Origin of the sequence: Paenibacillus plantarum, from assembly GCF_013141695.1 — a bacterium.
In the GTDB taxonomy this organism is placed as follows: Bacteria; Bacillota; Bacilli; order Paenibacillales; family NBRC-103111; genus Paenibacillus_E; species Paenibacillus_E plantarum.
This window is the reverse complement of record NZ_WHNY01000092.1, coordinates 57,672-115,342: the sequence shown is the minus strand read 5'-3', so window position 1 is coordinate 115,342 and position 57,671 is coordinate 57,672. Positions and strand designations below refer to the sequence as shown.

Here is a 57,671-nt window from a genome sequence, read left to right as displayed (position 1 = left end):
CCCCTGTCCACCGATTCGAGTGAAATGGTATAATACGCCGCCGCAATTGTATATGCATTTTCAACCGCCAGGATTGCCGCAATTTAGCCCCTATGATGCTTTGAAAATGGGGACGCTCTGGCCAGCACTTTATGGGCCCTATCCGAATCCGTTACAGGAGATTAGAGGGGATGAAGGAGGCGAATCTACATGAGCGAGCGAGCGCTGCCCGAAGCCTATTACACGCAACTTCGTGATTTGCAAGCCGTGGATTTTGTATTGGTGGAGTTGACCCTGTATTTGGATACGCACCCGGACGATCTGAGCGTGCTCCAGCAGTATAATCAATTTGCCCATAAGCGCATGCATATGGCTCAGCAGTTCGAAATGGAGTTTGGCCCCTTGATGCCCTTTGGACACAGCTTCACGAAAGCCCCATGGCAGTGGGTGGAGACTCCTTGGCCGTGGCAAGTTTAGGGAGAAGAAGGAGGATAGCCCATGTGGATTTATGAGAAAAAGCTGCAATACCCAGTCAAGGTAAGCAAATGTGATCCGCGGATGGCCAAACTGCTTCTTGAGCAGTATGGGGGAGCTGACGGGGAACTCGCTGCGGCACTGCGCTATTTGAACCAGCGTTATTCGATACCGGATAAGGTTGTAGGATTGCTGACGGATATAGGAACGGAGGAGTTTGCCCACCTCGAAATGATTGCTACGATGGTCTATAAGCTGACGAAGGACGCCACGCTGGAGCAAATGAAAGCGGCAGGATTGGATGATCACTACGTCGCCCATGATCGCGGACTCTTCTATCAGAGCGCAGGAGGCGTCCCCTGGACCGCAACCTACATACAAGCCAAAGGGGATCCTATCGCCGACCTTTACGAGGACATAGCAGCAGAGGAGAAGGCGAGGGCGACTTACCAATGGTTAATTGATTTGACAGATGACGTCGACTTGCAAGATAGCTTGAAGTTTCTGCGGGAGCGGGAGATTGTGCATTCCTTGCGGTTTAGGGAGGCTGTTGAAATTTTGAAGGCGGATCGCGTGGAGAAGAAGATTTATTAGGGAGTGGCGGTACATGTACCGCATCCATAGAAAGAGGGCCGCCTCAAAGTAGTTATCGCTACTTTGAGGCGGCCCTCTACTGCGTTAGTCCGATTCCTCCGAACTAAACCGAGTGTTACTTATGAAAAATGACCAATAGTTCGATTTTGCCGAATTAATTATCCATTTTCCCTGTGTAAGAGTTGTTTTGATCGAATTAGTTTGGAAATTTAGGACTATTTAAGATGTAATGGAGCGAACAATGAGATTAATTCCGCAATTTCGGACTAATGAGTTGCCGAGGGAGTAGTCCGTCCCGTACTAGTCGACATAAAAAGTGGTCGCTCCATCGTTGAATAAACGGAGCGACCACTTTTTCTTTTATTTAATTAGACAACCACAATTAAGCTTCATTCATCGTCATGCCGTGCACCCAAACCTGCTCGAGCTCAAGCTCCGAGCTGATCAGCAACAAGTCGGCATGCTTGCCTTCGGTGATCGAGCCGTGCGTCGCTTCGAGGCCGAGCAGCCTCGCCGGATTGCCGCTCGCGTAGCGGCTCGCTTCTGCGACGCTGACACCGACCTCGCGCACCATAAACCGGAGCGCATCGATCATCGTCAGCGTACTGCCGGCGAGCGCGCCGCCCTCCGTCAGCCGGGCAACGCCCGCCTGCACGGTCACGGCTTGGCCGCCTAGGTCGTACTGCCCGTCGCCGAGCCCGGCGGCGGACATGGCGTCCGTGATCAGCAGCAAGCCATGCGGCTGCTTCACCATCGTCAGCAGCTTAATCGCTGCTGGATGCACATGGATCCCATCGGCGATCACCTCGCCGCTGATGCGCGCGTCGGTGAGCACGGCACCGACGGTCCCTGGCTCGCGATGATGCAGCGGCTTCATCGCGTTGAAGGTATGCACCGCATGCGAGAGCCCCACAGCCACCGCCGACTGGATGTCGGCGTAAGAGGCGTCCGTGTGGCCGCATGCGGCAACGATGCCTTGATCGCGCAGCCACGCGATCATCTCATGGCCCCCCTCGCGCTCGGGGGCAAGCGTCAACTGCTTCATGAGCTGCGGGAACCGCTCATGCCAATCTTTCAACCAATCAAGCTGGGGTGTAACCATGAGCTTCGGATCTTGAGCGCCGGCCCACTTCGGCGAAATGAAAGGACCTTCCAAGTGCACGCCAAGCAGCTGAGCATAAGGCATGCCCTGATCTATATAGCTGTTCACTTCAACGAGCACACGATCAATGGCTTCACGCGTAGCTGTCATCGTCGTAGCCAGCATGCCAGTTGTGCCATGCGAAGCATGAAATTTGGTGATCGTATCCAAAGTTTCCGAATTCGCATCCATGAAGTCAGCGCCGTAACCGCCATGCACATGAACGTCAATGAAGCCAGGCAGCAACCATTTGCCGTCTGCTTCGATGCGAACTACACTTGGACTAGCTGTGTTCTGCCAACCAGATGGTTCACCCACGTAGGCCAATTTGCCATCTATTACATGAACTAATCCATTTTCAATGATACCTTGTTCCGTGACGACCTTGGCACCGGAGATGAGAAGCTCGCTCATTCGAACAGCCTCCCTGCCTCAGCATCAAGAAGAACAACTAGATGAGGATGAGTCTGTAGCAGTGTGGCAGGTACTTCAGTTGTAATCGGTCCCGTTAGAGCACGATGTACGATTTCGGCTTTATCAGCGCCGCGTACGATCAAAAGAATTGTTTTGGCTTTCAGAATGGTACCAACGCCCATCGTCAAGGCGTGTGTAGGCACGTCATTAATGGAATCGAAGTATCGCGCATTGGCTTCACGTGTCTCTTCTTTTAATTCAACACGGTGTGTACCACTAATCAAGGAATCGTCAGGCTCATTAAAGCCGATATGTCCATTATGGCCAAGGCCTAGAATTTGCAGATCAATTTGTTTCGCATCATCCAAAAGTTGATTGAATCGCTCACACTCTGCTTCCAAGTCAGGTGCATTCCCATTCGGGATATGAGCGGCTTCCGCAGGAAGATCAATATGCGCAAATAAATGCTGCTGCATATAAGCATGATAGCTTTCAGAATGGTCCTCAGGTAAGCCAACGTATTCATCTAGATTAAAAGTTGTCACTTGTTTAAAACTAACACGGCCCTTCTCGTAGGCTTTCACGAGCTCTTCGTAAATACCAACCGGTGTGCCACCTGTGGCTAAGCCGAGAACAGCTTTGGGCTGCATTTGAACCAGAGAGGTAATAATACCTGCACCTGCTTCGTTAAGTTCTTGTTGATTCTGGAAAATATGAAGATTCATACTCATTATTCCTCGCTTTCATGGATGTAAAATGTAAGTGGTAGAGAGATAAGTAAGGTTCAATGGACTATTTAGAAAGAGTTCATTTTTATTTTGCGTGAAAATTTCATTTATGGATCAAATTATTCTCATTTCAATCATAACTGATATTTTTGAGATCGGCAATAACCATTTTCCACTATTCTACATTGACTTACATGGGTATGTTTGCCATTCTTAACATAGATCATTACAACTATTTTATACAGAAAAAGGAGTAAGAACATGACGACTCGGGGACAACTGCCAGAAGCGATGCTTTTCGATTTGGATGGGACGTTATTTCAGACGGAAACCTTACTATTACCAGCGTACCATGCGACTTTCGACGAGCTTCGAGCCAAAGGAATATATGAAGGGGAGACACCGCCTGAAGACCGAATTCTTGGTGCGTTAGGTATGCTCCTTGAACAAATATGGATGCGTGTGATGCCAGAGTCACCTGTTGCCGTACATCAGGAGGCTGATAAGTTATTGATTAAGTACCAGGTCGAAGGACTTCAGGAGGGCCGCGGGGTATTATACGAGGGTGTAGCTGAAACCTTACAGACTTTGCATGCCAAAGGGGTTCGTTTATTTGTAGCCAGTAATGGGTTAGAAGATTACGTCAAACAAGTAATCGCGGAGATGGGGCTAGCGCATCTGTTCGAAGGCTTATATAGTGCAGGAGAGTACCAAACGCGTTCCAAAGTAGATTTAGTCCAAATTTTGCTCGAAAAACACGGTATTCAGTCCGCTTGGATGGTTGGAGATCGTTCGTCAGACGTAGAAGCGGGACTTCGTAATAACCTTACTGTTGTGGCATGCGACTATGCTGGCTTTCGAGAAGCTGGTGAACTTGAGGGTGCACATATCCGAATTCGACGATTTACTGAGCTGCTGGACTATATTTCCTAATTCTCGCAGGTCTGTCGCAAAGCGGGAGCCTTGGGCATACACTGTAGCACATTGAGAGATAAAGGTGCTGATCAGAATGCCTTCTTTTGTAGGGATATTCAATATTATAAGGAATGAAGGAAACCTGATTAACGGAGATACGTGTATCATTGCTCCGACGAGTGCCTCCAAATCATACGCAGGTGCTGGAGGAGGAATCACTGGGGACTTCTCGATTTCTACGACCGTATTCAGTGCGACAATTACGTTAGACCCTGATGTGATTGATGCAGGGGCGAATAAGACAGCAACGGGGACCTAAGCGATTCTAGTTGCCTAGAAGTTGACCGATTCAAGCTCACCATGCGTGGCGAGATGAATCGGTCTTTTCTTTTTGGAGAAGCCTATTGACACTGGCAAGCATGTTTATTTATTATTAACATATGAGTAATCATTCATATATGAACATGTAGTTCTAAGTATGTCGTTTGCGACTGGGGAGGTAATGCCATGCATCAGCATGATTCGAAAAAGGAACACGCATGTGGACATGACCACGGAGAAGAAAAAGGTCATGAGCATGAGGGCCACGCTCACCATGAATCTGAGCAACACGGTCATCATCATGATCATCATCATGGCCACGGACATCACCATGGCCATCATCACGGGCATTCAGGCAATAAGCAAGGGCTGTTGATCGCGCTAGGAATAACAGCGAGTATCATGGTTCTTGAATTGGTTGGTGGACTCTGGACGAACAGTTTGGCACTGCTGTCTGATTCTGGCCACATGCTAAGCGATGCGGGTGCACTAGCATTGAGCCTCCTAGCGCTATGGTTTACAGCGAAGCCCAGCTCAGCTCGTTTATCCTTTGGATTTCACCGTATTGAAATATTGGCAGCACTTTTTAATGCGGTGACGTTATTCGTCATTGCTGGACTCATAATATGGGAAGCGATTGATCGATTCCGCCATCCTGCTGCTGTTGCTAGCGGATCCATGATGCTCATCGCGTGCATAGGACTAATCGCCAATTTATTAAGCGCTTGGTCGCTCATGCGTAAGGGTGATGTACATGGTAATCTGAATTTACGGAGTGCTTATCTGCATATCTTAGGTGATGCGTTAGGTTCTGTAGGCGCGATTATAGCCGGTGCTGTGATGCTGTTATTTGGCTGGTATGTAGCAGACCCCATCATTAGTATCATTGTGTCTCTACTTATTTTAAGAGGCGCCTGGGGCGTTCTGAAATCAACTCTTCACATCTTGATGGAAGGAACACCAAGTTCTATTTCTATGGTCTCTGTTAAACAAGTTCTAGAAGAAATCGAAGGTGTCATTGATGTACATGACTTGCATGTGTGGACGATAACTTCGGGCATAGAAGCCCTGAGTTGTCATTTGCTGATTAAGGATGATCGGGATAGCCAAACTATTCTGCAGCAAGGAATTACCGTTATTGAGAAGCGGTTTGGTATTACACACGCGACCATACAAATCGAGAAATCAACGATCGACCATCAAACGCTTTTGGTTTAAAATAGGTGACGAGGACAGGAGGATTTCCTATGGATAAGGGATTACTGGAAGCGAGGAAAGTAACCGATGATGATTGTAGCTGTGAGCATACGGCTATAACGCAAGCGGAACGAGAGAGTGAGCTAACCGATGAGCAGGCCACTGGTATTGTAGAGATTTTCAAAGCCCTAGGAGATCCTACGCGCGTTAAAATCATCTACTTTCTACTAAATAAGGAGCTTTGTGTTCACGATCTGGGGATGCGAATTGGGATGGAGCAGTCTGCAGTATCTCATCAACTTAGGTATTTAAGGGATCTTCATATTGTCAAAAGACGAAAAGAAGGCAAAACCGTTTACTACTCTTTGGATGACGAGCACATTGAACAGATTTTTGTGCAAACGATGGTGCATCTAGGGCACAAATAAAACGAAGTAAACCAAAAAACAAGCGTTCACCCAGCAAGGTGATTCGCTTGTTTTTTTGGTGAACTATGATTCCGTGCTGTCATCCGTGCCTTTTTTCTGCCGCAGCATCCAAAGCGCATATTCTAGTGGCCTTGTTACGGCCTTCTGGTAGGTGGCGTGCTGTCCGATCCTGCGAAACACTTCCCGTGATGGCTTCGGATTCACTTCGAGCAGCCAGACACTTCCTTTGGAATCTACGGCGATGTCCATCCCCAATTCACACAGCTTCCCGAATTTGACCTCCAAATAATCGGCCAGCTTATAAGCGAAATCGTTCATCTCGTCTTTGATGTCTGCAATTTTCTCTTGAGATGAGAAGCGGTATCCTAATAAGCGATCTTGCGTGACAGCCGTGCCGCCACCATGAAGATTGGAGGTAATACTGCGATGAGGGCCAATTCTTCCTGCGCACCCCGTCACTTCCCATTCGCCTTGACCATTTTTCTGAATCAACAACCGATAGTCATGAACACGACCATCATTAAGAGTTAGTTGGATCCCTTGCTGAACGACATAGTCGGGGCTCAAATTCAACGTATGAAGCTTGATGGCCAGCTGTTTCTCATTCGCTCTGAAGGGAGCAATGATCGAACGGAATTGATTTCTGCCTTGTAACAAATAGAGATCAGAGGAAATCTGTTCAATCCGAAGAATTCCTCTTCCTCCGGTGCCATTCTTTGGTTTTACGTAGATGAGCTTATGTTTCTTCAGAAACCTCATCAACTCTTGGATGGTGCTGTAGCGAACGGTGGATGGTAGATAAGGGCGGATGCCAGTGTTTTGGGAGAGAGTTTGATGCATCGCCCATTTATTGGCCAGCGGTTTGCTCAAATAGATGAGCTTGGCATGGCGGTTGCGAAAAGCTTGTAGCATATGATAATTCGCCGCGGCTCTATAGCGGCAGCGATCATAGATAATGGGTGGTAATGTTGTGTACTTCCGAAGCCATCTTCCTCGACTGGAATCAAATGTGAGAGTTCGCACGGCATTTCCCTGTACATCCGCCGGAGTAAACACCTCGACTTGAACACCTAGTCGTTGGCCTTCCTTGCTAAGCTTCTGGAAATAAGCCAGTTCCTCAAGTCGTGAGTTGTTTAAATAAATAGCGAGTACGCCTAGTCGTTCTTGAGCCAAGCATAATCACCTTCTTCTCCGATTATTGATCAAATGCAGACTGTATTGAATAATCCGTTCAAGTGATTTCTGGCGGATTCGAGGTTCATCGAATTTCATTGGTTTCGAATTCGCTTCAAAAAACCAAATATGTCCAGACGTGTCAACACCGATATCCATGGACATTTCACCAAGTGGATTGCCTGATGATTTCTCTATTTGTGTAGCCAGTGTAATCACTGCTTGACGAACCCGTTTTAGAATGTTTTTGGCTTCTTTGGGACCGAAAACATAGGCAAGCAGCTTCCTGGGTTCGTCAATGGAACCACCCCGCGGAACGTGTGTGGTTATGCTGGCTTTGCCTGCTACACGGGCGCCAATCCCAGAGACACTCCATTCTCCTCTTGCTGTTTTCTGGACTAATGCACGCAGATCGTAAGCACGTTCTTTGAATCTAGTTAGCGCAATCCCTTGTTGGACGATATAATCTTGGCCACCGCTATGCATCTCCCATTCGTTCCAGATGTCATCCGCGCCGTTATGATAACTATAGACCATCTTTTTGTCTTCGAGGCGACTAAGCCGATATTGTCCATTGCTTCCCTTAGGGCTAACACGATCTATACGCATAATGCCGATTCCGGCTTTACCTTTAACAGGCTTCAAGTAGAGTACAGGGTGCTTCTGTAATAATTGGGAGAGATCTGCTACTTCATTCATCTGCAGGGTATCCGGCATGAACGGCTTACTTTCTTTGGCGTTATTTAACCAACTGAATAATGTCCATTTATTAAAAAAGGAAGGGTTGAATAAATGAATGCTGGTGCTCCGTTTACAAGCCTGAATCGTTTGCTGGACCTCTGGTTTCATTTCCATTTTTCGATAAGGAATGCGGTTATAAACAACTTGAGGAGAGGGAACGAGTTCCCTGCTCCATTTATTAGCACTTGGACGAAAGCGATAACCGTACATTTCAGAGTTCGAAATACTGAAGTCCTTGGCAGTCACGACATAAACGTCAAGACCGTATCGCTCGCCTGTTTTGATCAGGTCAAGAAAGTTATCTAAATTTCCGCGAAATACACGGGAACTGTCTTTTACGGTAAGGATAGCTAATGTTGGTTTAGGAGCTCTCTCATGAAGGGTAAAACCCATTAATTTTCCCTCCTTGAGCGGAAACGGCTCAAATAAAGACAATGCTCATACACACTTTGAAGGGTGGCCGTGTCTCCGTCTTTCAGCGAAGGATGCTTGAAAATGGATCGACCAGGCTTTGCATTAGCTTCAAACATCCACACTTTTTCATTCTGATCAATTCCGATATCGAAGCCTAACTCACCGAGCAAATGATTGTAATTATTTTCAATGCCTTGTGCGAGTTTAATCGCTGTTTCCTTGGCATTATCAAGAATTTGTTCCCCGCGTGCCCCATAAACTAGACGAAGAACCTGCTCAGGTGTCATGAGCTGCCCACCGTTTCGGATATGCGTTGTGACACTGCCTTTTCCTGATTTCTTAGCCCCAATCGCTGCAACAACCCATTGATTACTGCCGTTTTTCGTTAAGTGGAAGCGGAAGTCAATCGGACAATTATCAATTTCGATGAGCCGAATTCCTTGTTGGGCAACATAGCTAGCTAAACGGCCGCGCCCTGTTCCCAACATTTGCATCAAACCTTCGAATTTGGCATAACGAATCAGGACATTCTTATTCCCTTTCCGGAAGCGGACGAAATAACCACGCTTCGGATTATAGGTAACACGATATATGCCGATGCCAAGGCTGCCTGCAGTTGGTTTTAAGTAAATAAATTTATGTTTATCCAACATTTCTTTGATTTGTTCGGCTGTGGGATTAATTCGGGATTCGGGTACGAAGCGGAAAGCTTCGTCACCATCTAACATTTTGTAAACATCCCATTTATCAAAGAAGCTCCAGTTAAAGATCGGAATACCTCGCCCCACGAAGCGATTTTTAAATCCCTCCATCCCGGCTGATTTCTCAGCTTTACGGCTGGAGAGCCGATTGTAAATAACATCGGGAAGCGGGAAGGTTTTACGCATCCAACCGCCGCCTTCTTTGGGTATAAGGCCAGTTACGGTCTCCTGTATCCAATTTACACTCTTAGGGCTGAAAGCAAAGCTGAAAGAACGTTGTGAGCCCGTGTTGATAACTTGACGAATGAAGCCTGTTTTGGAGCCGAATGGCGATGTACCGTTTTCCACATTGGTTAGAACGCCAATAAGTGGACCGATGCGAAGCTCTTTATTGTTGGTATTCACGACTAACACATTCCCTGTGCGAGGAATACGCAAGGAGGCCATTAGGGAAAGCGGGATGTACATATGCTGACCACTTTTTTTGATCAAACGGACCGGTAACGAAGTCCCTTTACTCCCAACCTTTACAGTAATGGATTTAGTTCCGGTTAACCGTAAAGCTTTGGCGAGATCGCTCGTTAAGTAGACCGATCTATCTGTTCGTTGTACGGCGTGGAGCATACACGATGTCAAACTCATTAGGTTACCCTCCTAAACTTGTTGCCCTACGGGGCTTTCCGTGTCAAACCAAGCAGATATGACGTTCTGCCCCCATGAGCACGTTCAAACAAAGCTTAGCTAAACTTCAGCTCAGCTGTTTGTTCAACAAAAATCCAGCATAGTGGATTGGATTTGCAATTGATTTCGAACGAGCACGCTCATTATGCAAACGGGCGAAAATCGTTCGACCCGGCTTTGAATTCACTTCAAGAATCCATACGCGTCCGCTGGTATCAATACCGAAATCAATGCCTAACTCGGCTAATCGGCCATGATTGGACTCGAGTACAGACGGGATATGATTAGAGAGCGTGGTTATGGTGTCTATCAGCTGTTCAGACTTCATCTCTCCGAATTCGCGAGTTAGATACGCACTCACATCTTCAGCAGTGCCTCCGCCATGCAGATTGGAAGTGATGCTTCCAGGCTTTCCAACGCGAACGGCCATACCCGTATGTTCCCAGTTTCCGCGACCATTTTTCTGGACTAGAGATCGTACGTCATAGGACATTCCGTTCATGGAGTGGAGTTGTAAATAGTGTTGCAGGAGGTAAGGACGTGAGCCTATTTGATGCTTCAGCCATTGCCAGCAAGCGGACCATTCTTGAAACTCTTCCGAAACGGGATGATTACGTCCATCTCGTCCATGCAGCCTAAACAGGGAACCCACTTTGTGAATGTGGATCGCACCCTTGCCTTGACTCCCGCCTTGAGGCTTTAAGAATGCGTCTGAGTGGCTCTGTAACCAACTTTCAAGTTGATGTCCGCTTCGGAGTCTACTGGTCTCTGGCAAGTAAGGCAGTAAGGCAGGATCTTTTTGCAGAATCAGCCCTACTTCCCACTTTCCGCCAAGACCATAGCCAAGGAATCGAATCGTAGGGATCTCACGCAGCTTGCGTACATGATACTGATAAGTGAGATAACTATGTTTATTGCTGAAGAAGCAGCGATCATAGATGAGAGAGGGCAGGGGGAACAACTTAGTTATCCATGTTGACTGTATCCGATCGTACATATAGCCTCTTACCATCCCTTGCATCCAATCGATGCGATTAGGCGAGAAAACAAACACATCGATCCCTCTGCTAGCACCATGTGCAGACAGATTCTGATAAAAACTCGAGCTTGCAAAGGGCAGTTCTCGGTTCAGTTCGGTAACCATGATGCCTAACAAGGGGCGTTGTGTTCGCAATCGCATAGTTCACCTCAATGCTTCGCTAGAAAACGAGCGTATTTAACTAAAGTTCTTACAGATGGTCTGATTTTATTTTTCGTGTTGTCGGTGTTGAGCGCTGTATTATCATCCTTAGAAGGCTTAGAGTTCACTTCGAGCAGCCATACTCTACCTGATCGATCAACGGCAAGATCTATGCCTAATTCACCGAAATGACTAGGGATCTGGGTTTCGATCCCTTTGGCAATGTCCAAAGAGGCCTTGCGTAAACGACGAATAATCGAAGAGCGAGCTGCAGTTGTATTGAAAGAGGCTTTGGCGAGCGCAGCCGGTACTGTGGATAAGGATCCACCTCGTGCCAGGTTAGAAACAAAGTGCTGAGCACCCGCAATCCGACCTACAATCGAAGTGATTTCCCATTCTCCTTTTTCTCCCCGCTGCACAAGTGCTCGGAAGTCAATCGGATTCCCCTCGGATGAAATGAGATCAAGTCCTTGCTGTATTTGATAGCGCTGTGTCTTGAGCTTTCCAGAAACGGATTGAAAAACGGCAAGCAGAGAAGGGAACGTTTGTCGGCGGACGCCTGCAAGGCTAGTTGAATGAGCCGTATACGATTCGCCAAGGCCTTCTCTGCGAATACGAATAATGCCATTTCCAAGACTTCCCGTAATAGGTTTGAGGAATAGAACACTATGGCGAGCAGCCATAGATTTCAGCATTTGAAAGTTTTTGAAAAGATAAGACTCCGGCAAGTAGCTATGCAACGAGCTATCTTTTCGCAAAGCTTCGAAAACCTCTGTTTTGTTCAAATATTTCTCGTTAAAGATTTCTGTGCCATATCGGGACTTGACGTCCTTCATGAATTGTTGAACATTGGGCATATTCTCGTACTTGCGTGAGGTGAGACGATTGTAAATGACATTCGGAATCGGGAACGTTCTTTTACTCCAAGAACCATTGGCATAAGAATAAGCAGAAAGTGACTGTGGGTTGGCGCGCATTTCTTTCGGTGGGAAGAAACACACACTAGCCCCCATCTGATCACACGCATCGGTCAATTCTTTACAAAAAGTGGTGATAGCACCAAAAGGGCGGCTCGTGGAACTCGCGTTAACGCGGCTAATCATGACACCAATTAAGGGTCCAATCGACATTGTATTCGAAGTTGGCTTATAGTTGATGGTAAGCCGAGCCCCTTGATGAAGACCTATCTTAGATGCAAGCGCAGGGTCGACGCGAAGGCTATTCGGTACAGCAGCTGTGACCACTTTAACATCCTGCTGAGAGGAGCCGAATCGCATGTTAATCATTTGATTGGACGGAACTTTCCATTTTCTTGCAATGGCTTCACTTAGAACAACGGTCCGATCATCCAAAAAGATGCTGGTGCTTTGAATGGTTACGCCAACTTTCGATCTGGTCAATAGTGAACACTCCTTCCAGCATGAGAAAATCCCTATCGAGGCCATTCAAGGATGATCGACCGCTATTCTCCCCTACAAAGTGACGAGAATCTTCGAAGCAAAGTCAGTCCGCACCGAGTGAGCGCTCGGTCGGCTTCTACACTTTCCGCGTAAAGCGGTTAGTCATCTTTGGCTTTTTTCGATATGCGTTTCTACATTAATTTGTGGGGGCCCCGGGAAAGGAGAGACTTTGGCCTTCGACCAAAGATCCCTATATCTGGTAGATTTTATCTCCAACAAGAAAGCTGTTTCGTAAATCGAAAGCGAATACTTTCTTATCTGGTCATGGCGGTATTGCTGTTTAAGCAAAGTAAACTACTCCATCATATGAGGACATATTTCCCTTTGTGCCTAGGCATCGGGAGGAAAGCGCCCATTCTTCATACATAACTTCAGTGAATATTCAGCTATTTTTTAGGGCTTACTCAGGATTTTAGGCCTTTAACCGCGTATAATGAGCTTAGATTCTTATTCATAGAGATGGGATGGGTTAGGAATGAAAGCATCCTCGAAATGGACCAAATGGCAGATCGGATTCGTTAGTGCGATGATTGTTGTCTATTTGTTTCAGGAAGTCAAAGAGAGCCCTGAATTTCTTACGGCGGTTCGAGAAGCATCGAATGCGAAGCTAAATACGACACCCGTGATTGCTCAGAAAAAGCAAGACATGCCATCGTCAGAAAATTTCAGTAGAAATTCGAATAATAGGATGGAGCGCAGTGAAAGTAGTCGAAACCAGCTCAATCGGACAGATGACTCTTCCTCGCAATCACTTTCACAATCCCAACAGCAGAATCAGACCAAAACCCACACAAGAAGCCACGCATCCTAGCGTCGAGTCGGGACAGGAGAGGATGGCTACATGTTTCGTGATTTTACATTTCGTGCGATGAATTCACACATACAAATCCTACTGGAAACGGAAACACCAACTGCCGAGCTTGAAATCCCTGTGTTGGATGGTTTTGCTCATGCAGAGCAACGGTTTAGCCGGTTTATTCCGACAAGTGAATGCTCATATCTCAATGCGAGAAGCGGGCAGCTAAGTTTTGTTTCTGACAGCATGCTCGAAGTTCTTGAACTAGCAAGGCATTATCAGGAACAAACCAATGGTGCTTTTGATATTTGTGTTGGACATGCGATGGAGCGGGCTGGCTATCGGCAATCATTTGAGCGAATACAGGAAAGATTGATGGAGCTTGAGCAACCCAATCTACTCCCACACTCAGGTATGTCGTTGCAAGTGGATCCTTGGATGAAATCGGTTCGCTTATTAGCCGGGTACAAAGTGGATTTCGGTGGGATTGTCAAAAGCTGGACTGCTCAGCAGGTTGCGAATCGTCTGCAGACGGATTGGCGAGTTCGTAGAGGATTCATTAATGCGGGTGGAGATGTATCGGTATGGGGAGGGGCTGCAGAGAATGAGCCTTGGTGTATCGGGATTGCCAATCCTTTCGAAACGGATCCGTCCAAGGAAGTTACGCTTCAACTACGAACCGGTGCTGTAGCTACTTCCAGCATATTACGCAGACGTTGGCTAACGAACACAGGAGAGATGCATCATCTTATAGATACACGCACAATGCGGCCAAGCCGATCATCTGTTGTGCAGTGCACAGTTGTCGGCCAAGATTTGATTGCCTGTGAAGTCTGGGCCAAAGTGTTGTGCATGCTCGGAATGGAGGATGGAGTCCCGCTCTTCCAACGTAGATCACAAGACATGGAAGCACTCCTATATAGCTCCGTTGGTGATGTGTTTCAAGTGAAGCCGCTTCTCGGGAGCATGGAGCATTCCTGGATAGGGTTGAAAGGAGAAAGAAGCGTATGATTCATTTCTTGATTGAACTGCCTACCTGGATGCTCATTCGAACCTTTGGTATTCTTTCTTACTTAACTTTGTTCGTTGGCATGGCGATCGGTATTACCTATAGCTATCCTCAGATCAAAGGGCATAAGAAAGGCCAACTGCTCCGCTGGCACACCTATGCGAATTTAACAGGCATGGGCTTTGCCCTCCTCCACACGGCTATTCTCATTATAGATACTTTCATGCCTTTCGACTGGGCGGAACTGTTAATCCCTTTTTCAGCTAAAAATAATCCAGTACTGAACGGCTTGGGGACTATCGCCATGTATGGTTTACTCCTTGTACTGTTTACAACAGATATTCGACAAAAGTTGAAAAGAAAAGTATGGCTTGCACTTCATCTGTTGTCCTATCCGATATTTATATTGTCCATGCTGCATGGCATCTTCTTAGGGACAGATAGTAAGCAAGGCTGGGCAGCTACGATGTATATCACAACAGCGATCATACTTGTTAGTTTAACGCTGCTTAGATTCCAATTGTCGTCACGTAAACGTCAAGTAAAGCTAGGTCAATCGAAGCAAATATGATTCTGAGTTCCAATCCAGGCGATTGGGACTCTTTTGCGCATTCCCTTGTTGCGAAATATGTCGAAAATGTCTATAGTTAAAATGCGTGTTCAAAAAGTCTGATTTTCAGCACCGAGAAGATTGAAAGAAGCTAGGAAATGAGGAGCGAAGCGTAGTGAAGCTACGTGAGCACCGGAAGTTCCGGCTGAATTCAATATTCGATGTCGAATACGCTTCATGGACCACTTCGTGATCAAAATTGGACTTTTTGAATAACCTCTTAAATGGTATTTATGATGAAATGAGGATAGTAAACTCACATGGCAAAAGCAAAGATTACGGAGCTTGATATTGTCAGAGCCATTTCCATTTTGGCTGTAGTTCTGATTCATGTAACGGCAGACTGGACAGTGGATCCAGCGTTGAAAGGCAGCAGCACGCAGCTGTTTATTTTATTTCTGAACAAAATAAGTTATTTTGCTGTTCCCGTCTTTATCTTTTTGAGCGGCATCGTGCTGTTCTATATTTATGCGGATAATTGGAGCGCTAAGCAAGCTGGCATATTCTATTGGAAACGTGTTCGACAAGTGCTCGTCCCTTATATCGTTTGGTCCTTTTTCTACTATATATATAATCCGTGGTTATGGACGCCTGGGCATCCAATTAAAGTAGATCTGAAAGTATTTCTCGAGCAGTTAAAATGGGCAGATTCCGGCTATCATTTATATTTTATGATCATTATTGTGCAGTTCTACCTGCTGTTTCCTTTGCTCGTATGGGCTGTTAGGAATGCAGCATGGTTTCGTAAAACACTGGCGTTTTGGGGGTTAGCGGTTCAGTTTGGTGTTTATATCTATAGTCACTGGATTGGTCCTATCAGTCATAAACCTGAGCTGTGTATTACCTATTTCGGTTACTTCCTCATTGGCGGAGCCATCGGGATGAATTACGGCAATTTCCGCGCTTGGCTAGATCGCAACAAAGGGTGGGTGATCCCATCCTCAATCTTGAGTGGTTTGGTGTACACGGGGCTATATTTGTTAGCTTCTAGAGGGTACTCCTTTGAAAATACGTGGTATGAGATCGCGTGGCTTTTGTATAACCTTGGCATCGGCGTGAGCATGATCTGGATGGCTAAGGAGCTCCTAGTGAGGTGGAAGCGTGTGGCGAGCTTTTTCGTCTCACTGGGGTTGGTTTCCTTCGGCGTCTATCTGATGCATCCAGCCCTGCTCTCCTTATGGAAATATAAGGTTCACATACCGGGATCAATTCTACTATTTAATCTCTACAATGGCATTGTGTTTGTCTTGATTGTGGCCATACCGTGGATCTTGACTTTGGTGTATCGGAAGGTAAGAAAAGTTTTGTTGAAGTGAGGTAGGAAGACCTGTGACCAGTAGCTGGATAAAGAAGCTATCACGTTACAGCTTCCACAATAACGGCTCCCGCAAATCTGCGAAAATGCAGCTTTGGCGGGAGCTTTTTCGTGGGAGAATAAGTGACTAGAACGAGCATCAGGAACTTGCAGAGGTTCTGCGCTGCGCAGCAACGGCTGAGCCGCCGTCCTCACCGCCGCCAGTCCCTGCAACCGACTCAACACCAGCTCGCCCTAACGTCTCTCATTTCAAATCGGATTAGTATTTGAAAATCACGCCATTTTCAAGGATACTGAGAAAAAAGAGATAGAGGAGTGGACTCATGCATGAATGCAATCATTGATCTACTAAAAAATCATCGCTCTATTCGTAAATTTACGAATGAGCCTATTAGCAGCGAGCAACGCGAGGCGATTATTCAGGCAGCTCAAGCTGCCTCCACCTCGAGTAATATGCAAGCTTACAGCATCATCCATGTGACTGATGCTGATCTGAAGAGCCAGCTAGCCGAGCTAGCCGGCAATCAAGCTTACGTCAGCGAGTGCCCGCTGTTCCTCGTGTGGTGCGCAGACCTACACCGCTACGCGGAGGCGGTCCACCAACACGTGGACACGCCGGTCACCGGCAATGCTGAGAATCTCATCATTGCCACGGTCGAGGCTGCATTAGCTGCGCAAAATGCAGCGATCGCCGCCGAGTCGCTCGGCCTCGGCGTCTGCTACATCGGCGGGCTGCGCAATAAGCCCGCGGAAGTATCCGAGCTGCTGGGCTTGCCCCAGCTCGTGTACCCGATCTTCGGCATGTGCATCGGCATGCCGGATCAAGAGCCGCTGCTCCGTCCGCGGCTCCCGCTTGAAGCCGTGTACCACGAGAATCGGTACACGCAGAACCAAGCCGCGGTCGAGGCCTACGACGAGACGCTCCGCGACTACATGAACGTGCGTACCGGCGGCAAAGTCGATACGACCTGGTCCAAGGAAATGGCTGCGAAAGCGCAGCGTCCAAGGAAGCATATGAAAGCCTTTCTGAGCAGCCAAGGCTACGAAGTCGAATAAACTTGGCCGTACTGCGCCCCACACATTCATATCTCGACGACTTGTCTCATACAATGGAAGTAGGTAGAGCTAGGTTCGAGGTTAATATGAACGAAAGGCGTGTGATTCGGTTGAAAGGTTTCAAAAATGTCGTGTACATGAGTTTGGCAGTCGGCATGTTATTTTATTCCATTCCCCAATTGAATTTTCGTGAAGTGGGCTCATTGCCGATGATTTTTAGCGTCATCTGGCTTGTGATGGCCTTACTTATCATCGCCGCACATTTGCATCAAATCCTTGGTGTAGATGAAGAGAAACGGAAGCAACAACTCCGCATCAACCGGATGAAGAAATGGCAAATGGAACAGCTTGTACAAGGCAGACGGAAGCTTCTTCAATTCCGCAAGTAAGCGAAGAATGAGCTAAACTTTGACTTCGAACATATGTTTGGTATAATGAATATGAAGCATCCAATCCAATAGGGTTGGATGCTTTTCTATCTTTCAAACCCTCATTGTTCTTACCCATTAGAACGATTATACTAGTAGTACAGACTAATACAGGATCTAATAATGAGGTGTAACAGTTGGATACACATTCCGTCGATACATTAACGAAGCATGAGCAGATTTTACGGCACATTGAGGACTTGAAGCTAGGAAGTCGGATTTCCGTACGTAAAATCGCCAAAAATATGGAGGTCAGCGAAGGCACAGCCTACCGCGCAATTAAAGAGGCCGAGAATCAAGGACTCGTTTCAACGAAAGAGCGGATCGGAACCGTTCGTGTCGAGAAGAAGCTTCGTCAGAACATTGATAAGCTGACTTTTGCCGAGGTTGTGAATATGGTGGATGGCCAGGTGCTTGGCGGAGCGAAGGGGCTGCATAAGACGCTGCATAAGTTCGTGATCGGCGCTATGGAGCAAGATGCCATGTTGCGCTACATCGAGGCAGGCAGCTTACTTATTGTAGGTAACCGGAATAAAGCTCACTTATGTGCGCTTGATCAAGGCGCGGGCGTTCTCATTACAGGTGGATTTAACACGAGCCCTGAGGTCAAAGTTCTGGCGGATGAGCTGGAACTGCCGATTATTTCAAGCAGCTATGATACTTTTACCGTCGCATCCATGATTAACCGGGCCATCTACGATCGTTTGATCAAGAAGAAAATCATGCTCGTGGAAGATATTCTCGCCTCTGGTGCAGCGCTCTTCGCCTTGAAGGCGAACAGTACATTGAAAGATTGGCAGCGCATGTCCGAGGATACGGGCTACAGCCGCTTTCCTGTTGTCGATGAGTGGAATCGGATTATCGGTGTTGTCACGTCCAAAGATATGGTTGGCGCGAGCATCCAGCAATCCGTTGATAAATTAATGACACGCAATCCATTAACCGTTTCACCTCAGACGTCGGTCGCATCGGCCGCTCATATGATGGTGTGGGAAGGCATTGAGCTCTTGCCAGTTGTGGATACGAATCGCAAAATCGTCGGCGTGCTGAACCGCAGCGATATCTTGAAAGCCATGCAATCGATTCAGAAGCAGCCGCAGAACGGCGAAACGTTTGAAGATTTGATCTGGTCCGGGATGGAAGAGGTCAGAGATGAGAAGGGCAAACTGCAATTTCATGGTGTAATTACACCGCAGATGACGAATCATTTAGGGACGGTTTCGGAAGGGGTTCTTACGACGCTTATGACGCAGGCGGCTTACCGCATTGTGCAGGAGCATAAGAAGGGGGATCTCGTCATGGATAATATGTCGACCTACTTTCTGAAGCCGCTTCAGATTGATTCCAAAATAGAAATACGACCCACCATCATTGAGGTGAGCCGTAAATTTGGCAAGATCGATGTAGAGATTTATCATGCAGGAGCTCTGGTTTCCAAGGCGATGCTAACCGCGCAAGTAATCTAGCGGAGCAGACGATCAAAATGACCGTGATTGCGGATACCGACGAAAACATTGAACACGCCGATCAATACGAGCACGGTGCCGAAAATGCGGCGGAAGCTGGATTCGCTGAAGAAGAAGATCTGCGTAATCGCAATGAGTACGAGCATCAAGCCCATGCAAATGTTCATGCGTGCTGTATACAAGCCTCGTTTGGCAGCATCCGGTTCGCGACGTGAGCGAATGCTGTAGAACAAGGTAAGCCCAAGTAAGAGGCAAATAAGAATGAATAACGTCAATTGTATGGCGTGCATAACGACAATCCGTCCCTTTTATTTGAATTTACAATTAACTTTAGCGATTTTAAGAGGGGATTGCAAGATGAGCAGTCTTTTCACGTTATGTTTTTTTCTCTTGCGCTGTAATCCAAAGGGTTAACTCCGTTTGAATGAGAATGATGGATTTGACCTCGACGACATATTTTTTATCATGCAGGAAATACGTTCTTTGTGTGATAAGGCGCTCGTAGAGGGGCTGTGAATCCCGGACGAAGGTTGCCTTTTGGCCAATGACGAGCTTGAGCTCAGCTTTCACATCGCCTTCGATTTCCTTTTGAATATCCTCGCTGATCAAATCATCTTGATTTTTTGGCAGCAGATGAACATTAATGACATTGACTAACGTTTGATTATTTTTGGTCTTATTCAAGCTAGCGATATCATCTTCGAGGTCGTCATTTTCCTGTAGAGCTTTATGCAATTGCACATATAACTCGTTGTATGTGTGTTGATGAATACTCATGTATACGGCGCTCCCAATGATCGCTCCCGACAGCAGCAGTCCAAGGCTTGCCAGCAGTCGTTGGTATCTTGCAAAAGGAGGGATTCTCAAGGCTGATGCCCACCTTTGCAGATCATTTGAATAAGTGCCGTTCCGAATTGTGCCCCTGTAAAAGCAACGACGATATAGACAATCTGCTTGATTGCCGGATTGAGATGGCCGATGGCCACGTGACTTTCAATATAACGAATTGGATCAATAGTACCGCCAACCGCAGCGACCATCGCCCAAATCTTAATATTTTCCGAAATGGTCAGCATTTTCTCAGTTGGAGATTGCAAGGTTAATACGGCTGCGATACCGCTTAACATACTGCCTCCGAATACGACTCCAAACGCAATGCAGAAATACATGATAATACTTGCCCAAAAGCCAGCCATGTGCCAATCGCTTCCTTTCTACTGAGTTGGAGGACATACTCTCACTACTACTGTATGGGACTGGCTAGCTCCAATATGATAAAATGCATGGAAATAAATCAATAAGAAGGGGGGAACCAGCGGATGAGTTCGTTTGTACATCTGCATGTGCATAGTGAATATAGCTTATTAGATGGTGCGGCACGGATGGAGGAGCTTGTTACACAAGCGGCCAATCTGGGCATGACATCTTTGGCGCTGACAGATCATGGCGTCATGTACGGGGCGATTGCATTCTACAAAGCTTGCAAACAGCGGGGCATCAAACCAATTATTGGCTGTGAGGTTTACTTCACTTCGAGTTCCATTCGTGAAAAAGGATCGCGGCAGGAACAGCCGATTTATCACCTTATTTTGCTTGCCAAAAATTTCAAAGGCTATCAAAACCTAATGAAGCTCACGTCGATTGCACATCTACAGGGCTTTCACTATAAACCACGTATTGATTTAGAGCATTTATCCCAGCATTCGGAAGGGCTCATTTGCCTTAGTTCCTGCTTAGGGAGTGAGGTTTCTCAGCATTTGCTGCATAACCGATACGACGAAGCTCGTAAAGCAGCAGAGCGTTACCGCGACATATTCGGTGATGATTTCTTTCTGGAGATTCAAGATCACGGCATGATTGAGCAGAAAAAAGTAATGGTTTCCATGATTGAATTGAGCAAAGAAACCGGGATTCCGTTAATTGCAACGAATGATGTGCATTATGTAACAGAGCCAGATCATGTAATGCAGGATATTCTTATTTGTATAGGCACTGGCAAAACGGTAGAGGACACGGATCGGCTCAAGATGGGAACGAGTCAGATGTATTTGAAAAGCGAGGAGGAAATGCGACGCTTATTCGTCCATGTGCCTGAAGCGCTTGCGAATACAGCTGTGGTTGCCTCGCGCTGTGACTTAGAACTGACGTTCGGTAAGTCGATTTTGCCAAGCTTCCGTCCGATTCCGGAGCATTTAACCGCAGGTGCTTATTTGCAGGAGCTGTGCAGACAAGGGCTGGAACAGCGTTACGGCAGCAAGCCAGAGTGGCATGATGCAGGCCATCCGATGAGGAAACAGGCCGAAGAGCGACTCTCTTATGAGCTTGGTGTCATCGCAAACATGGGCTTCTCCGATTACTTCTTAATCGTATGGGACTTTATTCGATTCGCGCATGAGAAACGGATCATGACAGGGCCAGGACGGGGATCCTCGGCAGGAAGCTTAGTTGCTTATGTGCTTCGCATAACGAATGTAGATCCGTTGCAATATAAGCTGCTGTTTGAACGGTTCTTGAACCCAGAACGGATATCCATGCCCGATATCGATATCGATTTTAGCGATGAACGACGGGATGAAGTCATTGATTATGTCGTTGCCAAATATGGTCATGAACACGTTGCCCAAATTATTACCTTCGGAACGATGGCGGCGAAGGCCGCAGTACGAGATGTAGGGCGTGTTCTCAATGTGCCTTACGGGGATGTGGATCGGGCAGCGAAAGCAATTCCGAATCAGCTTGGGATGACTTTGAAGGAAGCACTTCAGGTTAGCTCAGATTTGAAAGGGATGGTAGCCAGACAACCGAAGACCGCAGAACTGCTAGAGATGGCTATGCGCGTTGAGGGGATGCCGCGCCATGCTTCAACGCATGCTGCTGGTGTCGTCATTTCGCGAGAGCCACTGACGCATTACGTGCCTTTACAAGAAGGCACGACACAGACGGCACTCACGCAATATACGATGGAGCATTTGGAGGCGATCGGTCTCCTTAAGATGGATTTCCTGGGTCTGCGGACACTTTCCATTATTGAACGAACGGTCGATTGGCTTTCCCAAATGGAAGAGGTTCAGATTAACTTCGATCTCCTGAATATGGATTCGGATGATATCACCTATGAGATGCTCAGCAAAGGGGAAACAACCGGCGTTTTCCAATTGGAATCAACCGGCTGTCGCAAGGTCCTCAAGGACTTGAAGCCATCTGAATTTGAAGATATTATTTCCGTCTTAGCCTTATATCGTCCAGGTCCGATGGAGTTTATTCCCAAATATATTGCCGGTAAGCACGGACAAGTAGAGGTTGTTTATCCGCATCCAACGCTTGAGCCCATTCTACGTGACACTTACGGCATCATCGTTTATCAAGAGCAAATTATGCAAATTGCCTCGTCCATGGCGGGCTTCAGCTTAGGAGAAGCGGATCTACTGCGTAGAGCTGTTTCCAAAAAGAAGCGGGAAGTCCTCGATGAAGAGCGTACACATTTCGTGTCGGGAAGTTTACGTCAAGGCTTTAACGCGGATGAAGCGAACCATGTATATGATATGATCGTGCGTTTTGCCGATTACGGCTTTCCGCGCGCGCATGCTACAGCCTATGGGGTTCTTGCCTTCCAAACGGCTTATCTTAAAGCACATTATCCGATCTACTTCATGGCATCCATGCTAACAGCAGTCATGGGGAATCATCGTAAAGTTGCTGAGTACGTAGATGAGTGTCGACGTGTGAAGCTCGCTGTTCTGCCGCCGGATGTGAATGGCAGCGGAACAGTGTTTACGCCCGATTCGAAAGCTGGAGCTATCCGTTTTGGTTTGGCCGCTATCAAAAATGTCGGAACACAAGCGATCGACGCCATTCTTAGCGAGAGAAAGAAAGCTCCGTTTGAGAGCTTGCTCGATTTCTGTCGACGGGTGGACCTTCGCGTAGTTAATAAAAGAGTCGTTGAATCCCTCATCCAAGGGGGCGCCTTCGATTCGCTTGGCGGTCACCGCGCCCAGCATCTCGCGATTCTCGATGAAACCATCGCTTCCGCTACGAAATGGCGCAAGGAACGGGACGATCTGCAGCTTCACCTGTTCGGATTCGTTGAGGAACCGAACTGGGAGGTGGAAGTGCCGAATATCCCTCCAATGCCGCAATCCAAGCAGCTTGAGCTCGAGAAAGAGCTGCTCGGCATGTACATCTCTGGTCATCCGCTGGATGCCTATGCGGAACAGCTGGCAGAGCTGGATGCTGTGATGCTGCATCAGTTAGCAGAGCTTCCAGATAACAGCGATGTTCTGGTTGCCGGGATGATCCTCTCGAACAAGACGATCGTCACCAAAAAAGGTGACCCGATGGCGTTCATGGAGCTGGAGGATCGCATTGATAAGGTCGAGGTGGTCTTGTTCCCCGAGACCTGGAAGAAGTCGGCTCCGCTCGTGCAGAAGGGCAGACTCGTCCTCGTCCGTGCGAAGCTGCAGCTTCAGGACGAGGACCCGCCCAAGCTGCTCGCGGAGCAGCTTGCCGCGCTGGACGACCCGGAGGCCGTCCAGCGGCTTCGCCGGCAGCCTGCGGGCAGACGATCCCCTGACGACGTCAGGGATCGTGCACCGCGCCCGGCTGCCCCGCAGAGCGGCGCGCGCAGCGCCGCTCCTGCACCGCAGGCGGCCCCGGCAGCGGGCCGCCCAGAGCCCCGCGCTGAGGCTGAGGCGAAGCCGCAGCGCGTGTTCGTCAAGATCACGGCTGACTGCGAGCAGCCGGATAAGCTTCTGCAGCTGAAGGCGCTGCTGAAGCTGCATAAGGGCCAGCTTGCGGTTGCGCTTTTCTATGAAAGCAGCAACAAGCTCTTGGCCTTGAGCGACCAGTATCGGGTCGATCCGAACAAGGATCTTACGCGCATGATCGAGACGATTATGGGCAAAGATTCCGTTCGAGTGAAATGAGAAAATCTCAATCCAGGCCATTCAACCACTTTGAAAAATATGAAAATATTCAATCTCCGATTTCGCTGGCGGGGAAACTGCCCTAGCGCACAATTGTTGTGCGCAAGCGAGAGCCGTCCGACGGGGGAACTGCCCTAGCGCACAATTCTTGTGCGCAAGCGAGAGCCGTCCGACGGGGGCAATGCCCTAGCGCACAATTGTTGTGCGCAAACGAGAGCCGTCCGACGGGGGAACTGCCCTAGCACACAATTGTTGTGCGCAAGCGAGAGCCGTCCGACGGGGGAACTGCCCTAGCGCACAATTCTTGTGCGCAAGTGAGCGCAATCCGTCGTGGGAACTGCCCTAGCGCACAATTGTTGTGCGCAAGCGAGCACAATCCGTTGTAGGCACTGCCCTAGCGCACAATTCTTGTGCGCAAGCGAGTGCAATCCGTCGTAGGCACTGCCCTAGCGCACAATTCTTGTGCGCAAGCGAGAGCCGTCCGTCGTAGGCACTGCCCTAGCACACAATTGTTGTGCGCAAGCGAGAGCCGTCCGACGGGGGAACTGCCCTAGCGCACAATTCTTGTGCGCAAGCGAGTGGTAAACATGACTTCCTCCGCATATGAATAGGAACCCGGCTTTTCTTATTCATATTAGCATTCCATTGCTAGGAGGAGGATTTATGACCGAACAACACATGATCCAGCTACTCCAGAAACGCGGCGTGTCCGTGGATCAAGTCTCAGAAATTGTATACAAGCTGCAGAAGCCGTATAATGATCAACTCACGACCCAAGAATGTGTAGACAGTGTTATGGCAGTACTTTCCAAGCGTGAAGTGCAATACACCCTCTATACAGGGATTGCACTGGATGAATTAGCCGAGAAGAAAATGCTCCCAGAGCCGCTGCAATCGATTCTTGAAGTCGATGAACCTCTCTATGGGGTAGACGAGACGTTAGCTCTTGGAATTGTTCATGTTTATGGAATGATTGGTTTAACCAGCTTTGGCTATTTGGATAAGGAAAAAATAGGGATTATTCGCGCTTTGAATGATGATCGCAGCGCTGTACATGTGTTTCTAGATGATTTAGTTTGTGGATTAGCGGCAGCAGCCTCAGCCAGAATCGCGCACCAAAATGAGCATGCGCCCGATTATAGCTCTAAACACCGTCTGGACTAAGCCATACTAGTTCAGGCTTTATTTTACATTTAGAAATGATAGGTTTCTCGCGATAAATCTGATATATTTCTAGATAAACGCTCACGTCCGAAGCGGACTGTGTAGTCGTTTATTTTCGTTTCCATGATGTGCTCTGTTGCGGGCAAAAGTGGAATTATGCTATCATTATTGCATTGTGTGTTCCTATGCGTATAAAGGATGTTATTATCGTCATTGCTTAGTTGCCTTAGTTGTTGTAGTTGCACGTCATAGGAGGTTTATTCATGTGGACGGTGATCTATATAGCTCCTACTGCGAAAATTGCAGAGCGGATTAAACAGAGACTGACGGAAGAAGGTTTTCTAGTTCAGGTACGAGGCATCTCTTTATCCAAAAATCAGTTTGAAATTGTTGTTCCCGAAGGGGAGCTGGAAGAAGTACAAGAAGTGCTCAATTCTATTTTACATAGATAGTTAAAGTAGAACTAAGAAACGTGGCTTGTCAGAGAATATAGATCATAGCCAAGTAGAGGTGGAAATGTGCTAAAGGATTTATTTCAAAAGCGAAAATATGCAACGATTCCTTCCGAGAGAACGAAAAGGGATATTCCTGAGGGTTTAATGAATAAATGTCCGAAGTGTGGCACGATTCAAACAAGCAAAGAGCTTGAAAAGAATCTAAAAGTGTGTACGTCTTGCGGTTATCATTATCGTTTAAGTGCATCCGAACGAATCCAACTTACGCTCGATGAAGGTCAATTTGTAGAATTTGATGCGGATATGATCTCCGAAGATCCCTTGCAGTTTCCTGATTATGTCGAGAAATTGGACAAAGCCAAGAACGCAACGAAACTTCAAGATGCGATTATGACGGGTCAAGGAACAATTGGCGGATATCCGGTTATCGTTGCTGCGATGAGCTTCGATTTTATGGGAGGCTCGCTAGGTTCCGTTGTCGGTGAGAAAATGACGAGAGCCGTCGAAATTGCGATTGAGAAAAAGCTTCCGATTCTCATTTATTCCACATCTGGTGGCGCACGTATGCAAGAAAGTATTCTTAGCCTTATGCAAATGGCCAAAACGAGTGCAGCATTGTCCAGACTCAGTGAGGATGGCGGATTATTCATATCTATTATTACAGATCCGACGTTCGGCGGGGTTTCGGCGAGCTTTGCGATGCTTGGCGATATTATTATTGCAGAGCCGGCTGCTTCGTTTGGTTTTACGGGCCGTCGTGTTATCGAGCAAACGATTAAGCAGAAGCTTCCAGATAATTTCCAAACATCTGAATTCAATCTCGAGCACGGTCAGCTCGACAAGGTCGTCTGCCGCAAGGATATGAGACCGACGTTAATTAAGCTGCTCGACATGCACGGAACGAAGGAGGAGGCGACTTATGGCGGGTGAAATGCCGTTTGAACAGCCACTGGCGGAACTAAAAAGCAAAATTGCAGAGCTGCGTAAATTTGGGGCAGAGAAGCAAATCGACTTTTCAGAGGAAATTCGTCGTTTGGAAGAAAGATATGCGCAATTAGAAGATGAATTGTATACAACGATGACGTCTGCGGAGAAAATGCAATTAGCACGTCATCCGCAAAGACCGACGACGATCGATTATATTAATACGATTTTTACGGATTTCATCGAGTTTCATGGTGACCGCTTATATGGGGATGATCTAGCCATCGTTGGTGGACTGGCAAAACTAAACGGGGTAGCCGTGACGGTTGTTGGTCACCAAAAAGGGAAAGATACGAAGGATAATATCGCACGTAATTTCGGATGTCCGCACCCGGAAGGATTCCGTAAAGCGCTCCGTTTGATGCGTCAAGCTAACAAATTTAAGCGTCCTATTGTGACATTTATTGATACCAAAGGGGCGTTCCCTGGGAATGCTGCGGAAGAACGCGGTCAAGGAGAAGCGATTGCCAGAAATCTACTGGAAATGGCCTCTTTTCGTGTGCCGATCATCTGTATCGTTATCGGAGAGGGCGGCAGTGGCGGCGCTCTTGCATTAGGTTTAGGCAATAAGGTGTTAATGTTGGAGAACGCGATCTATTCGGTTATTAGTCCCGAAGGCGCGGCTTCGATTCTTTATAAAGATGCTTCTAAAGCATTACACGCGGCAGAAGCTATGAAAATTACGGCTGATCACATCCTTGAACTCGGTGTCATCGATGGGATCATACCGGAGCCAAAGGGCGGCGCTCACCGGGATTTAACAACACAAGCCGAACATATTAAATCAGCGATCTGGGAACAGCTTCAGCAACTGCTAAGTTTGAACGAACAGGAGCTGCTCGAGGACCGTTACCGGAAATTTAGAGATATCGGTCGGTTCACATTCACTCAGGAGGGTAACAGTAACCATGCGTAAAACGAAAATTGTCTGTACGATTGGACCAGCAAGCGAATCACAAGAGAATCTCAAAAAGCTTCTAGAAGCGGGCATGAACGTTGCTCGTCTTAACTTCTCCCATGGAGATTTTGAAGAGCACGGTGCCCGTATACGCAACCTTCGCGCTGCATCCGCCGAGACTGGTAAAATAGCTGCTATTTTGCTGGATACCAAAGGACCGGAAATCCGTACAGGTAAGCTAAAAGAAGAGCCAATTGAGCTTGTTCAGGACAAGCATATTATTTTGACAACCGAAGAAATTCTAGGGGATACAGACCGTATCTCAGTTACGTATTCGGATCTGCCGCGTGATGTTAAAGTCGGATCAACGATTCTGATCGATGATGGTTTGATCGGTCTTACGGTTGTTGAAATTCGTGGAACAGAGATCGAATGCCGTATCGTCAATGGCGGAACGATCAAAAGTAAAAAAGGTGTTAACGTACCAGGCGTGAAAATCAGCCTTCCCGGTATCACAGAAAAAGATGCGAATGATATTGTGTTTGGTATCGAACAAGGTGTAGATTTCATCGCAGCTTCTTTCGTGCGTAAAGCAAGTGATGTCATGGAAATCCGTGAATTGCTGGAGCGTCACAACGCTTCGCATATCCAAATCATCTCCAAAATCGAAAACCAAGAAGGCGTTGACAACCTTGACGAAATTCTTGAAGTTTCTGACGGTTTGATGGTTGCTCGTGGAGATCTTGGTGTTGAGATTCCTGCTGAGGATGTGCCCGTTGTTCAAAAGCAAATGATCAAAAAATGTAACATCGTTGGTAAACCGGTTATTACCGCTACAATGATGCTAGATTCCATGCAACGTAACCCGCGTCCTACACGTGCGGAAGCAAGTGACGTAGCGAATGCGGTATTCGACGGAACAGATGCAGTAATGTTATCTGGTGAGACAGCAGCTGGGAAATATCCAGTTGAATCCGTTGAAACGATGGCTCGTATTGCTGAGCGTGCAGAAGCGGCTTTGGAATATAAAGAAATTTTCCTTCGTCAAGCGCAAGCGCAACAAGTAACCGTAACAGAGGCGATCTCACAAGCGGTAGCGAACTCTGCTTTGGAGTTAGGCGCGAAAGCGATTCTAACGGCAACAGAAAGTGGCTATACAGCGCGTATGGTATCCAAATACCGTCCGAAGTCCCCGATTATCGCAGTTACACCAAGTGAGCAAGTGATTCGTCGTTTATCCCTAGTTTGGGGTGTAATCCCTGTGATGGGCGTAGAAGCGAAAACAACGGATGAGCTATTCAACCTAGCGGTAGAGAGCTCCATCAAAACAGGTATCGTTTCCCTTGGCGATATCGTTGTAATTACAGCAGGCGTGCCAGTAGGCCGCTCTGGAACAACGAACCTAATCAAGGTTCATCACGTTGGTGAGATGATTGCCAAAGGAACAGGCATCGGAATGCAAACGGCGACAGGTACTGTTGTAACGGCGCGTACACCGGAAGAAGCTAACGCGAAGATGGTAGACGGAGCTGTGCTTGTAACAGTTTCAACAGATAAAGAGTACATGCCGGCTGTTCAAAGAGCATCTGCCTTGATTACCGAAGTGGGCGGCATCACGTCTCACGCGGCAGTCGTTGCACTTAGCCTTGGAATTCCAGTCATCGTAGGTGTGGAAAATGCAGTAGAACTAATTAAAGACGGTACAGAAGTTTCCATTTACCCAGAAGTAGGTGTTATCTACTCAGGTCAAGCGAGCGTTCTGTAAGCGAAGCGATAAGGAAGAGTGAAGCAAGAGTACGATCTTGCTTCACTCTTTTTTGGCGTCTGTAGCGCCAAATTTATAGCTGCGACCAACCTATGATATAATGAGGATACCAATAGTTATCGGGAGGATCAGCATGACTCAGGAACGGTGGCATCAACAACAGCTGCGTGTGCGTTATCAGGAGACGGATCAGATGGGGGTTGTGTACCATGCCAATTATTTGACTTGGTTCGAAATCGGCCGTACAGAGCTTATACGATCCCTAGGCTATCCCTATCGTAAAATAGAAGAAATGGGACTCTTACTTCCCGTTACAGAAGCGGATCTCAAGTTCAAGAAACCAGCACGATACGATGATCTCGTGGGTATCTATACAAGCGTGTCACAATCAAGCAGCGTGCGGCTGCAATTCGCATATGAAATTCGAAGAATAAACGACGATCTCACCGAAGAATTGCTGGTGACTGGAACAACTGGTCATGTTTGGGTGAATCCTTCTTGGAGGCCCGTACGTATAGAGAAGGAAGCGCCAGAATTGTGGCTGCTTATTGCGAAGTATACTGAGGACGGAGGCTAAACCTATGTTTCGTTGGATTATCGCTATTCTTATTCTTGTACCAGCTGTAGAAATTACCATGTTGATCATGCTTGGACATCTAGTCGGAGGTTGGATGACCTTCCTGTTAATCATAGCGAGCGGTTTCTTAGGTGCTTACTTTGCGAAGCGAGAGGGACGCAAGGTGATGGAGTATGCGAAGTTCGAGTGGTCTCAGGGGCAGCTGCCAGCGCAGCAAATCCTCGATGGGATTTGTATTTTCCTTGGAGGGATTTTGCTCATTACACCGGGATTCATTACGGATATTCTAGGTTTCCTGCTCGTCTTTCCTTACACAAGACCGATTTTTAAAGTATTCCTGCTGGCGATCATACGTAAGCAAATCGGCAAAGGCAACATGCACATCATCAATCGCAGATAAGCTAAGAGTAAACGAAAGGCTCGGTCATCCTCCTATTCAGGAGGTGCCGAGCCTTTGTGTATGTATGCTGCAATATCGTGGAAGATTCTTGCCCGATAGAAAGCGGTTATTAGGATAAGGGAGACAGGTCCAACGATGAGTCCCAACAGCCCAAATAGTTTTAACCCCACGAACATCGCAATAAGTGTAGCAAGTGGATCTAGGCCGACTGAGGAGGCTAAAACCTTGGGCTCCATAATTTGCCGCGCGATCACAATAACGCCATACAGGACACTGAGCCCAATACCCAGCATGATATTCCCTTGAGCGAAGAAAACATAGAGGATCCATGGCACCATCACTGCGCCTGTTCCCAGATACGGCATCAGGTCCGCTAAACCAGTTAATAAGCCGATGGTGATCGCATAATCAACTCGGAGTATTAGCAAGCCGATGATCACGACGAGTGCAGTGAGCGAAACGAGTATCAGCTGAGCTCTTAAATAGCCGAACAAGGCTTTCTGTAAATCCGTGCGGATCAATTTGGTCGTTTTAACAATCACGTCAGAAAAGATTCCCTTATAGCGTTTGATGAGCCCGTACCAGTCTTTACTGATGAAAAAAGTGGCCAACATGACGATGATCGTGATCGTTGCGATATTAGGCAGAGAAGTCAGGAAAGCTTTGAGTGCTGCAAACGTATAAGTGATGACCAATTTACTAATGTCGGCAATAGAACCAGCTGTGGAGGAGAGATTCGTGTTAACAGTCTCCTGATATTTGGGATTATTTTCAAAAAACTCATTCACGCGTTCGATCCATTGCTGGAAAGTGACTGAATTAATGAATACATTAAATTCCTCGACCCACCGATTGATCTGAAGTTGAATCGTATCCGCAAGGGAGCCTAGTTCCACGACAATATTAGCAACAAGCAAGGTGATAATCGTAACCATCGCACCTAAGAAGAGGAGCATGGATAACGTGACAGACAGCCACCGTGGCAGTTTTAATTTGAATTGAAAGAAATTAACAAGCGGATTAAGCATAAGTGCGATAATCCAACCAAAAATAAAAGGGTAAATGAGTGGAATGATATAGTAAAAGGCAATAGCTAGTAAGAAGAGAATTATGGCCACCCATATGCCTCTGAAAATTTGGTGAACCAGTCGCGGATTTAGGATACCCATGGTAGGAATCACTCCTTGTTTCAAGTCATTTATATTGTAACATGAACGTGGATAAATACGGAAATATCATGATCTTTACAAAATCTTAATATATTGAAATACGGGGAATTGGATTGTCGCCTCCCTAATACGCATAGTACAATGAAGATATTAGATCACTAAAAATGGAAAAATACTGGAGGATTTATGAGTATTGCGCGCGAACCAGAACTGAAGGATGTTAAAGAACTCAAAGAAGTCAAAGAAGTCAAAGAGATTTCAACCAAGTACTTAAATCGTGATTTGAGCTGGATCGAGTTCAATTGGCGTGTGCTTGAGGAAGCGCAGGATGCGAGTACACCACTACTAGAGCGTGTGAAATTTCTGTCGATCGTATCGAGCAACCTCGATGAATTCATGAGTGTTCGTGTCGCAGGACTCAAGGATCAGATTAAGGCTGGCTATACCAAAAAGGATTTCACCGGCTACACACCGGCAGGACTCATCAAACGCATTATGAAGCGCACGGCGAAAATGGTAACAGAGCAGTACAAGACATACCGAGAAGTGACGCGGCTTTTGATGAAGGAAGGCATTGTATTTACCGAGTATGAGGATCTAAACACGTCTCAGAAAAAAGCTATGGATGCCTACTATCATGACATTATATTCCCTGTATTGACGCCGATGGCAGTCGATCAGAGCCGTCCTTTTCCACTTGTACATAATCAGTCTTTATATTTGGCCGTTTTACTTGTACGCGAAGGTGAAGACTTGGATGAGGAGCCTTATTTCGCAATCGTCCAAATTCCTAGTAACTTAGCACGCTGCATACCTGTTCCAACCCGTTCCAATAGTAAAAAGACAGAATTTATTCTGCTTGAGGAACTGATTGAGCATCACATTCAATCGCTATTCAGCGGGTATACACCGATTTCTGTACATGGCTTCCGTGTCACGAGAAATGCGGATCTAACGCTTAACGAAGAAGGCGCGGAGGATTTGCTGGAAGAGATCGAAAAGGAGCTTAGACGCAGACGCTGGGGCTCTCCTGTGAGGTTAGAGGTACAAGAGGGGATTCATCCCTACGCGCTTGCCCAATTGCAGGATGAGTTTGAGATTGAAGAGCAAATTTTTGAAATCGACGGTCCTTTAGATATTACTTATTTTATGAAGCTCGCAAGTACGTTGAATGGTTTTGAAAATCTGCGTTATCCGCGCGTGGTGGCCAAATACCCGGTTGAGTTTGAGGATGAAACTGACTTTTTCAGCATTCTCAAAATGAAAGATGTCCTCGTTCATCATCCGTACGAGACATTTGATGCGGTGACGGACTTTATCGTCCATGCCGCTTATGATCCACACGTATTGGCCATCAAGATGACCTTATACAGGGCGAGTGGTAAATCGCCGATTATTCAGGCATTGGCTAGAGCGGCTGAATCCGGTAAACAAGTGACGGTAGTTGTCGAACTGAAAGCAAGGTTCGATGAAGAACGGAATATCGCTTGGGCGAGAATGCTGGAGAAATCGGGCTGCCACGTCGTTTACGGGCTAGTCGGACTCAAAACGCATGCCAAAATCACACTTGTCGTTCGTCAGGAAGAGCATACGCTTCGTCGTTATGTTCATGTCGGAACAGGTAACTACAATGACAGTACGGCTCGGCTCTATACGGATGTAGGCTTGTTCACGTCCAACAGTGTGATTGGAGAAGATGCTTCAGCGCTATTCAACGAAATCACGGGCTATTCTGCCCCTCATGATTGGCAATCCTTTGCTGTCGCGCCAACGGACTTGAAAGATAAGTTGTTTGAGCTCATCGCACGTGAATCGGCGCATGCTAGAGCTGGTCGTCCAGCTCGGATTATTGCGAAAATGAACTCCCTATCGAATCAAGAAATGGTGGATGCGTTATACGCGGCGTCACAAGCTGGCGTGAAGATCGAACTCATCATTCGAGGCGTCTGCTGCTTGAGGCCAGGTGTGCCTGGTCTAAGTGAGAATATTACCGTGCGGAGTATTGTAGACCGATTCTTGGAACATTCGCGGCTTTACTATTTCGAAAATGGGGGACATGTCGATGTCTATCTGTCTTCGGCAGATTGGATGACGCGTAATTTAACCCGGCGAATTGAGTTGATGTGCCCGGTTTTGGACAGAGATATGAAGAAAATGATGATTCAAATTCTAAACGTAACGCTCCATGATAATGTCAAAGCGAGAGAGCTCATGCCCAATGGGATGTATACGCGCATAAAAAATGAACTGACCCCTTATCGGAGCCAGTTCGAGGCAATGCGAATTACTTCATGGAAAAGACTTCGGATTGAATCTTAAGCTTAATGCCCCAGATTTTATCGAAATCTTTGGTGAATGTGTTCAGCTCCTTGAGTTCCAAGAAAGGGTTGTGCGCACAAAGCAGATTAAGATTCATGGAAGTATCATTACGTTGGATACGGATGTCCGCATGGATGGGTTGTGTCTCGCTGGCATCCATGGCCATGGCAAGCTTAAGGACGGCACCAAGCTTAATGATTAAGTTAACATCGGATTCCAGTAATAGGTCCTTGTAAACAAGTGCCTGCTGCTGGGTCCGATTTTTTGTTTTGAATGTGGCGATGAGCGAAGCGATGACAATCTCCCGATGACTGAGGCCGTCAATATGTGCTTCTTGAATCATATATTCGGTGTGCTTCAAGTACTGGTAGTAATGGACGCTCACACCAATTCGGTACAAAAGAGCAGCTGTGTGCAGCAACAGCCTACCGCGTGCATCTATATCTGTCGATGGTGCTAGCGCATCGTACAGTTGCATGGCTAAGATATCGACATGCCGAACATGTGCGACAGCTGCATTCGGGTGGAGTGTCAGTATATTCTGAATGCTGGCTTCCAAAACGTTAGCTTTCACCGGTTGCTTCGGATTATAAGTTTCAAAGAAAAGTCCGTCGCGTAAGCCAGATCCACTGATGAAACAAGATGAGGATTTCGCGGCTTCGAAGATCGTCTCTAGAATAAGCAGGCCAGGCACAATAATATCGACTCGTTCTTTGGCGAGGCCATCGATTTTTTTCCTTTTTTCAATAGTTAATGTGGATAAAAGTATCGAAAATTCTTGAAGTTCACCTGGCTTCATGACGTAATTGTGAGCCAGTTGGAGCGGGTAATTATTTCGCTTGCGGCTCATTTTGCCAAGTGTACGGATCGTCCCACCTAGGCCAACCATAGGAAGATTAGGGGATTGCATAATCCATGGCTGAGATGCGATGGCTTCATGTACCATTTTGCGAATATCAGCCATCTCTTGATCCGTTAAATTAGCGCCCTTCATAAATTGACGCGTGGTATTCACGGCACCGAAAGGAAAAGAGACACTTTGGACTAACTCCCGATCTTTTACTAAAGAAACTTCCGTGCTTCCTCCACCAATATCAATAATCATGCCATTGCGGATATCCATCGAGTTAATGACGCCTAAATAACCATACCGAGCCTCCTCGAAGCCGCTCAGAACCTCAATCGTGAGCCCTGTTTGTTCCTCGAGAATACGTACGATTTCTGACGTGTTGGCAGCGTTACGAACTGCGGCAGTAGCAACGGCTCGAACAGTTGTAACAAATTGAGACTGGCATAACCTGGCATAGTGGGTTAAGATAGGAACGATTGAAATAATATCTTTGTTATGTAAGATGCCATCAGGACCCATGCGTTCGCTAAGTCTTGCGGAATCTTTATGCTCACTTACAACGCGATAAGCTCCATGGGCATTTATTTCATAAATGACAAGTCGGATGGAGTTGGATCCGATATCGATGATGCCAATCCTAGCTGCAAGGTTGCTCATTGTGTCGCTCCTTTATAACTTAATTCACGGATTCATTCCTTACATTGTATCAATCTCGCACAAGGTCTACAAATTTTTCCGCGCACATTGCATAATTCGAGAAAATTAACAAAAACTTGTATCGTGTGTTTGGAAACTGTGTACGAAAAATGGTGTAAAAATTCCGCCAAAAAGAATTTCTATGGTAGTGATAATTTACTTCTATGACCTCTTTTGTTCACTTACCAAGTAAAATACTTTATTATTAAGAGAAGAAAACAGCAATATTATGCTAATAGAGTAGCTAAGGAGAGATTCCCATGTCTGCAACCAAAGGTTTAGAAGGAATTGTAGCCACAACCTCGTCGATCAGCTCCATTGTAGATGGCGTGCTTACGTATCGCGGGATTGATATTGATGACCTCGCAGAAAATGCGACTTTTGAAGAAGTTATTTACTTACTTTGGTTCGGTAAATTGCCTACTCAAGCTGAGCTTGAGAAATTGCAAAGCGACCTGAACGCATACAGCCAAGTACCAGACGCGGTAATTGATCTTATTCGTACATTCCCGAAAGATGTGAATTCCATGGCTGCGCTTCGTACAGCAGTTTCTGCACTTGCCCTGTATGATGCCGAAGCAAATGATTCAAGTTCGGAATCCAATGTGCGCAAAGCGATCAAATTGCAAGCGCAAATCCCTGCTATTATCGCGGCATTCGCACGTATTCGTGAAGGCAAAGAGCCAGTAGCTTCCCCAGGATATTCTTCTGTAGCTGCTAACTTCTTGTTCCAACTGACGGGTAACGAGCCGGATAAAGTTGCCATCGAAGCGTTGGACAAAGCATTGGTACTTCATGCTGACCACGAGTTGAATGCATCCACATTCGCTGCGCGTGTAACTGTAGCAACACTGACAGATATCTACTCAGGTATTACTTCCGCAATCGGCACACTCAAAGGACCTCTTCACGGTGGTGCTAACGAAGCGGTAATGGTTATGCTTGAAGAGATCGGTACTGTTGAGAACGTTGTTCCTTACATTAACGGTAAATTAGAGCGCAAAGACAAAATCATGGGCTTTGGTCACCGCGTTTACAAAAACGGCGATCCTCGTGCAAAGCACTTGCAAAAAATGTCCTATGAGCTTGGCAAATTGACAGGTAACCTGAAATGGTACGAAATGTCCATTAAAGCAGACGAGTTGGTAACAGGTCTTAAAGGTTTGAAACCAAACGTTGACTTCTACTCGGCATCCGTATACACGACGCTAGAAATCCCACGTGACTTGTTCACGCCGATCTTCGCGATCTCCCGTACTTCCGGTTGGGCAGCTCATATTCTTGAGCAGTACGAGAACAACCGCTTGATCCGTCCTCGCGCTGAGTACACAGGTCCAGTTAACCAAAAATATATCCCAATTGGCCAACGCTAATTGTTAGTTCTTTAAGCTCAAGGTGCGGGTAGTTCGGTACCCTACCCCAGGTATCTGGGGGAGTACTGTAACTCCCGTCACTTTTTGTGTGCCTAGCTATGCACAGCATATAGAAAAGAAATCATTTTCATACAAATTTGAGGAGGAACTATTCACATGCCACAATTCGAAACTTACGAGCTACCAACAGAAGGACAAAAAATCACGATCGAAAACGGTGTACTTCAAGTCCCGAATAATCCAATTATCCCTTTCATCGAGGGTGACGGTACAGGTCCTGACATCTGGGCAGCTTCCGTACGCGTTCTAGATGCAGCAGTTGAGAAAGCATACAAAGGCGAGAAGAAAATCGCTTGGTACGAAGTATTCGCTGGTGAGAAAGCATTCAATAAATTCAACAGCTGGTTGCCAAATGATACGTTAACAGCTATGCGCGAATACATCGTGTCCATCAAAGGACCTCTAACTACACCAATCGGTGGCGGTATCCGTTCCCTGAACGTGGCACTTCGTCAAGAGCTTGATCTTTACGTTTGTTCCCGTCCAGTTCGTTACTTCGATGGCGTTCCATCCCCAGTTAAACGTCCTGAGCTAGTTGACATGGTTATTTTCCGTGAAAACACAGAAGATATCTACGCAGGTATCGAGTGGGAAGCTGGTTCCGAAGCAGTTAAGAAAGTAATCTCCTTCTTGCAAAATGAAATGGGCGTTAACAAAATCCGTTTCCCTGAAACTTCAGGTATCGGTGTTAAACCAGTATCCTCCGAAGGTACAGAGCGTTTGGTTCGCGCAGCTATCGAGTACGCAATCAAACATGGCCGCAAAACGTTAACATTGGTTCACAAAGGTAACATCATGAAGTTCACAGAAGGCGCGTTCAAAAACTGGGGTTATGAGTTGGCTGAGCGTGAATATGCTGATAAAACATTCACATGGGCACAATACGATCGTATTAAAGAAGCAGAAGGCGCAGAAGCTGCAAACAAAGCACAAAAAGATGCAGAAGCTGCTGGCAAAATCATCGTAAAAGATGCGATCGCTGACATCGCGCTTCAACAAGTATTGACTCGTCCAACTGATTTCGACGTAATCGCTACATTGAACTTGAACGGTGACTACCTGTCTGATGCACTTGCTGCACAAGTTGGTGGTATCGGTATCGCTCCAGGAGCTAACATCAACTACTTGACTGGTCACGCAATCTTCGAAGCAACTCACGGTACAGCTCCTAAATACGCTGGTCTTGACGTTGTTAACCCAGGTTCCGTAATCCTTTCCGGCGTTATGTTGCTTGAGCACCTTGGCTGGTTGGAAGCTGCTGAGCTGATCTACAAAGGCTTGGAAACATCCATCAACAACAAAACCGTTACTTATGACTTCGCACGTTTGATGGAAGGCGCGAAAGAAATTAAGTGCTCCGAGTTCGCGAACGAAATCATCAAAAACATGGCTTAATTCGTGCCTATCGTTGAGTTAGACAAAAGATTATGAGGAGGTACATTTTAAATGGCTATTCGTCGTAATAAAATTACCGTTGTTGGCGCGGGTTTCACAGGTGCTACTACTGCTCTAATGCTAGCTCAAAAAGAACTTGGTGACGTTGTTCTACTTGATATCCCGCAATTAGAAAACCCTACAAAGGGGAAAGCACTTGACATGCTTGAGGCGGGTCCAGTGCAAGGCTTTGACGCTCAAATCACAGGTACTTCCAATTATGCGGATGCAGCTGGTTCTGACATTGTCATCATCACAGCAGGGATCGCTCGAAAACCAGGGATGAGCCGCGACGATCTTGTTAACACAAATGCGGGTATCGTGAAATCCGTTTGTGAGAACGTGAAGGAAGTTGCTCCTGATTCCATCGTGATCATTTTGAGTAACCCTGTTGATGCGATGACATACGTCGCTTACCAGGCGCTAGGTTTCCCGAAAAATCGCGTTATCGGTCAATCCGGTGTACTTGATACAGCCCGTTATCTGACGTTTATCTCGCAAGAGTTGAACGTATCCGTTGAGGATGTGAAGGGGGTTGTTATCGGTGGACATGGCGATGACATGGTACCACTCGTGCGCTACACATACGCTGGCGGGGTGCCTATTGAGAAGCTGATATCAGCTGATCGCATCGAAGCCATCGTTCAACGTACACGTACTGGCGGCGGCGAAATCGTTAACCTGCTTGGTAACGGTAGTGCATACTACGCACCAGCGGCTTCACTTGTGCAGATGACGGAAGCCATCCTGAAAGATAAGAAGCGAATCATTCCAACAATCGCGCTGCTTGAAGGCGAGTACGGCTATAACAACCTGTTCATGGGTGTTCTGACAGTTCTGGGTGCTAACGGCATCGAGAAAATTATGGACATCGAATTGACAGACGCTGAGCGATCAGCTTTGGACAAAACAGCTGAATCCGTACGTAATGTCATCAAAGTAGTGGCAGGTTAATAAATGAGAGGCCAGTCTCCTAGGTTTTAGGGGGCTGGCCTTTTTTTGTGAGGATGCACAAAAATTTGTTCTTTTTGTAAATTAATTTCCAGAATCTATCCCATGAGCATGGCCTGTGATACGATATGTATAGCCAATTACATTGGTTAATTATTCCATAGGATGGTGGGAATTGATGTTGAGAAGAAGTTGGTTTAGCAAGAGAGGCTTACGAAGATTGTGGGTTAGCGCGGCAATATTTAGTACATTTGTAAGTGTCGTACCGCAAGCATGGGCTGAAGGACCGAATGATCCAGCACCATCGATTACGCCAGCATCCCCCAATGGGAAAAAGGTATTGTTTGATAATACCCATGGTCAAACCGCAGGAGCGGCAGATTGGGTAATTGATGGGGCTTTTTCTGATTTCGCAAATGCGCTAGGAAACGCCGGTTACTATGTGAAGGAATTACGTAAAAGTACAGCAATTACACTTTCGGACTTATCTGCTTATGATGTATTCGTTATTGGGGAAGCTAATATTCCATATAAAACAACGGAACAAAGCGCTATGCTGCAGTACGTGCAAGCAGGCGGGAGCATTTTCTTCATTGGTGATCATTACAATGCAGATCGGAATAAAAACCGCTGGGATGCTTCCGAGGTATTCAATGGCTATCGGCGAGGGGCGTGGACGAATCCTGCCTTAGGGATGACTACCGCAGAGGCAACCTCGGCAGCGATGTCAGGCGTAGCCAGCTCAGACTGGTTATCCACGAACTTCGGTGTACGATTTAGATACAATGCACTAGGCGATATTACGGCTAATAACATCGTAACGGGTGCGCAAGGGTTTGGAATTACAAGCGGAGTATCCACGGTGGCTATGCACGCAGGTTCTACCTTAGCGATTACCAACCCTGACAAAGCGAAAGGTATTGTATACTTACCTGTTACAACGACGAAATGGGCAAGTGCTGTGGATCAAGGCGTATACAATGGTGGTGGCGTAGCGGAAGGACCGTATGTGGCTGTTTCCAAAGTAAGCGCTGGTAAAGCAGGTTTCATCGGTGACTCCTCGCCTGTTGAGGATGCAACACCGAAATATAAGCGAGAGGAAACAGGCGGAACGAAAACGACGTATGCCGGCTTCCAGGAACAGAATGATGCAACTTTGCTCGTCAATATGGTCAATTGGTTAGCTACCAAAGAAAGCTACACGAGTTTGACGCAGGTACCCGGATTGACTTTAGACACGGCGACCACGCTATTCACATGGGAACAGCCGGCTAACACGACGGAGCCGCAAGCGGAGCCATGGGCAACACCAGCAGCAGGGTATAAGTGGTATGATCCGACGACATTTAAAGTAGGATCATATGGGGTTGCTTCCTCTACGAATACAACGGACCCATATGCTTTCGTTCATCAAGCTCAACTTCCGAACCATTACGTATTCCAAGTGAAGATCATTATGAATGGGTTAGCTGCGAACTCGACCACAACTGGCTATAATTTGGGTATTTATAACGGCTCTGGTACACAAGTGGCGAAGGTACAGAATAGTGATGGCTCGTGGCCAGCTGCGTATGGCTACAGCACGAGCTTCTCGATGACAGCGAATGCGAGCGGGCACGCGGAGAAGATTGTGAATATCCAAATCAATACGACCGCATCTGGCGCAGCGAGCATGCGCATTAGACAGAACACGACGAATAAGTTCACAGAAGCTGTGACGATTGCGAATGTAGCAGCGGAGCCGCTGCCATAAGACCGTAAGATATAACTAAAAGGTAGAACAACGCCAGCTTCCTGGTTGGAAGCCTTCGGATGAATGGACAACGGAAGTCTTTTCAAGTCCATGTTCGGAGGCTTCCGCAGGGGGATTAGGAGTTGTTTTCTGCTTATTTAGTCACAGTTTTATGGAGATATGGTGAATTTGTAGGAATTTTGACATCGCTTTCTTGTTACCCTCATTCCGATTCTGTATACTAAAAGAGAACGATTCTAATTAAAATTGCGGAGGTCGACTTAATGCCAGAATCAGTGCAACATGTTATGCTGTTTTTACACGTAATTAGTGCTTTATTGCTTGGATCTTATGTTGTGTTCCCTTTCATTGTAGGACGAGCTGCTAGCTTATCCGGCGCAGGACAAGAAAGCTTCATGGGACTATTGGCTACGATCAACCGAATTGGTCAGTTTTCTTTGATCGTTACCTTCATCTCTGGAGGGGCAATGGTTAGCGAAGGTAGTTTCTCAGGTTTGTGGATGACACTTGCTATCGTTCTACTTGTCATTGTGGGGGCAGTTACAGGAATGATCGGTGGTCGCATCAAGAAATTGAGAGCGAATAGTGCAGCAGGTAAAAGTACAGCGGCGGATGCTGCAAAAATTAAAACATTCAGCTGGATCGGTTCTATCGCGGTTATCCTAGCAATTGTGATTATGACAAATCCTCAAATTTTGGCATAGTCTTAGAGATGTAAAGAACCTCCTTTCCAAGTGGAAAGGAGGTTCTTTGGTGTATGTTCGATGGACGCCAAAGCCCAGCTAGTTGCTGGATCTGCAGCATAGATGGATTTTCTCCAGCTAATTGAGCAGATTTTGAGTAGTTTCTTGATATAGATGGATTTTGTACTGCTAATTTCGCGCACATCGGCAAAATCGCTGAGTAATGGGCAAATTAGCTACATGAAATCCATCTAAATCAGATTATAGGCTGGATTTTGAGAATTTAGCTGGAGGTTTTCCAGTTATTCAAATCTGAGGCTGAGATTAGCTAGGATCCGCGATATCCAACGTGATTTCATCCAGCGTTTTCTCGAAGGAGGCGCTCATATGCTCCAAGAAGTAATCGACTTCCGGCATGTTCATCTTCTTCAAACTGTCGAGCACTTGTTGTTTGGCAACGACAAACTCACGGTTGCCGGTAGAGAGCTCTGTTAAGCATTTGATATAGGCTTCAATCAGATCAGCTGCCTTCACCCAGCGGTATAGCTCGGGGTCAGGATCTTGAATTAAGCCGCGATAAATGCTGCTGAGCGCTGGTGGGATCGTGCCGATCAGCCGTTCTACGGCGACATCTTCGATCTCACGGAAATTCCGCAGAATTTGCTCGTTGTTGTGTTTCACTGGCTGCGGGATGTCACCCGTCAGCACCTCGGAGGCATCGTGGAACAAAGCGATGGAGACGACGCGGTCGGTCGGGACATTCCCACCATAGACTTCGTTGGAGATGGTGCACAGCATGTGGGCAATCGAAGCTACGTAGAAGGAATGCTCGGCTACGTTCTCGCGGCGCATGTTCCACATGAGGCTCCAGCGGTCGATATATTTGAGACGATATAAGTAAGCAAAAAAATGATGATTCATAAGTTCCTCCTGAAGACGGACTGCATACATTCCGCAATTTATGGTACCTAACAGGTATATCACTTCGCCTATTTGAAGTCAACAAGTCGGGTGGGAGAGGTGGGGGTATGAATGGATGGAGCTGCGACAAGGGGAGGGCACGGAACCTATTCCCTACAGGCGCAGCTCCTGCGAATCTTTCCGATAACTGCCAGGCGTCGTGCCGGTAATTTTCTTGAAAATGCGGTTAAAGCTATTGACCGATGTATAGCGCAGCTTATCCGTAACCGCTTGGATGGAATTCTTCGGATCGCCAAGCAGCTCCTTGGCAATTCCGACTCGATATTGAATGACGTAGTCAACGAAATTGATGCCCATCATTTTTTTGAAGGAACGGCTTAGCTGTGAACTGCTGAGACCTACAAGATCGGCGCACAATTGCAGCGAAATATCCTGATCATAGTGGGCACGAATATAGGCGACAACCTCTTCAATCTGCTGGCGTTCAAAGGAGGTTTTCTCTGGCTGTGAAACGATTAATTTATCGAAAAATTGCTTGTGGAAAAAAGCTTCGATTTCTTGCAAGTTACGCTGACGCTCCAATTCCATTGTCAGATGCTTCATATTCACAGTTTCCGTATCCGTATGATAATCCTTCCCAACCGTATGAATCATCGCTCCTAGAAGTTGTGAGCAGTAGGTTTTCAGGACATCTGACGTCAACGAGCTGTCATCTTTTAACTGTTGAATGATCTGAGTAAACAGATCTTGGGCCTCTCCATAGTTCGAAACAAGCAGCGATTGCATAATAAGATTTTCCACTTCTACCAAGGCATCAGCCTGATCGGAAACAGAGGGATCTAACTCATCGCTAATGATGACGTGATTCGCACCTAAGGAGAAGCTATACCGCAGTGCATGCTTTGCTTGTAGGAATACCTCGTGAATACCGTGTAATCCCGCCTCGGAATAACCCGCTGAAATCACAAAATTTAATTTCAAATACGTACGAACCGCCTGAAGAAGCTCATTCGCGTATAGGCGCGACTGATGCGAACCCGCTTGATCAGGTTGATGAAGGATAGCAAATAGGCCAGGCTGGATCATCATGATCCGTGTGATGCCTTTTGCACTTAGAATTTCATTCACAATGTTTTCGATAGCGTAATAGAGAAGAAACTGATCATTCTTAGAGTATTGTGACTGCAGGAAGGACGAATCCGTTTCCAAAAGGAACAAGCAGATGGGCATCTGGTGGAAAGTGTCCTGCTGCAGCGTCGTAACGCTGGAATTGCCGAGTAAGAGACTCATGAGACTGTATTGCTCCACATGGGCATGATACTGCTCTAGGTTTTTTTTCAAAATGTCATTATGCTTCTCAACGTCTTGAATATGTTCCGTGATGAAATGAATTTCATCTTTGGCCTGTGTGGCATCTTGCTGTTTAAATACCCGTTGCGTAAGCTTCTGGACAGGCTGGTAAATGCTTTTGGACGTAAAGATAGCGATGATGATGGCTAATAAAATGAAGGCAATACTGACCCCGAATAAAATATTTCGCAGTTGATTCGTTTCTTTCGCTACTAAAGCAGTCGGGAGCACGGACACATAATACCAATCTCGATTAGCGGAATATACGGTGTTAATTAATGAAGGCTTCCCTTCGATAGTCATCGTGAAACGATAATTCGGCATGTTTTTACCATTGGTCAACTCGGAAAGAAAGCCTGTTGAGTCAATATGGCTGGCAACCTTTTTGGGATCAGAGTGCATGACGGCATCTCCAACAGAATTGACCACGAAATAAGTCGCAGGATCATTCGTATTCGCTTTCAAATGACTGCTTAGTGTTGCAGCATCCAGATATACGATAAAGAAACTGTTCACCACATTCGAGCCTGCCGTCGTTATCGGTCTAATATAGGTAATAACCGGTCGATCCAATCGTGTGTTTAGATGATTTCGCGTATCGATCCAGCTGCCATATTTGGTTAAGGCATGGGATTTTTCGATTACCATAGGATCAAGGAATTCATCAGGCTGAAGCAGTAAGCCACTGGAGGTAGCAATTTTATTGTAAGTGGTAGAGAAGAAATCAATTTCTACGACATTTTCCATCCCACTGCGCAGATTGGTTAAGACCGTGTACAAATCGTTGACCAACTGAAAGTTCTTGTAAGTTAAGTCTTCTTGCGTAAAGCGGCTGAGCGCCGAGTTATCGTAGGTATATTGCAGCATGAGTTCATCGAACTTCTTGAATTGATTGTTCATTTCTTTCTCAACCTGATTTAGAAAAACCTGATGCATCTGATCCGTCTGATCACTAATAATGCGATTACTAATCAAGGAAGAAGATAGAGCCATAATGGCAATTGGAATACTGGACAAAAGAATGAGTGAAATGAGCAGTCGATTTTTTAATTTCCAGCCCGGCCTTTTCATGGATAGGAATTGCTTAAGTCGGCGCCATGATTGAGTTTGCATATCCAATCTCCTTGTCATTAAACGATTCGCATAGTGTGAAAATAGTATATCATATCCGGATACGTCTCTAGGGAAATTGGGGGTACACTCTTTTTACAGGGACAGGCTTCGCCGTGCAAAAAAAGTTTATCAAGTGCTAATTCCAGCCGAATTGGCCTTTTTTCATATGCTTTTTTTGCGTAAAAATAGTTGATTGTCCTCGAATGGGGTCCTGCGTAATATTAGGCCCAAGGAGGTGAGGGCCAAATGAAAATAGGAGAGGAGCAAGGGAACGGGCATGGAGGCACATAAGAAAGTACGCCAGCACACAGGGTGGCATCGGCTTATTAAGGAAAGATATTTATGGTTAATGGCTTTACCTGGTATCGTTTATTTCTTACTCTATAAGTATATCCCGATGCTAGGGATCGTGATTGCCTTTAAGAAGTACATCCCGTCTAAAGGGTTCCTCAAGAGTGATTGGGTGGGACTGGACAATTTTCAACGAATTTTTGATTCACCGGAAATTGGTCGCTATTTTATGAACACGGTGATCATTAGTTTTTACCAAATTGTATTCGCTTTCACAGTTCCGATCGTAATAGCCATTCTATTAAATGAGCTTAAATTTGAATTTTTCAAAAAGATCGTACAAACGTTGCTGTATTTGCCGCATTTTTTATCATGGGTTGTTGTGGCAGGTATCTTCTATTTATTATTTCAAAGCGATGGGCAAGTGAATCACCTCCTTGCAAGCTGGGGCATGCAGCCGATCAATATACTTTCCAATGAAGATAACTTTCGAGGTATGCTTGTCCTGCAGGTTATTTGGAAGGAATCCGGTTGGGGAACGATTATTTACTTGGCCGCATTAACGGGAATTGATCCGGAGCTCTATGAGGCAGCTAAAATCGATGGCGCAGGCAGGCTTAGACAAATTGTCCACGTGACCTTGCCGGGGATTCGCTCCACCATCATCATCTTATTTATTCTCCGACTGGGCACTGTGCTCGATGTTGGTTTTGAACAAGTGTACTTAATGCTGAATTCGACCGTTTCGGAGGTCGGGGAAGTGCTCGATACCTACGTTTATCGTATGGGGGTCGTGAATGGGAATTTCAGTTTTACAACCGCAGTGGGACTATTAAAAGGGATCGTCGGCATGATCTTGATCGTTGGAGCCAACAAAATTGCTCGAACTTTCGGTGAAAAAGGCGTGTACTAGACAAATAAAAGGCGAAGGGCTGGTTTCAGAATGAAACAATTACGTAATGTGATTACCGTGGGAACAACCGTAATGATGATGGGGTCTTTACTCGCAGCATGCAGCAGCGGGACAGATAAAGAACAAACAAGTGCGAGCACGAGCACACCGGCAACATCCACACAGCAGGCTTCGGCAACACCTAAAGTAGAGAAAAAATATAAAATTCGTGCGATGAATATTTTGTACGGTGCAGCGCCGCCAGATACGAGTACGGGCAAGAAAGCCATCGAAGACCGTTATAATATCGAGTTCGATTATTTACCTGTAGCTTCCGGTGAGTACAACAATAAGATGGGCGTTACATTAGCATCGGGCGATGTTCCGGATACCGTTCTATTTCCATATTTGGATGCTGTGTATTTCAATGCGATTGGCAGCGATCAATTCCTTCCATTGGAATCTTACCTCGCAGATGCAACGAAATATCCGAATTTAGCGAAGCTGCCGAAAGATGTCATGGATACGCTCAAATATAAAGGCCACATCTACGGCATTCCTCGCTTACGTGGGATTCCAGGAGCTACATTGGTCATGCGTAAGGACTGGCTCGATAAATTGAATTTGAAAGTGCCAACTACGTACGATGAGCTTTACGATGTGATGAAGGCTTTTAAAGAGAAAGATCCAGATGGCAATGGCAAGGAAGATACCTACGGTTTAGCAGCAGGTGTAAATAGCGGAGCAGGCGTTAACGGTGCTTATCCATTCGTTGGGCTCATGGCGAGTATGAAAGCAGGCCCAAGCGTAGGCTGGGTTGAGGATGGCAAAGGCGGAATTGTGCCAGGTGAATTTGCACCAAATAACAAGACAGCGATCGGCTATTTAGCGAAGTTATATAAAGATGGCATCATTGCGAAGGATTTCGCGATTAAGAAGGATCAACAGGTTGAGGATGATTTCTTGCTGGGCAAAGCGGGCGTGGTATCCAACTGGGGGTATACAGGCTTTACACCTGAGCGATTGGCGAAAGCGAGAGCAGCAGATCCCAAATTTGACCTCATTGCGATTCCACCACTGAAAGGTCCAGATGGTTCCGAAGGTGGATATGTCAAAGGCGCTGGCTTCTTCGGTGTATTTTCACTCAGCAAAGATCTGTTGAAAGATACGGGCAAGCTGGAGAAAATGCTGAAAATCTTGGACGATCAGATTGGTGATGATGGGGCCAATTTCTTCAAATGGGGCGTTGATGGGGTTCATTTTAAAACAGAAAATGGCCAGAAGGTTGTTACTGATCTAGGTAAAACGGAAGGACCAAACAAATATCAACTGACGAATCATGCCAATGAAGGCGAATGGATTCTTAGTTCCGCAGATACGCCAGAGACAACAAAGTTGAAACAAGATTCCTTCACGAAAGCGATGCAGGGTAAAGCGTACTCGTCACAGGATGTAGGTCTATACTCCAAAACCTATGCGGAAAAAGGCGCAGAGCTCTATAAAAATTCCGTTGACGGTATCGTGAAAATCATCGTAGGTGAGAAGCCTGTTGATTACTTGGATCAACTGTTCGAAGATTGGAAAGCAAGAGGCGGTAAAGATGCATTAACCGAAATGAATGACGCTTGGAAAGCAAGAAAATGAGAACGTCCCATCTGACCAATCGGCTGATGGACTGGGCGGTCATCGTAATTTTGACCCTGCTGACGCTCTTGTGTCTGATGCCGATAGTAAACGTTGTCGCGATGTCGTTTGCCTCTTTAACGGATATAGTTTCAGGCAATTTTATCCTTTGGCCGAAGCAGTTGGACTGGAAAGCCTACCACTACATCTTTAACACGGGCGTGTTCTTCACGTCCCTCCGTAATACGGTGTGGATTACCGTGGTAGGTACAATTGTTAACCTGGCGGTCACTTCTTTATTGGCCTATGTCTGTTCCAGACAGCGCTTTAGTGGAAGACGTATGCTCCTCTTTATGGTGCTGTTCTCGATGCTTTTCAGCGGAGGGATGATTCCAACCTATCTGATTGTCAAAGCAACAGGATTGATGAATACGTTATGGGCGCTCGTTATCCCAACAGCCGTTTCGGCCTTTAATTTATTGGTGATGAGAGAATTTTTTGAATCGATTCATGAAAGTATCATTGAGTCAGCTACCATTGACGGTTGTAATGATTTGGGGATCTTTTTCAAAATTGTGCTGCCGCTATCCGTTCCATCGCTCGCCACGTTTACGTTATTTTACGCGGTGAGCAACTGGAATCAATATTTCTCAGCGATTCTATATTTGAACAAATCGTCGCTGTGGCCGTTACAAATCTTACTGAGGCAGGTCGTGCTCATCGGTCAGAGTGATATTTACTCGCAGCTTAGTGCTGGTGAGGCGCTCCCCATGCCGATTTCTACGCAGATGGCAACTGTCGTGCTGGCCTCAGCACCGATCGTTGTGTTGTACCCCTTTTTACAGCGCTATTTCGTGAAAGGGTTATCTTTAGGAGCAGTGAAGGGATGATGATTGACTAATTATCAAAAATTGAAATTGAAGGAGGGATGTAACGTGAGGAAAAGAATGGTTGGTTTCGTTGCCTTGATGATTGCATTAGGTTTAGTGGTGAGCTTGTTTACATTCGAGGGGAATCAGGTAGAGGCAGCCACGGCGAACACACCTTATAAAACAACAATGGGCGCTTTGACCACCATGACATGGGGTGGCGGAGATGCGAGACCGGGCTTCGCCACGGCCAATGGCTATCTGTATTCGGTGTGGGGTAGAGGGAATGCGTTCAAAATGAGAAAGGCTACAACCTATGCGGGGCTTGAGACTGCAACGGAAAATACCGTGACTGGCATGGATGCGGCTGACTGGGTGGTCGGGTTGTATTATGACAATGCGACTAGTACGTTCTATGTGACGGCGCATATGGAATACGATTATTTTCTAGGCAGCGTGGCCGCACATCATTACAGAAAGATCAAAATGTATAAATCGACTGATAATTTGGCGACCGTAACGAAAGTCGGCGATGTCGTGACAAGTGACAATTCAGATATTCATGGCTATGTGGATTACACAGGGAATTACTATGATTTCGGTGCTGGTGACCATAATTTCTACGTAGATGAAGCTGGTGGCTATGCGTACATTTTCTATGCACATGCGTGGGCGGATCTTAGATCCAATGCATTTGCGACGGGGATGTTTAAAAGTGAACGCGTAGCTCGTGCCCCGATCAGTCAATTAGGTGATCCTAATGCATGGAAGAACTTCTATTATGGTACATGGACCGAGCCAGGCAGAGGCGGGAACGCTTCAGATTTGGCAAATGGCTCGAACGGGTATGTCTTCTATAGCTCTGTTATTGGCAAATATCTCATGATGTATAACAATACGATTGCTTCAGCGACAAGCTTGACCCTGCAAGATTGGACGCCGCTGTACACGAATACGGATTTAACCTGGTTCTACTATGCGTCAGCATTGGATATGGATACCTTTAGCCCGTATATTATCGGCAGTAATGCGATTTATCTGGAGTTGACGCGAAGACGTTCAGCACCGCTTACGGTGACGAATACGTCGACGACTCGGACGGTGATCGATCCGACGTATCCAACGGAATCTGTGCCAGATAACAATTATGGATGGGACTGGAACTTTACAGGAACACCCGCACCGAAGCCACTAACGTACGTCATCTCCTATCAATGGCCTTATCAGACACATACGGCAGGCATCGGCTTTTATTCGGATTATACCGTGCCGTATTCGGTGAATTATGGGTTTGGGATGCGCATGACCTCGACCGCAGTTGGCGATTATGTGCAATTGAACGTCAATGTGCCAACGGCCGGTACGTACGAATTGTATAGCTATAATGCGACAGGACCAGTAGCTGGTGATTTCCAACTCGCCATTGATGGTGCTAATCAAGGAAGTACAGTTTCACTATTCGAGGCGGCTCCGGCTCATCCTCAGAATGGTTTGGGCTATAAGAAAACATCGATGGGCACAGTCACTTTTGCTACGGCTGGCAATCACACCTTCAAGTACACGGTAACGGGTAAAAATGCAGCAAGCACAGGTTATCAATTGTATTTCGATGTGATTAAGCTGGCCAAAACGACGACGACGACTCCACCGCCTACACCGGTGTTGAGTGAGAATTTTGAAACCGGCTCGGCAAGCGGCTGGACGACGACAGGCGGAACATGGGCTGTTGTCACAGATGGGTCCAAAGTGTATCAACAAAGCAATTCGGCAGCTTCGGATACACATGCGCTCAAGGGGAACACAGCTTGGACGAATTATACGCTTAGCGCCAAGGTCAAAGTGGATGGGTTTGATAGTGGCGGCTATGCAGGCGTCGGGTTGGATGCACGGTATTCGGATGCAAATAACTACTACAGCTTCCAGTACTACAAGCTGACCGGACAGCTGAAGATTCAGAAGAAGGTCGGCGGCGTGTTCACGGCATTAGCCTCTAAAAACTATGCTTTCACAACGGGCAACTGGCATACGATGAAGGCAGTCGTTAATGGCGGAAATCTGGAGTACTGGGTGAATGGGAGTTTAGAACTGTCAGCTACGGATACGAGCTTAACTGCTGGGGAAATTGGGTTGAATGCGCATCGTGCGAATGCGAAGTTTGATGATGTGGTTGTGCAGTAAGGAAGAGAGTATGCCGCTGGCTCAGTTATTGGGCTGGCGGCTTTTTCGTTTTGGGGGGCGTGGGCGAAAGTAAGAGTAAGGGCAATGGTGGGGACAAATGGTAGGAGCCTTTAGCTAGAATCTGATGTAGTCCGATATTTCATAACTAATTCGAGTACTCTTCTCGAAAAAGGGCGAGTAGTTCGATTCTGCCGAACTAAATCCCCGTTTCTCTAAGGTTGGGGTTATTATGGTCGATTTAGTTGGGTGATTTAGGACTAATCATGGATGGGAGACGCGGTAGGAGTGTTTAGTTTGATGATTTAGGACTAATGGGTGTGTAATGAGGCAATTCGAGTAAGTTGAGTGGGAGAGCGAGGACATTGGGTGAGCTAGTGGTGAGACGAGTCAAGTTAGGCGAAAAGTTCGAGTAACTCATGTTGAGGGAGCGGCGAAAGCAAAAAGGTTCAACACGGAAAATCGTGTTGAACCTTCAGCTCTACTTCACGCTCGGCGCCACCCGCCCAGCCACCCGCCCAGCCACCTTACCGGTGGCCGGGGTGTAGACGAGCGATTGCCCGATCAGCGCTTGCAGATCGTCAAGCGCGATCGTGACCTGCCCGTGCTCGCGCAGCACGGGCTCCCGCAGTCGGACGCGCGCGCCGTCGCCGCGCGTCGCGGTCTTGGCATTCACCTGCAGGGTGAATGCCTGTTGCCCGAGGCGGAGGCGCAGCTCTCCGCCATCCAACACAGCGCTGCCGCCGAGCTGCGCGGCGGCAACGGCGGCGTCCAGGCGCAGCGGCGCGCTGCCCGGCTGCGCCGTAACCCGGCGCTGGATCGAGCGCAGCAGCAGCTCCGGCGTGATGTTCGGGCTGCCCGCGTTGATCCGCGGGATCAACATGTGATCGGCGCTGCGCGTCGCCATCTCGGGCGAGATCGTGAAGGCGTAGCGGATGCCCGCCTTCTTCACTTGCTCCGTCGCCGCAGGCGACGTGATGCCGTACGGGTACGCCATCACGTCGAGCGGCTTGTTATCCGTGAGCGGTGCAAGCTTGCCGATGCAGGCCCCCGCATCCGAGAACACGCGCTGCTGGTAAGCATCCGCGTTCTCCCCATCAAGCCTGCCTACAAGCGCGGCTTCTCCACTCGGGAGCTTGTGGTGAAGGTTGTCCGTGTGGCAACCGATGTCGATGAAATTCGTCATATGCGTCATTTCGCTGATTTGCTCCTTGGACATCGACGGAATATAGGAGGCCAAGGGGTTGGCCAAATCCGTTGTGATGACGAAGTTGACAGCGGGTATGCGCAAGCTTTTGAGAATCGGATAAGCCCCTGTAAAAAAGCTTTGATACCCATCATCAAAAGTAACCAGCACCGCGTTCGATGGAACCGTTGCGCCTGCCAAGTACATTTTAAACTCATCTAATGAAATAAAATGATAGCCTTTGCTGAGCAGAGTTGTTAACTGATTCTGAAATAGGGCACTTGTGATTGTGCTTGAGCTCGTGTCAGTATCATGGATGTGATGATACATCAGAACGGCAACCTGATCTTGGTAGTAAATGGTCTCGGACCGTTCAGCCTGCAAGGGGGTTAGCAAAAGCGTAAGCCCCAGAAGACTAACGAGAATCGAAATCGCAATCCTTTTATACATGTCAGCGAATCTCCTTGTTTTGCTCACAAGAACGTCGAACTGATCCTATGAGGTATGGTATAATGGTTTATATTCTTTACGATTATGCGGGTAATTGAGAGGAGCTAGAAAGCGTTATGCAACATTTTTATCAAAGTGTGTATGATTTAATTGTAGAAACATCCACGAATCTTCCTGGTGATGTTCGTCGTGCGGTACAGGCTGCACAAATTAAAGAGGACAATGGCACGCGTTCCGCGTTGTCGCTATCCCGAATTGCTGATAACATTCATATGGCGGAAACGAATGTATCCCCGATTTGTCAGGATACAGGAATGCCAACGTTTATTATACACTGTCCAGTTGGGGCAAACCAAATTGTGATGAAGAAACATATCCTAGAAGCTGTTGCGAACGCAACGAAAGCTTCCAAACTTCGGACGAATTCCGTAGATTCGCTTACGGGTGCTAATAGCGGGGATAACCTCGGACCAGGAACACCAGTTATTCATTTTGAGCAATGGGAACAGGGCGATGTAGAAGTGAAGCTCATTCTCAAAGGCGGTGGCTGCGAGAACAAAAATATTCAATATAGCCTCCCAGCTGATCTGGAAGGTGTAGGCAAAGCAGGTCGTGACCTCGACGGGATTCGCAAGTGCGTTATGCACGCGGTGTATCAAGCACAAGGTCAAGGTTGCAGCGCAGGCTTTATCGGTGTTGGCATCGGCGGCGATCGGACAAGCGGTTACGAGCTGGCGAAGCATCAATTATTCCGTCATGTTGATGATGTAAACCCACATCCAGACCTTCGTAAGGTCGAAGAGTACGTAATGGAGCATGCGAACACACTTGGGATTGGTACGATGGGCTTCGGCGGTCAAGTCACTTTACTTGGTTGTAAAGTGGGCGTGATGAACCGTTTGCCAGCTAGCTTCTTCGTATCTGTGGCGTATAACTGTTGGGCGTTCCGTCGCCAAGGCGTGATTCTCAATGCTGAAACAGGCGAAATCAATGGCTGGTCTTATCCGAGAGGTGAAGAAGTGTCTTTCAAAGAGGCTTTCGAAGCAAGTCTTGAGGAAGCTAAAAATACACCACAAGAAGAGCGTCGCGAGATCGTGTTGACGACTCCGATTTCGGAAGAGCAAATTCGCAGCTTGAAGGTCGGTGACGTCGTTGTTATTAACGGGACGATGCACACTGGACGCGATGCTCTGCACAAATATTTGATGGATCACGATGCACCAATCGATCTGAATGGCGCAGCTATTTATCACTGCGGTCCGGTTATGGCCAAGGATGATGCGGGTGAGTGGCATGTGAAGGCGGCTGGGCCGACAACGAGTATTCGTGAGGAGCCTTACCAAGGCGATATTATTAAAAAGTTCGGTATTCGCGCGGTAATTGGTAAAGGCGGCATGGGGCCGAAAACGCTAGCGGCGTTGAAAGATCACGGCGGTGTATACTTGAATGCCATCGGTGGTGCTGCACAGTACTACGCACAATGTTTCAAAAAGGTTGAAGGCGTTGATTACATGGAATTCGGTATTCCAGAAGCGATGTGGCACTTAGAAACAGAAGGCTTCGCTGCGATCGTGACGATGGATTCACACGGCAACAGTCTACATGCAGATGTAGAGAAGAACTCGCTAGAAAAACTGGCAGCACTGAAAGAGCCCGTATTCAAATAAGTAATTCCTTGTGATTCGTGTTACTTTGACCTTTACAAAAAAAATACTGGATTAGCTGTAGAAATTAGGGTTACTATTTAGAGTAGCCCTTTTTCTATATGTTATAGACTACATCGGCACACAACCCTGTTGGAGGTTCATGCATCCATGACGAAATTTCGTGCAAAATTAACCCTGATTTTAATCTTATTAATCGGATGCTCGATGTTAATTGCCGGTATTTTCATGGCAAAGGTTCTCGAGAGTTCGCATGTGAATTCATTAAAAGAAAATATGGAGCGAGAGCTTCATGTGATTGCTTCTAGTGGTGTATGGGATTATCAGGGAACGGACGCTGAGTTGATTAAGTATTATACGGCGCAGGCCCATCGGCTCAAAGACGCAACAACGGAGCGATTGACGTATGTACGTGCTGACGGCAAAGTTCTCGGTGACTCTGACCAACTGCCAGAGCAGATGGACAATCATTTAACAAGACCGGAAATCGCGGCAGCCGCGAAGGATGGAATTGGATATATGACACGGTATAGTGACACGCTAAAGGAGAACATGCTGTATGCGGCTATTCCGGTAAAAAATGAAGCCAAAGTGACAACGGGGTATTTACGCATTTCATTGAGCTTAGCCCAAGTAGATAATTCCATCCGCAGTCTCTGGTATTTCCTTATTTCAGGACTAGCGATCCTCTTCGTCATTGCGGGCATTGTCAGCTATCGCATTGCCAAAGGGATTACACGACCGATCGAGCGAATGACGAAAGTAGCGCAGCAAATCACGAATTTGAATTATGAATCCCGTGTTCCTTCTTATCGGAATGATGAGGTGGGGCAGCTAGGGCAAGCGATTAATCGAATGTCCGAAAGCCTACAAGGGCAAATGGCGCGTATCCAAGAGAATGAACGCAGACTGCAAGGCGTCATGGAAAATATGATGAGTGGGATCATGATGATTGACCGTGAAGAGCGGATTATGCTGCTCAATCCTTCGGCAGAAGCTATTTTGGGCTTCTCTTCTCAAGAGCTTTTAGGGAAGAAATATAATGAAGCGAAGCAGCAATATGATTTTACCAAGATGATTCAAGAGTGCATTGAGCTTCAGGAACCGATTTCGGACGAGATGATGTTCTATTACCCAGCTGAGCGTATTCTGGATATTCATTTGAGTCCTATCGCACATGAGGATGAAGAATGGTCAGGCGTACTAATCGTGCTCCACGATATCACGGCAGTTCGCCGATTAGAGCGAATGCGCAGTGAATTCGTGGCGAATGTCTCCCATGAGCTGAAAACGCCGATTGCGGCAGTGAAAGGCTTTGCAGAGACGCTGCTGGCAGGAGCGTTGAACGATAAGGAAACGGCGGTATCGTTTCTGCAAATCATTTTTGATGAGAGTGAACGGTTGAACCGATTGATTGGGGATATTCTGGAGCTTTCGAAGATTGAATCGAAGCGGATTCCGATGAATTTCTCTCCTGTTTATTTACCTGAATTTGTAGATAGATCGCTTAGCGTATTGCGGAAAGAAGCCGAGAAGAAGCATATCGAGCTCAGCATGACGGTTGAAGATGATATGTATATTGAAGCGGATGAGGATCGGTTGCGACAAATCATTATCAATTTGCTGTCCAATGGCATTGCCTATACACAAGATGGCGGGAAAGTTAAACTTCGTGTAGAACCACTGGAAACCAATGCTGACGGGGATTATGAGCGACTGCGAATCATTGTTTCGGATACAGGGATGGGGATACCGAAGAAGGATTTGCCGCGTATATTTGAACGGTTTTATCGGGTGGATAAAGCGCGATCCCGAAGCTCAGGCGGTACCGGATTGGGGTTATCTATCGTTAAGCATCTAGTGGAAATGCACAAAGGAACGATTCGCGTTGAAAGTGAAGTAGGTGTAGGCACCAAATTTATTATTGAATTGCCTGTAATTCATTAAAATAGGTCAATAATAAGTTGCGGATTTACACCGCGATGACGAAGGCTTTACAATGCCTTTACATTTGTGTGATACACTGGGGTTGTGCAATGTTAATAAACTGTAAATGCGGGGGATCCCATGGCACAAAAGATACTAGTAATTGAAGATGAGCCGACATTGGCTCGGTTGTTATCTTATAATCTTTCGCAGGAAGGCTATGATACGAAGGTGATTGATCATGGTGGAGATGGCCTGCAGGAGGCGCTTCAGCAGTCGTATGATTTGATTATTTTGGACATTATGCTGCCTGGACTTAGTGGTTTTGAGGTATTGGCCAAGCTTAGGCAAAAAGGAAATCGAACGCCTGTCATTATCCTGACGGCTCGCAATGCAGAAGATGAAGTCGTGCAGGGTTTGAAGCATGGGGCTGATGATTATATCACAAAGCCATTTGGTGTGGCTGAGCTGCTTGCGCGTGTGGCTGCTGTCTTGCGACGTACACAATCGGATGAAGTGGCTGCGGATATCGCCAAATCGAATGAGAAAGTGATTCAGGCGGGTGAGCTTCGTATTTATCCAGAGAAATATGAAGTTGTGCTTAATGGCGAGTCGATTCCGCTCCGTCCGAAGGAGTTTGAGGTTCTGTTGTATCTGGTTCAGCGGCCAGGTGTTGTTGTTACGCGAGATGATCTCATGAATATCGTGTGGGGCTTCGACTATATCGGGGGCCAGCGTACGGTTGATGTGCATGTGAGCTCTCTGCGCAAGAAGCTGGAAATGAATCAGCAATCGGTTCAGATTGATTCGATTCGCGGCGTGGGGTACAAGCTTGTAGCCACGATGATTAAAAAGTAAGTAGCATGGATGCTGATTAGTCAGTGGCCGTGCTTTTTTTCTGTTCAGGTAGGGATGGGAGTACGCCAAGTCACGCCACCTAAAGCAGTAGATGGGTTTTATACAGTTAATTCTTGATGAATCCGGCTGAAATGAGGAATAAATGGATTTCATACAGGTAATTTTGGCTTATTATGCTGATATGAACAAAATGTCGAGATTTACCTACATGTTTTCCATCTAAATCACTTTTTCGAGGATTTCTCTTCGAAATAGCTGTATTTTTTCCAGTTAAGTGCTGTGTGTGGGCTGGGATATCGTGTTTCATGTAATGAGATAACACAATTGCATACAATATTCGCAAAATCGGGAATTTTATTAACGGGGGTATTGGGTATAATTAGTGTATACATACGAGTACTGTCATTATAAGAATGTGCAGGATCATTATAGAGGAGGAACATCATGTCAACGACGTATCGGATCGCGATTATTGGGTGTGGAGGGATTGCCAATGGCAAACACATGCCTAGTCTAAGCAAATTGGACAATGTAGAAATGGTAGCATTCTGCGATATCATTTCGGAGAAAGCGCAGGAAGCTGCTGCGAAGTATGGTAAGGGAGAAGCTCGCGTGTATGAAGATTATCGCGAGGTGTTGAAAGATAGCTCCATCGATATCGTACATGTGTGTACGCCAA

General features: G+C 46.7%; 51 protein-coding genes (2 of these 51 cut by a window edge). 36 read left to right on the top strand and 15 right to left on the bottom strand.

Features of this window, described 5'->3' with window-relative positions:
- The 3 genes in view from GC096_RS36640 to GC096_RS36630 are tightly spaced (at most 21 nt apart) and all read left to right on the top strand, a layout consistent with a single transcriptional unit that may run on beyond the window.
- Positions 1-193, top strand: the 3' portion of a protein-coding gene (locus tag GC096_RS36640; protein ID WP_171637948.1) for a spore coat associated protein CotJA. It extends 47 nt beyond the left edge of the window; 193 of the gene's 240 nt are visible here — the last part of the coding sequence; its start codon lies beyond the left edge, outside the window; its stop codon occupies positions 191-193.
- Entirely contained in the window at positions 190-456 is a 267-nt protein-coding gene (locus GC096_RS36635) for a spore coat protein CotJB (protein ID WP_171637945.1), read from the top strand. The genes GC096_RS36640 and GC096_RS36635 overlap by 4 nt, the downstream gene beginning before the upstream one ends.
- Before the next feature lie 21 nt (positions 457-477).
- Positions 478-1,047, top strand: a complete 570-nt coding sequence (locus tag GC096_RS36630; RefSeq protein WP_171637943.1) for a manganese catalase family protein — start codon at positions 478-480, stop codon at positions 1,045-1,047.
- A 382-nt stretch (positions 1,048-1,429) separates the two neighbouring features.
- Here the strand turns inward: GC096_RS36630 and nagA are convergent, their stop codons facing one another.
- Entirely contained in the window at positions 1,430-2,602 is a 1,173-nt protein-coding gene (gene nagA, locus GC096_RS36625; protein ID WP_171637941.1) for an N-acetylglucosamine-6-phosphate deacetylase, read from the bottom strand.
- Positions 2,599-3,327 (bottom strand): glucosamine-6-phosphate deaminase, encoded by a 729-nt coding sequence (gene nagB / locus GC096_RS36620; protein WP_171637939.1) that lies wholly within the window; start codon positions 3,325-3,327, stop codon positions 2,599-2,601. Before nagB ends, nagA begins: the two co-directional genes overlap by 4 nt.
- Before the next feature lie 264 nt (positions 3,328-3,591).
- Here nagB and GC096_RS36615 point away from each other — a divergent pair, with 264 nt between their 5' ends.
- From GC096_RS36615 to GC096_RS36600, 4 genes are all read left to right on the top strand, one after another.
- The gene (locus GC096_RS36615; protein ID WP_171637937.1) at positions 3,592-4,263 is read left to right on the top strand and encodes an HAD family hydrolase; all 672 of its coding nucleotides are present in this window, start codon (positions 3,592-3,594) and stop codon (positions 4,261-4,263) included.
- A 76-nt stretch (positions 4,264-4,339) separates the two neighbouring features.
- Positions 4,340-4,564, top strand: coding sequence for a spore germination protein (locus GC096_RS36610; protein WP_171637935.1), 225 nt, complete (start codon positions 4,340-4,342; stop codon positions 4,562-4,564).
- Between the two features lie 188 nt (positions 4,565-4,752).
- Positions 4,753-5,784, top strand: a complete 1,032-nt coding sequence (locus GC096_RS36605) for a cation diffusion facilitator family transporter (RefSeq protein WP_171637933.1) — start codon at positions 4,753-4,755, stop codon at positions 5,782-5,784.
- Positions 5,785-5,813: 29 nt separating this feature from the next.
- Complete coding sequence (locus tag GC096_RS36600; RefSeq protein ID WP_171637931.1) at positions 5,814-6,191, top strand: ArsR/SmtB family transcription factor; 378 nt, start codon at positions 5,814-5,816, stop codon at positions 6,189-6,191.
- A 63-nt stretch (positions 6,192-6,254) separates the two neighbouring features.
- On the opposite strand, the gene GC096_RS36595 is transcribed toward GC096_RS36600, so the two are convergent.
- From GC096_RS36595 to GC096_RS36575, 5 genes are all read right to left on the bottom strand, one after another.
- On the bottom strand, positions 6,255-7,364 hold the full coding sequence (locus GC096_RS36595) for a YheC/YheD family endospore coat-associated protein (RefSeq protein ID WP_171637929.1): 1,110 nt from the start codon (positions 7,362-7,364) through the stop codon (positions 6,255-6,257).
- A 6-nt stretch (positions 7,365-7,370) separates the two neighbouring features.
- Positions 7,371-8,498: a YheC/YheD family endospore coat-associated protein gene (locus GC096_RS36590; protein WP_171637927.1), complete on the bottom strand. Its 1,128-nt coding sequence runs from the start codon at positions 8,496-8,498 to the stop codon at positions 7,371-7,373.
- On the bottom strand, positions 8,498-9,862 hold the full coding sequence (locus GC096_RS36585) for a YheC/YheD family endospore coat-associated protein (RefSeq protein ID WP_171637926.1): 1,365 nt from the start codon (positions 9,860-9,862) through the stop codon (positions 8,498-8,500). The genes GC096_RS36590 and GC096_RS36585 overlap by 1 nt, the downstream gene beginning before the upstream one ends.
- Positions 9,863-9,968: 106 nt before the next feature.
- Positions 9,969-11,081 (bottom strand): YheC/YheD family endospore coat-associated protein, encoded by a 1,113-nt coding sequence (locus GC096_RS36580; RefSeq protein WP_171637924.1) that lies wholly within the window; start codon positions 11,079-11,081, stop codon positions 9,969-9,971.
- Between the two features lie 8 nt (positions 11,082-11,089).
- Positions 11,090-12,481: a YheC/YheD family endospore coat-associated protein gene (locus tag GC096_RS36575; protein ID WP_171637922.1), complete on the bottom strand. Its 1,392-nt coding sequence runs from the start codon at positions 12,479-12,481 to the stop codon at positions 11,090-11,092.
- Between the two features lie 535 nt (positions 12,482-13,016).
- On the opposite strand from GC096_RS36575, the gene GC096_RS36570 reads away from it, so the two are divergent.
- The 7 genes from GC096_RS36570 (at position 13,017) to GC096_RS36540 (ending at position 19,221) form a co-directional block, all read left to right on the top strand.
- Positions 13,017-13,352, top strand: a complete 336-nt coding sequence (locus GC096_RS36570) for a hypothetical protein (protein WP_171637920.1) — start codon at positions 13,017-13,019, stop codon at positions 13,350-13,352.
- Between the two features lie 30 nt (positions 13,353-13,382).
- Complete coding sequence (locus GC096_RS36565) at positions 13,383-14,348, top strand: FAD:protein FMN transferase (protein ID WP_171637918.1); 966 nt, start codon at positions 13,383-13,385, stop codon at positions 14,346-14,348.
- Positions 14,345-14,917, top strand: a complete 573-nt coding sequence (locus tag GC096_RS36560) for a ferric reductase-like transmembrane domain-containing protein (protein ID WP_171637916.1) — start codon at positions 14,345-14,347, stop codon at positions 14,915-14,917. The genes GC096_RS36565 and GC096_RS36560 overlap by 4 nt, the downstream gene beginning before the upstream one ends.
- Before the next feature lie 299 nt (positions 14,918-15,216).
- Positions 15,217-16,272: an acyltransferase gene (locus GC096_RS36555; RefSeq protein ID WP_171637908.1), complete on the top strand. Its 1,056-nt coding sequence runs from the start codon at positions 15,217-15,219 to the stop codon at positions 16,270-16,272.
- Positions 16,273-16,598: 326 nt separating this feature from the next.
- A complete protein-coding gene (gene nfsA, locus GC096_RS36550; protein ID WP_171637906.1) occupies positions 16,599-17,327 on the top strand; it encodes an oxygen-insensitive NADPH nitroreductase in 729 nt (242 codons plus the stop codon).
- Between the two features lie 86 nt (positions 17,328-17,413).
- Positions 17,414-17,716 (top strand): hypothetical protein, encoded by a 303-nt coding sequence (locus GC096_RS36545; RefSeq protein ID WP_235550640.1) that lies wholly within the window; start codon positions 17,414-17,416, stop codon positions 17,714-17,716.
- 176 nt (positions 17,717-17,892) lie between these two features.
- Complete coding sequence (locus tag GC096_RS36540; RefSeq protein WP_246303247.1) at positions 17,893-19,221, top strand: DRTGG domain-containing protein; 1,329 nt, start codon at positions 17,893-17,895, stop codon at positions 19,219-19,221.
- On the opposite strand, the gene GC096_RS36535 is transcribed toward GC096_RS36540, so the two are convergent.
- The 3 genes from GC096_RS36535 to GC096_RS36525 form a co-directional block, all read right to left on the bottom strand.
- Entirely contained in the window at positions 19,218-19,511 is a 294-nt protein-coding gene (locus tag GC096_RS36535; RefSeq protein ID WP_171637904.1) for a YtpI family protein, read from the bottom strand. The genes GC096_RS36540 and GC096_RS36535 overlap by 4 nt on opposite strands.
- A gap of 85 nt (positions 19,512-19,596) precedes the next feature.
- The gene (locus GC096_RS36530) at positions 19,597-20,088 is read right to left on the bottom strand and encodes a sporulation membrane protein YtrI (RefSeq protein WP_171637902.1); all 492 of its coding nucleotides are present in this window, start codon (positions 20,086-20,088) and stop codon (positions 19,597-19,599) included.
- Positions 20,085-20,417: a YtrH family sporulation protein gene (locus GC096_RS36525; RefSeq protein WP_056624073.1), complete on the bottom strand. Its 333-nt coding sequence runs from the start codon at positions 20,415-20,417 to the stop codon at positions 20,085-20,087. Before GC096_RS36525 ends, GC096_RS36530 begins: the two co-directional genes overlap by 4 nt.
- A gap of 123 nt (positions 20,418-20,540) precedes the next feature.
- On the opposite strand from GC096_RS36525, the gene GC096_RS36520 reads away from it, so the two are divergent.
- The 8 genes from GC096_RS36520 to GC096_RS36485 all read left to right on the top strand — a co-directional run bounded on the left by GC096_RS36520 (position 20,541) and on the right by GC096_RS36485 (position 30,386).
- Positions 20,541-24,143 (top strand): DNA polymerase III subunit alpha, encoded by a 3,603-nt coding sequence (locus GC096_RS36520; protein WP_171637900.1) that lies wholly within the window; start codon positions 20,541-20,543, stop codon positions 24,141-24,143.
- Between the two features lie 663 nt (positions 24,144-24,806).
- A complete protein-coding gene (locus GC096_RS36515; RefSeq protein WP_171637898.1) occupies positions 24,807-25,307 on the top strand; it encodes a phosphatidylglycerophosphatase A family protein in 501 nt (166 codons plus the stop codon).
- Positions 25,308-25,570: 263 nt separating this feature from the next.
- Positions 25,571-25,759 (top strand): hypothetical protein, encoded by a 189-nt coding sequence (locus GC096_RS36510; RefSeq protein ID WP_028554922.1) that lies wholly within the window; start codon positions 25,571-25,573, stop codon positions 25,757-25,759.
- A gap of 66 nt (positions 25,760-25,825) precedes the next feature.
- Positions 25,826-26,692 carry an acetyl-CoA carboxylase, carboxyltransferase subunit beta gene (accD, locus tag GC096_RS36505; protein WP_171637896.1) on the top strand — a complete coding sequence of 289 codons (867 nt, stop codon included), beginning with the start codon at positions 25,826-25,828 and terminating at the stop codon, positions 26,690-26,692.
- The gene (locus tag GC096_RS36500) at positions 26,682-27,662 is read left to right on the top strand and encodes an acetyl-CoA carboxylase carboxyltransferase subunit alpha (RefSeq protein ID WP_171637894.1); all 981 of its coding nucleotides are present in this window, start codon (positions 26,682-26,684) and stop codon (positions 27,660-27,662) included. Before accD ends, GC096_RS36500 begins: the two co-directional genes overlap by 11 nt.
- Positions 27,655-29,409, top strand: a complete 1,755-nt coding sequence (gene pyk, locus GC096_RS36495) for a pyruvate kinase (RefSeq protein WP_171637892.1) — start codon at positions 27,655-27,657, stop codon at positions 29,407-29,409. Before GC096_RS36500 ends, pyk begins: the two co-directional genes overlap by 8 nt.
- Before the next feature lie 133 nt (positions 29,410-29,542).
- Positions 29,543-29,986: an acyl-CoA thioesterase gene (locus GC096_RS36490; RefSeq protein ID WP_171637890.1), complete on the top strand. Its 444-nt coding sequence runs from the start codon at positions 29,543-29,545 to the stop codon at positions 29,984-29,986.
- 4 nt (positions 29,987-29,990) lie between these two features.
- The gene (locus GC096_RS36485) at positions 29,991-30,386 is read left to right on the top strand and encodes an FxsA family protein (protein ID WP_171637888.1); all 396 of its coding nucleotides are present in this window, start codon (positions 29,991-29,993) and stop codon (positions 30,384-30,386) included.
- A 32-nt stretch (positions 30,387-30,418) separates the two neighbouring features.
- Here the strand turns inward: GC096_RS36485 and ytvI are convergent, their stop codons facing one another.
- Positions 30,419-31,555 (bottom strand): sporulation integral membrane protein YtvI, encoded by a 1,137-nt coding sequence (gene ytvI / locus GC096_RS36480; protein ID WP_171637886.1) that lies wholly within the window; start codon positions 31,553-31,555, stop codon positions 30,419-30,421.
- Positions 31,556-31,741: 186 nt separating this feature from the next.
- On the opposite strand from ytvI, the gene GC096_RS36475 reads away from it, so the two are divergent.
- The gene (locus GC096_RS36475) at positions 31,742-33,874 is read left to right on the top strand and encodes an RNA degradosome polyphosphate kinase (protein ID WP_171637884.1); all 2,133 of its coding nucleotides are present in this window, start codon (positions 31,742-31,744) and stop codon (positions 33,872-33,874) included.
- Here the strand turns inward: GC096_RS36475 and GC096_RS36470 are convergent.
- On the bottom strand, positions 33,840-35,381 hold the full coding sequence (locus GC096_RS36470) for a Ppx/GppA phosphatase family protein (protein ID WP_171637882.1): 1,542 nt from the start codon (positions 35,379-35,381) through the stop codon (positions 33,840-33,842). The two genes, GC096_RS36475 and GC096_RS36470, sit on opposite strands and share 35 nt — an antisense overlap.
- A gap of 299 nt (positions 35,382-35,680) precedes the next feature.
- Here GC096_RS36470 and citZ point away from each other — a divergent pair, with 299 nt between their 5' ends.
- The 5 genes from citZ to GC096_RS36445 all read left to right on the top strand — a co-directional run bounded on the left by citZ (position 35,681) and on the right by GC096_RS36445 (position 41,695).
- On the top strand, positions 35,681-36,793 hold the full coding sequence (gene citZ / locus GC096_RS36465) for a citrate synthase (RefSeq protein ID WP_171637880.1): 1,113 nt from the start codon (positions 35,681-35,683) through the stop codon (positions 36,791-36,793).
- 156 nt (positions 36,794-36,949) lie between these two features.
- Positions 36,950-38,248 (top strand): NADP-dependent isocitrate dehydrogenase, encoded by a 1,299-nt coding sequence (gene icd, locus GC096_RS36460; protein ID WP_171637878.1) that lies wholly within the window; start codon positions 36,950-36,952, stop codon positions 38,246-38,248.
- A gap of 51 nt (positions 38,249-38,299) precedes the next feature.
- Positions 38,300-39,241: a malate dehydrogenase gene (gene mdh / locus GC096_RS36455; RefSeq protein WP_171637875.1), complete on the top strand. Its 942-nt coding sequence runs from the start codon at positions 38,300-38,302 to the stop codon at positions 39,239-39,241.
- A gap of 175 nt (positions 39,242-39,416) precedes the next feature.
- On the top strand, positions 39,417-40,991 hold the full coding sequence (locus GC096_RS36450) for a DNA-binding protein (protein WP_171637873.1): 1,575 nt from the start codon (positions 39,417-39,419) through the stop codon (positions 40,989-40,991).
- 263 nt (positions 40,992-41,254) lie between these two features.
- Positions 41,255-41,695: a hypothetical protein gene (locus tag GC096_RS36445; protein ID WP_171637871.1), complete on the top strand. Its 441-nt coding sequence runs from the start codon at positions 41,255-41,257 to the stop codon at positions 41,693-41,695.
- 303 nt (positions 41,696-41,998) lie between these two features.
- Here the strand turns inward: GC096_RS36445 and yfbR are convergent, their stop codons facing one another.
- Together yfbR and GC096_RS36435 are read right to left on the bottom strand one after the other, a co-directional pair.
- A complete protein-coding gene (yfbR, locus tag GC096_RS36440) occupies positions 41,999-42,595 on the bottom strand; it encodes a 5'-deoxynucleotidase (protein ID WP_171637869.1) in 597 nt (198 codons plus the stop codon).
- A 153-nt stretch (positions 42,596-42,748) separates the two neighbouring features.
- Positions 42,749-45,058, bottom strand: coding sequence for a helix-turn-helix domain-containing protein (locus GC096_RS36435; RefSeq protein ID WP_171637867.1), 2,310 nt, complete (start codon positions 45,056-45,058; stop codon positions 42,749-42,751).
- A 277-nt stretch (positions 45,059-45,335) separates the two neighbouring features.
- On the opposite strand from GC096_RS36435, the gene GC096_RS36430 reads away from it, so the two are divergent.
- From GC096_RS36430 to GC096_RS39435, 4 genes are read left to right on the top strand one after another with little or no spacing between them, the layout of a single operon-like run.
- Positions 45,336-46,262 carry an ABC transporter permease gene (locus GC096_RS36430; RefSeq protein WP_171637865.1) on the top strand — a complete coding sequence of 309 codons (927 nt, stop codon included), beginning with the start codon at positions 45,336-45,338 and terminating at the stop codon, positions 46,260-46,262.
- A 30-nt stretch (positions 46,263-46,292) separates the two neighbouring features.
- On the top strand, positions 46,293-47,885 hold the full coding sequence (locus GC096_RS36425; RefSeq protein WP_171637863.1) for an extracellular solute-binding protein: 1,593 nt from the start codon (positions 46,293-46,295) through the stop codon (positions 47,883-47,885).
- The gene (locus GC096_RS36420; RefSeq protein WP_171637862.1) at positions 47,882-48,754 is read left to right on the top strand and encodes a carbohydrate ABC transporter permease; all 873 of its coding nucleotides are present in this window, start codon (positions 47,882-47,884) and stop codon (positions 48,752-48,754) included. The genes GC096_RS36425 and GC096_RS36420 overlap by 4 nt, the downstream gene beginning before the upstream one ends.
- 45 nt (positions 48,755-48,799) lie before the next feature.
- A complete protein-coding gene (locus GC096_RS39435; RefSeq protein WP_171637860.1) occupies positions 48,800-50,911 on the top strand; it encodes a 3-keto-alpha-glucoside-1,2-lyase-like domain-containing protein in 2,112 nt (703 codons plus the stop codon).
- A gap of 478 nt (positions 50,912-51,389) precedes the next feature.
- Here the strand turns inward: GC096_RS39435 and GC096_RS36410 are convergent, their stop codons facing one another.
- Positions 51,390-52,544: a polysaccharide deacetylase family protein gene (locus GC096_RS36410; protein WP_171637858.1), complete on the bottom strand. Its 1,155-nt coding sequence runs from the start codon at positions 52,542-52,544 to the stop codon at positions 51,390-51,392.
- 116 nt (positions 52,545-52,660) lie between these two features.
- Between GC096_RS36410 and GC096_RS36405 the strand changes: the two genes are divergently transcribed.
- The 4 genes from GC096_RS36405 to GC096_RS36390 all read left to right on the top strand — a co-directional run.
- Entirely contained in the window at positions 52,661-54,211 is a 1,551-nt protein-coding gene (locus GC096_RS36405; protein ID WP_171637857.1) for a fumarate hydratase, read from the top strand.
- 147 nt (positions 54,212-54,358) lie between these two features.
- Complete coding sequence (gene pnpS, locus GC096_RS36400) at positions 54,359-56,155, top strand: two-component system histidine kinase PnpS (protein ID WP_171637855.1); 1,797 nt, start codon at positions 54,359-54,361, stop codon at positions 56,153-56,155.
- A 120-nt stretch (positions 56,156-56,275) separates the two neighbouring features.
- Positions 56,276-56,992, top strand: a complete 717-nt coding sequence (locus GC096_RS36395) for a response regulator transcription factor (protein WP_171637853.1) — start codon at positions 56,276-56,278, stop codon at positions 56,990-56,992.
- A gap of 444 nt (positions 56,993-57,436) precedes the next feature.
- A protein-coding gene (locus GC096_RS36390) for a Gfo/Idh/MocA family protein (RefSeq protein ID WP_171637851.1) crosses the window boundary here: on the top strand, positions 57,437-57,671 show its 5' end (the start). 848 nt of this gene lie beyond the right edge of the window; 235 of the gene's 1,083 nt are visible here — the first part of the coding sequence; it begins with the start codon at positions 57,437-57,439; the stop codon falls past the right edge of the window.

Bases quoted from the DNA above. Each gene is read 5' to 3' on its own strand.
- GC096_RS36515 (WP_171637898.1), top strand. From the start codon at position 24,807: ATGACCGAACAACACATGATCCAGCTACTCCAGAAACGCGGCGTGTCC.
- GC096_RS36600 (WP_171637931.1), top strand. From the start codon at position 5,814: ATGGATAAGGGATTACTGGAAGCGAGGAAAGTAACCGATGATGATTGT.
- GC096_RS36580 (WP_171637924.1), bottom strand. From the start codon at position 11,081: ATGCGATTGCGAACACAACGCCCCTTGTTAGGCATCATGGTTACCGAA.
- nfsA (WP_171637906.1), top strand. From the start codon at position 16,599: ATGAATGCAATCATTGATCTACTAAAAAATCATCGCTCTATTCGTAAA.
- GC096_RS36585 (WP_171637926.1), bottom strand. From the start codon at position 9,862: ATGAGTTTGACATCGTGTATGCTCCACGCCGTACAACGAACAGATAGA.
- GC096_RS36500 (WP_171637894.1), top strand. From the start codon at position 26,682: ATGGCGGGTGAAATGCCGTTTGAACAGCCACTGGCGGAACTAAAAAGC.
- ytvI (WP_171637886.1), bottom strand. From the start codon at position 31,555: ATGGGTATCCTAAATCCGCGACTGGTTCACCAAATTTTCAGAGGCATA.
- GC096_RS36610 (WP_171637935.1), top strand. From the start codon at position 4,340: ATGCCTTCTTTTGTAGGGATATTCAATATTATAAGGAATGAAGGAAAC.
- GC096_RS36445 (WP_171637871.1), top strand. From the start codon at position 41,255: ATGCCAGAATCAGTGCAACATGTTATGCTGTTTTTACACGTAATTAGT.
- GC096_RS36545 (WP_235550640.1), top strand. From the start codon at position 17,414: ATGAACGAAAGGCGTGTGATTCGGTTGAAAGGTTTCAAAAATGTCGTG.
- GC096_RS36420 (WP_171637862.1), top strand. From the start codon at position 47,882: ATGAGAACGTCCCATCTGACCAATCGGCTGATGGACTGGGCGGTCATC.
- GC096_RS36525 (WP_056624073.1), bottom strand. From the start codon at position 20,417: ATGGCTGGCTTTTGGGCAAGTATTATCATGTATTTCTGCATTGCGTTT.
- icd (WP_171637878.1), top strand. From the start codon at position 36,950: ATGCCACAATTCGAAACTTACGAGCTACCAACAGAAGGACAAAAAATC.
- GC096_RS36425 (WP_171637863.1), top strand. From the start codon at position 46,293: ATGAAACAATTACGTAATGTGATTACCGTGGGAACAACCGTAATGATG.
- GC096_RS36565 (WP_171637918.1), top strand. From the start codon at position 13,383: ATGTTTCGTGATTTTACATTTCGTGCGATGAATTCACACATACAAATC.
- mdh (WP_171637875.1), top strand. From the start codon at position 38,300: ATGGCTATTCGTCGTAATAAAATTACCGTTGTTGGCGCGGGTTTCACA.
- GC096_RS36410 (WP_171637858.1), bottom strand. From the start codon at position 52,544: ATGTATAAAAGGATTGCGATTTCGATTCTCGTTAGTCTTCTGGGGCTT.
- GC096_RS36470 (WP_171637882.1), bottom strand. From the start codon at position 35,381: ATGAGCAACCTTGCAGCTAGGATTGGCATCATCGATATCGGATCCAAC.
- GC096_RS36450 (WP_171637873.1), top strand. From the start codon at position 39,417: ATGTTGAGAAGAAGTTGGTTTAGCAAGAGAGGCTTACGAAGATTGTGG.
- GC096_RS36520 (WP_171637900.1), top strand. From the start codon at position 20,541: ATGAGTTCGTTTGTACATCTGCATGTGCATAGTGAATATAGCTTATTA.
- GC096_RS36435 (WP_171637867.1), bottom strand. From the start codon at position 45,058: ATGCAAACTCAATCATGGCGCCGACTTAAGCAATTCCTATCCATGAAA.
- yfbR (WP_171637869.1), bottom strand. From the start codon at position 42,595: ATGAATCATCATTTTTTTGCTTACTTATATCGTCTCAAATATATCGAC.
- GC096_RS36630 (WP_171637943.1), top strand. From the start codon at position 478: ATGTGGATTTATGAGAAAAAGCTGCAATACCCAGTCAAGGTAAGCAAA.
- GC096_RS36560 (WP_171637916.1), top strand. From the start codon at position 14,345: ATGATTCATTTCTTGATTGAACTGCCTACCTGGATGCTCATTCGAACC.
- GC096_RS36430 (WP_171637865.1), top strand. From the start codon at position 45,336: ATGGAGGCACATAAGAAAGTACGCCAGCACACAGGGTGGCATCGGCTT.
- GC096_RS36405 (WP_171637857.1), top strand. From the start codon at position 52,661: ATGCAACATTTTTATCAAAGTGTGTATGATTTAATTGTAGAAACATCC.
- GC096_RS36475 (WP_171637884.1), top strand. From the start codon at position 31,742: ATGAGTATTGCGCGCGAACCAGAACTGAAGGATGTTAAAGAACTCAAA.
- nagB (WP_171637939.1), bottom strand. From the start codon at position 3,327: ATGAATCTTCATATTTTCCAGAATCAACAAGAACTTAACGAAGCAGGT.
- GC096_RS36635 (WP_171637945.1), top strand. From the start codon at position 190: ATGAGCGAGCGAGCGCTGCCCGAAGCCTATTACACGCAACTTCGTGAT.
- GC096_RS36485 (WP_171637888.1), top strand. From the start codon at position 29,991: ATGTTTCGTTGGATTATCGCTATTCTTATTCTTGTACCAGCTGTAGAA.
- GC096_RS36615 (WP_171637937.1), top strand. From the start codon at position 3,592: ATGACGACTCGGGGACAACTGCCAGAAGCGATGCTTTTCGATTTGGAT.
- GC096_RS36605 (WP_171637933.1), top strand. From the start codon at position 4,753: ATGCATCAGCATGATTCGAAAAAGGAACACGCATGTGGACATGACCAC.
- pyk (WP_171637892.1), top strand. From the start codon at position 27,655: ATGCGTAAAACGAAAATTGTCTGTACGATTGGACCAGCAAGCGAATCA.
- GC096_RS36490 (WP_171637890.1), top strand. From the start codon at position 29,543: ATGACTCAGGAACGGTGGCATCAACAACAGCTGCGTGTGCGTTATCAG.
- GC096_RS36555 (WP_171637908.1), top strand. From the start codon at position 15,217: ATGGCAAAAGCAAAGATTACGGAGCTTGATATTGTCAGAGCCATTTCC.
- GC096_RS36395 (WP_171637853.1), top strand. From the start codon at position 56,276: ATGGCACAAAAGATACTAGTAATTGAAGATGAGCCGACATTGGCTCGG.
- GC096_RS36535 (WP_171637904.1), bottom strand. From the start codon at position 19,511: ATGCACGCCATACAATTGACGTTATTCATTCTTATTTGCCTCTTACTT.
- GC096_RS36590 (WP_171637927.1), bottom strand. From the start codon at position 8,498: ATGGGTTTTACCCTTCATGAGAGAGCTCCTAAACCAACATTAGCTATC.
- GC096_RS36510 (WP_028554922.1), top strand. From the start codon at position 25,571: ATGTGGACGGTGATCTATATAGCTCCTACTGCGAAAATTGCAGAGCGG.
- pnpS (WP_171637855.1), top strand. From the start codon at position 54,359: ATGACGAAATTTCGTGCAAAATTAACCCTGATTTTAATCTTATTAATC.
- citZ (WP_171637880.1), top strand. From the start codon at position 35,681: ATGTCTGCAACCAAAGGTTTAGAAGGAATTGTAGCCACAACCTCGTCG.
- nagA (WP_171637941.1), bottom strand. From the start codon at position 2,602: ATGAGCGAGCTTCTCATCTCCGGTGCCAAGGTCGTCACGGAACAAGGT.
- GC096_RS36570 (WP_171637920.1), top strand. From the start codon at position 13,017: ATGAAAGCATCCTCGAAATGGACCAAATGGCAGATCGGATTCGTTAGT.